General features: G+C 72.4%; 51 protein-coding genes, 1 pseudogene and 1 riboswitch (2 of these 53 cut by a window edge). Of the genes and pseudogenes, 26 read left to right on the top strand and 26 right to left on the bottom strand.

Going from position 1 to position 56085, the window contains the following annotated elements:
- Positions 1-1819: the 5' portion of an ATP-binding SpoIIE family protein phosphatase gene (locus JNO44_RS21855; protein WP_205365756.1), read on the bottom strand. It extends 368 nt beyond the left edge of the window; only the first 1819 of its 2187 coding nucleotides appear in the window; its start codon is at positions 1817-1819; the stop codon falls past the left edge of the window.
- A 271-nt stretch (positions 1820-2090) separates the two neighbouring features.
- Between JNO44_RS21855 and aspS the strand changes: the two genes are divergently transcribed.
- On the top strand, positions 2091-3878 hold the full coding sequence (aspS, locus tag JNO44_RS21850; protein ID WP_205365755.1) for an aspartate--tRNA ligase: 1788 nt from the start codon (positions 2091-2093) through the stop codon (positions 3876-3878).
- A gap of 155 nt (positions 3879-4033) precedes the next feature.
- Here aspS and metG read toward each other — a convergent pair whose 3' ends face one another.
- The gene (metG, locus tag JNO44_RS21845) at positions 4034-5749 is read right to left on the bottom strand and encodes a methionine--tRNA ligase (protein ID WP_205365754.1); all 1716 of its coding nucleotides are present in this window, start codon (positions 5747-5749) and stop codon (positions 4034-4036) included.
- A gap of 281 nt (positions 5750-6030) precedes the next feature.
- Entirely contained in the window at positions 6031-7674 is a 1644-nt protein-coding gene (locus JNO44_RS21840) for a vWA domain-containing protein (RefSeq protein WP_205365753.1), read from the bottom strand.
- Between the two features lie 754 nt (positions 7675-8428).
- Between JNO44_RS21840 and JNO44_RS21835 the strand changes: the two genes are divergently transcribed.
- Positions 8429-9709 carry an alpha/beta hydrolase gene (locus tag JNO44_RS21835; RefSeq protein WP_189858776.1) on the top strand — a complete coding sequence of 427 codons (1281 nt, stop codon included), beginning with the start codon at positions 8429-8431 and terminating at the stop codon, positions 9707-9709.
- Positions 9710-9883: 174 nt separating this feature from the next.
- On the opposite strand, the gene JNO44_RS21830 is transcribed toward JNO44_RS21835, so the two are convergent.
- Entirely contained in the window at positions 9884-10690 is an 807-nt protein-coding gene (locus JNO44_RS21830; protein WP_205365752.1) for a polysaccharide deacetylase family protein, read from the bottom strand.
- A gap of 308 nt (positions 10691-10998) precedes the next feature.
- Between JNO44_RS21830 and JNO44_RS21825 the strand changes: the two genes are divergently transcribed.
- The 3 genes from JNO44_RS21825 to JNO44_RS21815 are packed head-to-tail and all read left to right on the top strand — an operon-like array spanning position 10999 to position 13390.
- Complete coding sequence (locus JNO44_RS21825; protein WP_205365751.1) at positions 10999-11730, top strand: ABC transporter permease; 732 nt, start codon at positions 10999-11001, stop codon at positions 11728-11730.
- Positions 11727-12401 carry an ABC transporter permease gene (locus JNO44_RS21820; RefSeq protein WP_205365750.1) on the top strand — a complete coding sequence of 225 codons (675 nt, stop codon included), beginning with the start codon at positions 11727-11729 and terminating at the stop codon, positions 12399-12401. Before JNO44_RS21825 ends, JNO44_RS21820 begins: the two co-directional genes overlap by 4 nt.
- Complete coding sequence (locus JNO44_RS21815) at positions 12398-13390, top strand: ABC transporter substrate-binding protein (protein ID WP_420882667.1); 993 nt, start codon at positions 12398-12400, stop codon at positions 13388-13390. The genes JNO44_RS21820 and JNO44_RS21815 overlap by 4 nt, the downstream gene beginning before the upstream one ends.
- Before the next feature lie 81 nt (positions 13391-13471).
- Here JNO44_RS21815 and JNO44_RS21810 read toward each other — a convergent pair whose 3' ends face one another.
- Complete coding sequence (locus JNO44_RS21810; RefSeq protein ID WP_205365749.1) at positions 13472-14629, bottom strand: ABC transporter ATP-binding protein; 1158 nt, start codon at positions 14627-14629, stop codon at positions 13472-13474.
- A 189-nt stretch (positions 14630-14818) separates the two neighbouring features.
- Here JNO44_RS21810 and JNO44_RS21805 point away from each other — a divergent pair, with 189 nt between their 5' ends.
- On the top strand, positions 14819-15760 hold the full coding sequence (locus JNO44_RS21805; protein WP_240167608.1) for an NADP-dependent oxidoreductase: 942 nt from the start codon (positions 14819-14821) through the stop codon (positions 15758-15760).
- 68 nt (positions 15761-15828) lie between these two features.
- On the opposite strand, the gene JNO44_RS21800 is transcribed toward JNO44_RS21805, so the two are convergent.
- The 4 genes from JNO44_RS21800 to tsaD form a co-directional block, all read right to left on the bottom strand.
- Complete coding sequence (locus tag JNO44_RS21800) at positions 15829-16902, bottom strand: hypothetical protein (RefSeq protein WP_240167607.1); 1074 nt, start codon at positions 16900-16902, stop codon at positions 15829-15831.
- A gap of 145 nt (positions 16903-17047) precedes the next feature.
- Positions 17048-17644, bottom strand: coding sequence for a DUF11 domain-containing protein (locus tag JNO44_RS21795; protein ID WP_205365748.1), 597 nt, complete (start codon positions 17642-17644; stop codon positions 17048-17050).
- Positions 17645-17744: 100 nt separating this feature from the next.
- The gene (locus tag JNO44_RS21790; RefSeq protein WP_205365747.1) at positions 17745-18761 is read right to left on the bottom strand and encodes a cation diffusion facilitator family transporter; all 1017 of its coding nucleotides are present in this window, start codon (positions 18759-18761) and stop codon (positions 17745-17747) included.
- Positions 18762-19003: 242 nt separating this feature from the next.
- Positions 19004-20077 carry a tRNA (adenosine(37)-N6)-threonylcarbamoyltransferase complex transferase subunit TsaD gene (tsaD, locus tag JNO44_RS21785; protein WP_205365746.1) on the bottom strand — a complete coding sequence of 358 codons (1074 nt, stop codon included), beginning with the start codon at positions 20075-20077 and terminating at the stop codon, positions 19004-19006.
- Between the two features lie 224 nt (positions 20078-20301).
- On the opposite strand from tsaD, the gene cbiE reads away from it, so the two are divergent.
- From cbiE to JNO44_RS21770, 3 genes are all read left to right on the top strand, one after another.
- Positions 20302-21603 carry a precorrin-6y C5,15-methyltransferase (decarboxylating) subunit CbiE gene (cbiE, locus tag JNO44_RS21780; RefSeq protein ID WP_205365745.1) on the top strand — a complete coding sequence of 434 codons (1302 nt, stop codon included), beginning with the start codon at positions 20302-20304 and terminating at the stop codon, positions 21601-21603.
- A 24-nt stretch (positions 21604-21627) separates the two neighbouring features.
- The gene (cobM, locus tag JNO44_RS21775) at positions 21628-22395 is read left to right on the top strand and encodes a precorrin-4 C(11)-methyltransferase (protein WP_205365744.1); all 768 of its coding nucleotides are present in this window, start codon (positions 21628-21630) and stop codon (positions 22393-22395) included.
- 142 nt (positions 22396-22537) lie between these two features.
- Positions 22538-22891 carry a hypothetical protein gene (locus tag JNO44_RS21770; protein ID WP_235093758.1) on the top strand — a complete coding sequence of 118 codons (354 nt, stop codon included), beginning with the start codon at positions 22538-22540 and terminating at the stop codon, positions 22889-22891.
- Between the two features lie 86 nt (positions 22892-22977).
- Here JNO44_RS21770 and JNO44_RS21765 read toward each other — a convergent pair whose 3' ends face one another.
- Positions 22978-24144 carry a cobalt-precorrin-5B (C(1))-methyltransferase gene (locus tag JNO44_RS21765; RefSeq protein WP_205365743.1) on the bottom strand — a complete coding sequence of 389 codons (1167 nt, stop codon included), beginning with the start codon at positions 24142-24144 and terminating at the stop codon, positions 22978-22980.
- A 17-nt stretch (positions 24145-24161) separates the two neighbouring features.
- Between JNO44_RS21765 and JNO44_RS21760 the strand changes: the two genes are divergently transcribed.
- A complete protein-coding gene (locus tag JNO44_RS21760; protein ID WP_039634909.1) occupies positions 24162-24932 on the top strand; it encodes a cobalt-precorrin-6A reductase in 771 nt (256 codons plus the stop codon).
- An 11-nt stretch (positions 24933-24943) separates the two neighbouring features.
- On the opposite strand, the gene JNO44_RS21755 is transcribed toward JNO44_RS21760, so the two are convergent.
- Genes JNO44_RS21755 through cobG form a run of 3 tightly spaced genes read right to left on the bottom strand, consistent with a single transcriptional unit; the run spans position 24944 to position 28595 of the window.
- Positions 24944-26506: a precorrin-2 C(20)-methyltransferase gene (locus tag JNO44_RS21755; protein ID WP_205365742.1), complete on the bottom strand. Its 1563-nt coding sequence runs from the start codon at positions 26504-26506 to the stop codon at positions 24944-24946.
- Between the two features lie 2 nt (positions 26507-26508).
- A complete protein-coding gene (locus JNO44_RS21750; RefSeq protein ID WP_205370201.1) occupies positions 26509-27141 on the bottom strand; it encodes a precorrin-8X methylmutase in 633 nt (210 codons plus the stop codon).
- On the bottom strand, positions 27138-28595 hold the full coding sequence (gene cobG, locus JNO44_RS21745; protein ID WP_205365741.1) for a precorrin-3B synthase: 1458 nt from the start codon (positions 28593-28595) through the stop codon (positions 27138-27140). The genes JNO44_RS21750 and cobG overlap by 4 nt, the downstream gene beginning before the upstream one ends.
- A gap of 120 nt (positions 28596-28715) precedes the next feature.
- Positions 28716-28813, top strand: a riboswitch (cobalamin riboswitch).
- Positions 28814-28864: 51 nt separating this feature from the next.
- Between cobG and cobN the strand changes: the two genes are divergently transcribed.
- A complete protein-coding gene (gene cobN / locus JNO44_RS21740; RefSeq protein WP_205370177.1) occupies positions 28865-32467 on the top strand; it encodes a cobaltochelatase subunit CobN in 3603 nt (1200 codons plus the stop codon).
- Positions 32468-32559: 92 nt separating this feature from the next.
- Here the strand turns inward: cobN and JNO44_RS21735 are convergent, their stop codons facing one another.
- Positions 32560-33843 (bottom strand): MFS transporter, encoded by a 1284-nt coding sequence (locus tag JNO44_RS21735; RefSeq protein ID WP_205365740.1) that lies wholly within the window; start codon positions 33841-33843, stop codon positions 32560-32562.
- Positions 33844-33958: 115 nt separating this feature from the next.
- Positions 33959-34696, bottom strand: coding sequence for a DUF4097 family beta strand repeat-containing protein (locus JNO44_RS21730; RefSeq protein ID WP_205365739.1), 738 nt, complete (start codon positions 34694-34696; stop codon positions 33959-33961).
- A gap of 281 nt (positions 34697-34977) precedes the next feature.
- Between JNO44_RS21730 and JNO44_RS21725 the strand changes: the two genes are divergently transcribed.
- A complete protein-coding gene (locus tag JNO44_RS21725) occupies positions 34978-35235 on the top strand; it encodes a DUF1876 domain-containing protein (RefSeq protein ID WP_039641295.1) in 258 nt (85 codons plus the stop codon).
- Positions 35236-35295: 60 nt separating this feature from the next.
- On the opposite strand, the gene JNO44_RS21720 is transcribed toward JNO44_RS21725, so the two are convergent.
- From JNO44_RS21720 to JNO44_RS21705, 4 genes are all read right to left on the bottom strand, one after another.
- Positions 35296-36630: an LCP family protein gene (locus JNO44_RS21720; protein WP_205370168.1), complete on the bottom strand. Its 1335-nt coding sequence runs from the start codon at positions 36628-36630 to the stop codon at positions 35296-35298.
- A gap of 279 nt (positions 36631-36909) precedes the next feature.
- Positions 36910-37158: a hypothetical protein gene (locus JNO44_RS21715; protein WP_235093754.1), complete on the bottom strand. Its 249-nt coding sequence runs from the start codon at positions 37156-37158 to the stop codon at positions 36910-36912.
- A gap of 146 nt (positions 37159-37304) precedes the next feature.
- Positions 37305-38270: a M56 family metallopeptidase gene (locus JNO44_RS21710; RefSeq protein WP_205365738.1), complete on the bottom strand. Its 966-nt coding sequence runs from the start codon at positions 38268-38270 to the stop codon at positions 37305-37307.
- 3 nt (positions 38271-38273) lie between these two features.
- Complete coding sequence (locus JNO44_RS21705; protein ID WP_205365737.1) at positions 38274-38747, bottom strand: BlaI/MecI/CopY family transcriptional regulator; 474 nt, start codon at positions 38745-38747, stop codon at positions 38274-38276.
- Positions 38748-38966: 219 nt separating this feature from the next.
- Between JNO44_RS21705 and JNO44_RS21700 the strand changes: the two genes are divergently transcribed.
- Positions 38967-39542, top strand: coding sequence for a TerD family protein (locus JNO44_RS21700; RefSeq protein ID WP_039634923.1), 576 nt, complete (start codon positions 38967-38969; stop codon positions 39540-39542).
- A 70-nt stretch (positions 39543-39612) separates the two neighbouring features.
- On the opposite strand, the gene JNO44_RS21695 is transcribed toward JNO44_RS21700, so the two are convergent.
- The gene (locus JNO44_RS21695) at positions 39613-40068 is read right to left on the bottom strand and encodes a tellurite resistance TerB family protein (protein WP_189858819.1); all 456 of its coding nucleotides are present in this window, start codon (positions 40066-40068) and stop codon (positions 39613-39615) included.
- A gap of 264 nt (positions 40069-40332) precedes the next feature.
- Between JNO44_RS21695 and JNO44_RS21690 the strand changes: the two genes are divergently transcribed.
- From JNO44_RS21690 to JNO44_RS21675, 4 genes are all read left to right on the top strand, one after another.
- Complete coding sequence (locus JNO44_RS21690; RefSeq protein ID WP_240167606.1) at positions 40333-40557, top strand: hypothetical protein; 225 nt, start codon at positions 40333-40335, stop codon at positions 40555-40557.
- 130 nt (positions 40558-40687) lie between these two features.
- Positions 40688-41125: a DUF5994 family protein gene (locus tag JNO44_RS21685; protein WP_205365736.1), complete on the top strand. Its 438-nt coding sequence runs from the start codon at positions 40688-40690 to the stop codon at positions 41123-41125.
- Between the two features lie 336 nt (positions 41126-41461).
- Positions 41462-41968: a DUF6344 domain-containing protein gene (locus JNO44_RS21680; protein WP_205365735.1), complete on the top strand. Its 507-nt coding sequence runs from the start codon at positions 41462-41464 to the stop codon at positions 41966-41968.
- Positions 41969-42927: 959 nt separating this feature from the next.
- Positions 42928-44184, top strand: a complete 1257-nt coding sequence (locus JNO44_RS21675) for a helix-turn-helix domain-containing protein (protein WP_205365734.1) — start codon at positions 42928-42930, stop codon at positions 44182-44184.
- A 76-nt stretch (positions 44185-44260) separates the two neighbouring features.
- Here JNO44_RS21675 and JNO44_RS21670 read toward each other — a convergent pair whose 3' ends face one another.
- Complete coding sequence (locus JNO44_RS21670) at positions 44261-44440, bottom strand: DUF5708 family protein (RefSeq protein WP_073446526.1); 180 nt, start codon at positions 44438-44440, stop codon at positions 44261-44263.
- 346 nt (positions 44441-44786) lie between these two features.
- On the opposite strand from JNO44_RS21670, the gene JNO44_RS44475 reads away from it, so the two are divergent.
- Together JNO44_RS44475 and JNO44_RS21660 are read left to right on the top strand one after the other, a co-directional pair.
- Complete coding sequence (locus JNO44_RS44475; protein ID WP_205365733.1) at positions 44787-45368, top strand: LysM peptidoglycan-binding domain-containing protein; 582 nt, start codon at positions 44787-44789, stop codon at positions 45366-45368.
- A gap of 181 nt (positions 45369-45549) precedes the next feature.
- Complete coding sequence (locus JNO44_RS21660) at positions 45550-45900, top strand: hypothetical protein (protein WP_205365732.1); 351 nt, start codon at positions 45550-45552, stop codon at positions 45898-45900.
- Positions 45901-45984: 84 nt separating this feature from the next.
- Here the strand turns inward: JNO44_RS21660 and JNO44_RS21655 are convergent, their stop codons facing one another.
- Positions 45985-46392, bottom strand: coding sequence for a hypothetical protein (locus tag JNO44_RS21655; protein WP_235093750.1), 408 nt, complete (start codon positions 46390-46392; stop codon positions 45985-45987).
- Positions 46393-46644: 252 nt separating this feature from the next.
- On the opposite strand from JNO44_RS21655, the gene JNO44_RS21650 reads away from it, so the two are divergent.
- Entirely contained in the window at positions 46645-47085 is a 441-nt protein-coding gene (locus JNO44_RS21650; protein ID WP_205365731.1) for an alpha/beta hydrolase, read from the top strand.
- 49 nt (positions 47086-47134) lie between these two features.
- Here JNO44_RS21650 and JNO44_RS21645 read toward each other — a convergent pair whose 3' ends face one another.
- On the bottom strand, positions 47135-47536 hold the full coding sequence (locus tag JNO44_RS21645; RefSeq protein WP_039634938.1) for a cupin domain-containing protein: 402 nt from the start codon (positions 47534-47536) through the stop codon (positions 47135-47137).
- 52 nt (positions 47537-47588) lie between these two features.
- Between JNO44_RS21645 and JNO44_RS21640 the strand changes: the two genes are divergently transcribed.
- Both JNO44_RS21640 and JNO44_RS21635 read left to right on the top strand, forming a co-directional pair.
- Entirely contained in the window at positions 47589-48632 is a 1044-nt protein-coding gene (locus JNO44_RS21640) for a helix-turn-helix domain-containing protein (protein WP_205365730.1), read from the top strand.
- Positions 48633-48741: 109 nt separating this feature from the next.
- Positions 48742-49857: a CapA family protein gene (locus tag JNO44_RS21635; RefSeq protein ID WP_205365729.1), complete on the top strand. Its 1116-nt coding sequence runs from the start codon at positions 48742-48744 to the stop codon at positions 49855-49857.
- A 75-nt stretch (positions 49858-49932) separates the two neighbouring features.
- Here JNO44_RS21635 and JNO44_RS21630 read toward each other — a convergent pair whose 3' ends face one another.
- Positions 49933-50826 carry an HpcH/HpaI aldolase/citrate lyase family protein gene (locus JNO44_RS21630; protein WP_180990464.1) on the bottom strand — a complete coding sequence of 298 codons (894 nt, stop codon included), beginning with the start codon at positions 50824-50826 and terminating at the stop codon, positions 49933-49935.
- Between the two features lie 4 nt (positions 50827-50830).
- Complete coding sequence (locus tag JNO44_RS21625) at positions 50831-51901, bottom strand: HpcH/HpaI aldolase/citrate lyase family protein (protein ID WP_205365728.1); 1071 nt, start codon at positions 51899-51901, stop codon at positions 50831-50833.
- Positions 51902-52766: 865 nt separating this feature from the next.
- Between JNO44_RS21625 and JNO44_RS21620 the strand changes: the two genes are divergently transcribed.
- The 4 genes and pseudogenes from JNO44_RS21620 to JNO44_RS45175 form a co-directional block, all read left to right on the top strand.
- Positions 52767-53471 (top strand): hypothetical protein, encoded by a 705-nt coding sequence (locus JNO44_RS21620; RefSeq protein WP_205365727.1) that lies wholly within the window; start codon positions 52767-52769, stop codon positions 53469-53471.
- Between the two features lie 538 nt (positions 53472-54009).
- Positions 54010-55290, top strand: a complete 1281-nt coding sequence (locus JNO44_RS21615) for a M20 metallopeptidase family protein (protein WP_205365726.1) — start codon at positions 54010-54012, stop codon at positions 55288-55290.
- Complete coding sequence (locus JNO44_RS43550) at positions 55205-55444, top strand: VOC family protein (RefSeq protein WP_240167986.1); 240 nt, start codon at positions 55205-55207, stop codon at positions 55442-55444. Before JNO44_RS21615 ends, JNO44_RS43550 begins: the two co-directional genes overlap by 86 nt.
- A 30-nt stretch (positions 55445-55474) precedes the next feature.
- Positions 55475-55810, top strand: a pseudogene (locus JNO44_RS45175) (hypothetical protein); the annotation flags it as partial.
- Positions 55811-55812: 2 nt separating this feature from the next.
- On the opposite strand, the gene JNO44_RS21610 reads toward JNO44_RS45175, so the two are convergent.
- A protein-coding gene (locus JNO44_RS21610) for a MarR family winged helix-turn-helix transcriptional regulator (protein ID WP_205365725.1) crosses the window boundary here: on the bottom strand, positions 55813-56085 show its 3' portion. The gene runs 141 nt beyond the window's last position; only the last 273 of its 414 coding nucleotides appear in the window; the start codon falls outside the window, past its right edge; the stop codon is at positions 55813-55815.

The raw sequence follows: 56085 nt of genomic DNA, 5'->3' as shown, positions 1-56085 counted from the left end.
GCCAGTCGTGCAGCACATCGCGCATCTGGCGCCGCGCCGCGGCGATCCGCTCGGGCTCCGCCTGCGCGACGGAGAACACGGTGCGCCGCCCGGGCCGCTGCGCGAGCCGGTCCCCGGCGCCCACGCCGCAGCTGGCACCCTCGCGGGAGAGCAGCAGCAGGGCGATGTCGTCCTCGCGACGGTCCACCAGCGGACCGGTGGTGTGGTGCGACGACGGGCCGTGCACCGCCTGGACCAGGGCGTCGGCCAGCTGCTCCAGGCTCTCCGCACCGCCTTCGTCGGTCCCGGTGCCATGCGTCTCGAAGACGTCGCGCAGCCGTCCCCAGCCGGTCTCCAGGTCGTGCCCGCCGGTCTCGATCAGCCCGTCGGTGCAGACCAGCATGGTCTCGCCGGGCTCCAGCACGATCCGGGTGGTGGGGTAGTCGCCGTCCGGGTCGATGCCCAGCGGCAGCCCGCCCGAGGTGGGCCGGATCATCACCGCGCCGTCGGCCATCCGGATCGCCGGGTCCGGGTGGCCGGCCCGCGCCACGTCGAGCAATCCGGTGGCCGGGTCGACCTCTATGTACAGGCAGGTCGCGAAGCGCTGGTCCTCGCCGTGGCCGCGGAACTCGGTCTCGTTGATCCCGGCGAGGAAGCGGGAGGCGCGGGAGAGCACCGCGTCGGGGTGATGCCCCTCGGAGGCATAGGCGCGCAGCGCGATCCGCAGCTGCCCCATCAGGCCCGCGGCCCGTACGTCGTGGCCCTGGACGTCCCCGATGACCAGCGCGATCCGCCCGGACGGCAGCGGGATCATGTCGTACCAGTCGCCGCCGACCTCCAGTCCGCCGCCGGTCGGCACATAGCGGGCCGCCACCGTCATTCCGGGGATGTCCGGCTGCACCGTCGGCATCATGCTCCGCTGCAGCCCCACCGCCAGCTCGTGCTGCGACTCCTGCACACCGGCCCTGGCCAGTGCCTGGGCCAGCATCCGGGCGACGGTGGTCAGCACCGAGCGCTCGTCCGGGGTGAAGCCGACCGGCTGGGCGAACCCGGCCATCCAGGCGCCGATCGTCCGGCCCGCGTTCACCAGCGGCAGATACGCCCAGGACGTGCAGTCGAGATCGGCGGCCAGGGGCCAGGTGGCGGGGTAGCGGCGCTGGTAGTCCTCCGGGGTGGGCAGGTAGATCGCCCGGCCGGTGCGCACCACCTCGGCGGCGGGATAGTCGGTCTCCAACATCATCTCGGAGAAGGGCAGCTCGTCGCCGGGGAGGCGCCCGTGGTGGCCGATCACCGAGAGCCGGTCGCCTCGGATGCCGAAGACCGCCAGGCCGTCCGGCATGAGCCCGGGCATGGAGAGCCCGGCCGCGACCCGCAGCACCTCGGCAGTGGACCGCGCCTCGGCCAGCGCCCGGCCCGCGTCCAGCAGGAACGCCTCGCGCGAGCGGTGCCAGTCGCCGGTGACCGGGGACCGTGCCGCGGAGGTGCCGGGCTGCGGCTCGGGCACCTCCTGCAGGGTGCCGACCAGTTCGAAGTCGCCGTTGACGATCCGGGGCCGGGAGCGGGAGCGGACGACGCGCAGTACCCGCCCGCGCTCGTCCACGATGCGCAGCCGCGCCTCGGCGACCGTCCCCTCGGAGACCGCGAGCTGGACGACACCGTTGATCTCGGCGAAGTCGACGGGATGAAAACGGGAGCGCACGGCGGCCTCGGTGAGTTCGGCCGGCTCCGTGGGAAGCCCCAGCAGCCGGGCCGCTTCCGCGTCGAGGGTCACTCGGCCGGATGCGTTGTCCCAGCGCCACAGGCCGGTCGCGATGGCGGCCAGGAGGTCCTTGGTGCGCATTGCATTACTTTAGGGGGATTTGGCGTGGCCCGACCAGCGAGCCGGACGTGACCATCGTCGCAGCCCGGAGGCCCGGTTTCACACCGGGGGGACTCTGATGGGTATATGTCAACCAGCTCGCCAGAGCCGGGCGGTAACCTGGAGCGGTTATGCCACTCCTGGGGTGGTCTTTCGGGTGATCCACAAGGCGATCGATCGGGCACGCGAGCCTGCTATCTCCCCTTCCCACCCGTCAGCTCCCCACCTCGACTCGCGACGACTTGGATGAGCGATGCATCGGTACCGGTCCCATAACTGCGGCGAGCTCCGAGCCGCGGACGTCGACACCGACGTCCGTCTCAGCGGCTGGCTGCACAATCGACGTGACCTGGGCGGCATCCTCTTCATCGATCTGCGCGACCACTACGGTCTCGTGCAGCTCGTCGCCCGCCCCGGCACCCCGGCCAACGAGGTTCTCGGCTCGCTGACCAAGGAGACCGTCGTCCGCATCGACGGCAAGGTCAGCGCCCGTGGCACCGAGAACGTCAACCCCGACCTGCCGACCGGCGAGATCGAGATCGAGGTCGGCGAGGTCGAGGTGCTCGGCGCCGCCGAGCAGATCCCGTTCACGATCAACGCCGAGGACGGTGTCAACGAGGAGAAGCGCCTCGAATACCGCTTCCTCGACCTGCGCCGCGAGCGCATGCACCGCAACATCATGCTGCGCACGGCCGTGATCTCCGCGATCCGGCACAAGATGGTGGCCCTCGGCTTCAACGAGATGGCGACCCCGATCCTGTCCGCGACCTCCCCCGAGGGCGCCCGCGACTTCCTGGTCCCGTCCCGTCTGCACGCCGGCAGGTTCTACGCGCTGCCGCAGGCCCCGCAGCAGTTCAAGCAGCTGCTGATGATCGCCGGCTTCGACCGCTACTTCCAGATCGCGCCCTGCTTCCGCGACGAGGACGCCCGCGCGGACCGCTCGCCGGGCGAGTTCTACCAGCTCGACGTCGAGATGAGCTTCGTCGAGCAGGAGGACGTCTTCCAGCCGATCGAGCAGCTGATGACCGAGCTCTTCACCGAGTTCGGCAACGGCCGCACGGTCACCTCGCCCTTCCCGCGCATCCCGTTCCGCGAGGCGATCCTCAAGTACGGCTCCGACAAGCCGGACCTGCGCGCCGAGTTGGAGCTGGTGGACGTCACCGACGTCTTCGCGAACTCCGGCTTCAAGGCGTTCGCCGGCAAGCACGTCCGCGCCCTGGCCGTGCCGGACACCGCCGACCAGCCGCGGAAGTTCTTCGACCAGCTGGGCGACTTCGCCGTCGCGCAGGGCGCCAAGGGCCTGGCGTGGGTCCGCGTCGGCGAGGGCAACGCGCTCGCCGGTCCGATCGCCAAGTTCCTCACCGACGACGACGTCAAGGCGCTGGTCACGGCCCTCGACCTGAAGCCCGGTCACGCCGTCTTCTTCGGCGCCGGCCACTTCGACGAGGTCTCCAAGATCATGGGCGCGGTGCGCGTCGAGGCCGCCAAGCGCGCCGGCCACTTCGTGGAGAACGAGTTCCGCTTCTGCTGGATCGTCGACTTCCCGATGTTCGAGCGCGACGCCGACACCGGCAAGATCGAGTTCTCCCACAACCCGTTCTCCATGCCGCAGGGCGGCCTGGAGGCGCTGGAGACCAAGGACCCGCTGGACATCCTCGCCTGGCAGTACGACATCGTCTGCAACGGCACCGAGCTGTCCTCCGGCGCGATCCGGAACCACGAGCCGGACGTCATGTACAAGGCGTTCGCGATCGCCGGTTACGACAAGGAGACCGTGGAGGCCGAGTTCGGCGGCATGCTCCGCGCCTTCAAGTTCGGCGCCCCGCCGCACGGTGGCATCGCCCCCGGCGTCGACCGGATCGTCATGCTGCTCGCCGACGAGCCCAACATCCGCGAGACCATCGCCTTCCCGCTCAACGGCAACGCGCAGGACCTCCTGATGGGCGCCCCGTCCGAGGTCGACGAGGCCCGCCTCAAGGAGCTGCACCTGAGCATCCGCACCGGCCCGGCGAAGCCGACGCCGTACAAGCCGACCAAGTAGGACGGCGCACAGGGGCCCGGGACCACGGTGGTGGTCCCGGGCCCCTGCGCATCCCTGGGGGGAAGCCCGCCGCCGTGGGCCCCCTACGAAGGACGCCCCCGGACCGAACGGTCCAGGGGCGTCCCTTCTGCGTTGTCAGCTCCGCGTGTCGGGCGTCAGCCCTCGTCGCCGCCGAACCGCTCCCGGTAGGACTCCAGGTCATCCTCGGTGATCTTCGCGAAGAGCACCGGCGGCACCGTGAACGGCGTCCCGGCGGGCACGAACGCCAGCGCCTTGGCCTCGTCCTGCGACACCCACGCGGCCGTGTCGCCCTCCAGCGCGAACGCGCCCCGCATGGCCTTCGCCGACGCCGGGATGAACGGCTCGGAGACCACCGAGTAGAGGTGGATCAGGTTCATCGCGGTCCGCAGCGTCAGCGCCGCCGCGTCCTTGTCCGTCTTGATCTCCAGCCACGGGGCCTTCTCCTCCAGGTAGGAGTTGCCCGCGCTCCACAGGGCGCGCAGCGCGGCCGACGCCTTGCGGAACTGGAGCGCCTCCATGTGGCCCTCGTACTCGGCGAGCAGCCCGGCGATCTCCTCGCCCAGCTTCTGCTCGGCGGCCCCGGCCTCGGCGCCCGCCGGCACCTCGTCGCCGAACCGCTTCCGCGAGAACGACAGCACCCGGTTGACGAAGTTGCCGAGGGTGTCGGCCAGGTCCTTGTTGACGGAGGACGAGAACAGCTCCCAGGTGAAGGACGTGTCGTCGGACTCCGGGGCGTGCGCCATCAGGAAGTAGCGCCAGTAGTCGGCCGGCAGCAGCTCCAGCGCCGCATCGGTGAAGATGCCGCGCTTCTGCGACGTGGAGAACTTCCCGCCGTAGTAGTTGAGCCAGTTGAACGCCTTGAGGAAGTCGACCCGCTTCCACGGCTCGCGGGTCCCCAGCTGCGTCGCCGGGAACATCACGCTGTGGAACGGCACGTTGTCCTTGGCCATGAACTCCGTGTAGCGGACGTCATCGGCCTCGTACCACCACGACTTCCAGTCGCGCTCCTCCGGCGCCTGGTCCGCCCACTCCTTCGTCGAGCCGATGTACTCGATCGGGGCGTCGAACCAGACGTAGAAGACCTTGCCCTCGGCGGCCAGCTCCGGCCACACATCGGCCGGCACCGGTACGCCCCAGTCCAGGTCGCGGGTGATCGCCCGGTCCTGGAGGCCCTCGGTCAGCCACTTGTGGGCGATGGACGACGCCAGGGTCGGCCATTCCTTGCTGCCGTTGCCGGCCAGCCAGCCCTCGACCTCGTGCTGGAGCTTCGACTGGAGCAGGAAGAGGTGCTTGGTCTCGCGCACCTCCAGGTCACCGCTGCCGCTGATCGCCGAGCGGGCGTCGATCAGGTCCGTCGGGTCCAGGACCCGGGTGCAGTTCTCGCACTGGTCGCCGCGCGCCTTGTCGTAGCCGCAGTGCGGGCAGGTGCCGACGATGTAGCGGTCGGGCAGGAAGCGGCCGTCGGCGTTCGAGTAGACCTGGCGGATGGCCCGCTCTTCGATGAAGCCGTTCTCGTGCAGCTTGCGCGCGAAGTGCTGGGTCAGCTCGACGTTCTCCTGCGAGGAGCTCCGGCCGAAGTGGTCGAACTCCAACCCGAAGCCGTCGTAGATCGCCTTCTGCTTGTGGTGCTGCTCGGTGCAGAACTCGGCGACGGACTGCCCCGCGTCCTTCGCCGCCAGCTCGGCGGGCGTGCCGTGCTCGTCGGTCGCGCAGATGTAGAGGACGTCGTGACCGCGCTGCCGCAGGTACCGGGAGTACACATCGGCCGGGAGCATGGACCCCACCATGTTGCCCAGGTGCTTGATCCCGTTGATGTACGGAAGGGCGCTGGTGATGAGGTGTCGAGCCATTGCCGGCTGCTCCCAAGTCGCTACGGTGAGTGATGATTTGCTTTACGCAACGTCAATATCGTACTGGACGGGGTAGGGGTACCCGCTCGAGCATTTTCGGGCTCGGAAGGGAGCCGCGAGCGGTGACTCGCCCGCTCGTTCCACGGGAAACGGGCCCGATGTCCCTCTCCGTCCATCATCACGCACACGGCCTGCGCTCTTCTGCCCTGTTTCACGTGAAACAGCCGCGGCCGGACCCGATCGGGTCCGGCCGCGGCTTAAGAGGCGGGAGATGCCGTGGGTCAGCTGTCCTTGAGGACCTTGGCGGTGCGGGCCTCGGTCAGCCACTCGGGGAACTCGACCATCAGCTGCTGGTAGAGCTCGTCGTGGGAGAGGCCGCGGGGGTCGCGGCCGGCGTGGAAGAAGCCGGCGTTGTCGACGACGCGCTTCTCCGGGACGGTCAGGTCGTCGAGCTTGCGGAGGAAGTCGAAGCCCTTGGCCTCCGGGTCACCGAAGCCGATGAACTGCCAGAAGATGGGGAGCCCGGCCGCCTCGCACAGGGCCCGCTCGGCGGCGGGCTTGGACGTCGGTGCGCCGTCGGTCTGGAAGATGACGAACGCGGGGTGGGCGGAGCCCGACTTCTTGTAGTGCTCGACGACGGCCTCAATGGCCCAGTGGTAGTTCGTCCGGCCCATGTGGCCGAGGCCGGAGTGCAGCTCCTCGATCCGGCCCTCGTAGGTGGTGAGGTCCAGGTCGGCGGTGCCGTCCACGTCGGTGGAGAAGAAGACGACCGGGACGGTGGCCTTGTCGTCGAAGTGCGCGGAGAGGCTGAGGGCCTGCTCGGCGAGGTGCTGGACGGTGCCGTCCTTGTAGTAGTTGCGCATCGAGCCGGAGCGGTCGAGAACCAGGTAGACCGTGGCGCGCTGCTGGGTGAGCTGGTGCTTCTCCAGCGTGGTCCGTGCCGCGTCGTAGAGCGGGAGGAGGGCGGGGGCGACCGCCGCGACCGGGTGGGGTGCGTCGGTGGCGGGAGCCTGCTCCACGGTCTCGGCGGGCGCGGTGACCTCGGCGGACTCCGTGACCTCGGCGGCCGGCTCGGGGGTCGGCTCGGCGGCGGCTTCGGTGGCTGCCGCCGCCGGAGCGTCGGCGACCTCGGGCGTCGCTTCTGCCTCGGCCTTCTCGGTCTCTTCCTGGGCCTGCTCCGCCTGGGCCTGGGCCGGGGCCGGTGCGTCCTCCATGTCGGAGGGCCGGTCCGCCGCCGGGGCCTCTTCCCTTTCCTTCGCCTGCGCCGGCTGTGCGTCCGGCGTCGGCTCGGTCGCCTCCTCCGCCGCGGCGGCGGTCGCCGGGGTGTCGAACGCCTGGCTGACCAGGTCGGCGGCGCTGTCGGCAGCGGCCGGAGCGTTGGCGGCCGGAGCGGCGTCGGACCCCGACCCGCGCTCGTCCTTCGCCGTGGGCTCTTCCGCGAGCTCCTTGGCGGTGGCCGCTTCCTCGCGCGGGGCCTCGGGCGTCGCCGTGCCCTGGTCCGCGACCGCCTCCGTGCCCTCGTCGGTCTCCTTGCCGGCGGCCTGGGGCTGGGGCGCCTCGGCCGTCGGCTTCGTGGCCTCGGGGGCGGGCGCCGGCTCGTCCCGCACGGGAGCCTCGTCCCGCACGGGTGCCTCCTCCTTCGCCGCGGGCTCCGGTGTGCGCTCAACCGGCCGGCTCTGGGCGGGCAGTGAGGCGGTGACCGGCGCCGGCGCGGGCGTGGACTCGGCGGGCTCGGCGGGTGCCGTGCGGGCGGCGGGGACCTCGACCTCGGGAGTCGCGGCGGCCGGAGCCGGGGTGGATTCCTCGCGGGCCTCCGGGATGGTTGCCGATTCCGGCTTGTCGGTGCTGTCCCGGGCCGCGCCGGATCCGTCGCGGGTCGCCTTGGAGCGACCAAAGGCGTTGCGCAGCAGACTCCGAATGCCCATCGGCTGACCTCTCTTGCATGTGGTGGGTGCGGCGAATGTCCGTGAAGCGCGGACATGTCCCTGACCAGGACGGCTACGTAAGGGTAGCGGCCTGCACCGGCTTGATCGTGGGAACCCGCGCCTCGCACGGTGGGCCATACGGGGGTGTTGAGCGAGGATGCGGTTTCGGCCAGCGCATCGCCGGTCCGGAAAACACACACAGGGCGAGGGAAAATGTGCACGCATCCTTTGCGGAAAAGCCCCGATTGATCGTTAAAAAGGGACGACGTGACCGTTTGCAGGACGGGTCTTGATCCCCCGCATGGTGCGGAAGTGGCGTATGGCGTGCTCAATGCGACGGATAGCGAAATTGTCGGGGATGTCGACGCGGGGTGCTGCTGCGACCCGAGGCGCAGCGATGCAACTGGCGTGGTGGTCAGGATAGTTCGGGACGGGGGCGGTGAGGCGGTTCGGTCCGCGGCGATCTCGGTGCTGAAGAGGACATCTTGTCGCCAGGTGTTCACCGGCACGTCGTTTCACGTGAAACATGCACGTGGTTCCGTCGGTTGTGACGGACCTCCCGGCCCCGCCCATGCACATCACGTGGGGGAAACGAACAGGCAAGAGCTCGGTAAGAAGTAAGTCGTGCAGGTATCCGATTCCCGGATGCGCCCGTCTTCTCCGGTGACCATTGTCCTGAGCCGCCCGTTGTGCCTCGGGGGGCGGCCGGTGAGAAGGCAAGAACCCTTTCGAGGGTGACGGGAGATGTGGGCGCATGGGGCTGACCAGTCAGTCGCTCGAAATCACGGTGATCGTGCTGGCGGTGGTCTGTGTTGCCGCGACGGTGTGGCTCTGGCCCCGGCTGTCGCGGAACGGGTGGCGCCACGTGTTGGGGAGGCTGGGGGCCATCGTGGTCACCCAGCTGTCGATCGTGTCCGCGCTCGCCCTCGCGGTGAACGCGAATTTCGAGTTCTACGGCAACTGGGACGAGTTGCTGGGCAACAACGAGCAGGCCCCGGCCTCGGTGAGCCAGGGCGACGGGCAGTACGCCACGGTCGGCAACATCAAGGGCGGGCTGATCCAGCCCGCCGGCCCCCAGGGGCTCGACCGGGTGACCGGACTGCCGCAGGGGCCCGCCAGCAAGGTGGGCAAGGTCGAGTCCGTACGGATCATCGGCCGCCGCACCCGGGCCATCAACCCGGGCTTCGTGTATCTGCCGCCGCAGTACTTCCAGCAGCAGTTCCACCGGCAGCGCTTCCCCGTCATGGTCGTCATCAGCGGCTACCCGGGCGGGATCATGAACCTCGCGCAGCATCTCCAGATCCCGCAGAACGCGGGCCAGTTGATCGCGCAGGGCAAGATGCAGCCGACCGTGATCGTTATGGTGCGGCCGACGATCGCGCCGCCGCGCGACACCGAGTGCGTGGACGTGCCGGGCGGTCCGCAGGCCGAGACGTTCTTCACCAAGGACCTGCCGGACGCCATGAAGTCGGCCTACCGGGTGGGCCATGACCCGAGCGCCTGGGGCGCGTTCGGGTACTCGTCCGGCGGTACCTGCTCGCTTCAGCTGGCGATGCGCAACCCGAAGGCGTACACCTCGGCGGTCTCGCTCTCCGGCGACTATGCGATCAAGGACGACCTCACCACCGGGAGCCTCTTCGGTCCCGGCCCGACGGGCGCCCAGCACCAGCGCGAGCATGATCTGCTGTGGCGGCTGCAGAACCTGCCCTCGCCGCAGGTCTCGGTGCTGGTGGCCAGCAGCCGCCAGGGCGAGTCGGACTACGGCGACACCATGAAGTTCATCCACGCGGTGAAGCCGCCGATGCGGGTCGACTCGATCATCCTGCCCCACGGCAGCCACCAGTTCGGGACCTGGCGGCGGGAGGTCGTACCGGCCCTGGAGTGGCAGAGCCAGCAGCTGACCTTCCCGCAGGACACCGAGCCGAACCCGCCGCAGAAGCCGGCGCCCGGGCAGACGAAGGGTGCGGCCAAGGGGCAGGCGCCCGCCGATGACCGGTCCCACAAGCGGGTGGAGGCCGAGCGCCCTCAGGGGTGAGGTGAGAGCCGCCCGGGGCGGGGGCATGCGCAAGGGGGCGCCGGACTGTTCCGGCGCCCCCTTCGTCGTACGGCCGGTCCCCCGTGTGAGGACGCCGTTCTGTCCCCGGCCGCTCACCGCCCGCGCCGTGGGGTCCCGCCCCAACGGGACCCGGCCCGCCCCGGCGGGCCCGGCTCACGGCCGGTAGGCCATCCCCGGTTCCGGCTTCGCCGGGGAGAGCAGCTGGGACACGGTGACGACCGTGTAGCCGCGCTTCTTGAGCTCCTTGAGGATGCCGGGGACGGCCGGCACGGTGCCCTTGTAGATGTCGTGGAGCAGGATGATGCCGTCGCGCTTGGTCTGGTCGAGCACCCGCTTGGTGATCAGCGCCGAGTCGGTGGTCTCGTAGTCCTTGGCGGTCACGCTCCACAGGACCTGCGCCAGACCGAGTTCCTTGCTGATCTCGGAGACCGTGCCGTCGGTCCGGCCCTGCGGCGGGCGCATCAGCGTCGGCGTCTTGCCGGTGATCTTGCGGACCTCGTCCTGGACCCGGGACAGCTCGCGCTTGACCTCGTCCGGCTTGATCTCCGTGAGGATCTGGTGGGACCAGGTGTGGTTGGCCAGCTCATGGCCCTCGGCGTCGATCCGCTTCACCTCGGCGGGGCGCTCGGCGATGTGGTTCTTGCCGAGCATGAAGAACGTGGCGTGGGCCTTGTTCTCCTTGAGGATGTCCAGCAGCCGGTTGGTGTTCTCGCTCGGGCCCGCGTCGAAGGTCAGCGCCACGCACTTGGCCTTGCGGCAGTCGACGTCGCCGCCGGCGTCCCCGCCCTTGGTGTCCTTGGCGTCCTTGGCCTTCACATCGGTCGCCGGGGCGTCGGCCCGCGCGTCGGCCGGTGCGGTGACGTCGTAGCTGGCGCAGCCGCTGAGGGCCAGGGCCAGGGAGGCGGCCGTCAGCAGCCCGACCATGGACGAGCGGCGGGCCGCGGATATCTGCTTCGGCATGCGATGTCTTTCCTGGAGTCGTTCGCGGGGGTGCTGGCTGCTGTGGCGTACTCGGCGTTCTTCCTCGAAGCCCTTCGCTCACGGGTGGTCCCCGGGGCATCGGCGACCGGGGGTCCGGGCACGGCGAAGCGGGCGCGGACGGGCCATCGGCCCGGCGCGCCGAACGTCTGCCGTACGGACTCCAAGGACTATACACATGAGGTACACACCTCGTGTATAGGCGGGGTGAGGTGTGATGCGCCGCGTGCGACAGCCCGATCGGGTGCGCCCCGCGCGACACCCCGCCGCGTCCGCGGTGGACTGCTGCTGTGACCGCCCCGCCGGACGACTGCCTGGCCCGCAACGACTGGATCTGCGGCGACTACCTGAGCACCCGTCGCCAGATCCTGCTCGACGCGGTCGGCCAGCATGTGCAGTTGACCGTGGTCTCGGTGGGGCTCGGGCTGGTGATCGCGCTCCCGCTGGCGCTGCTGGCCCGACGCCGGCGCTGGACGGTCGGTCCGGTGCTCGGCATCACCACCGTGATCTACACGATCCCCTCGCTGGCGATGTTCTCGCTGTTGCTGCCGGTCTACGGGCTCTCCGCCACCCTCGTCGTGGTCGGCCTGGCGCTCTACTCCCTCACCCTGCTGGTCCGGAACATCCTGGCGGGGCTGGACGGCGTCCCGGCCGGAACCAAGGAGGCCGCCCGCGGCATGGGCTACGGGCCGATGCGGCAATTGCTGACCGTGGAACTGCCGCTGGCGGTGCCCGCCGCCATGGCCGGACTGCGCATCGCCACGGTCTCCGCGGTCGCCCTGACCACCGTCGGCGCGATCGTCGGGTACGGCGGGCTGGGCAACCTCATCTACGCGGGCATGAACGCCTACTTCAAGGCGCAGGTGCTGACCGCGTCCGTGCTCTGCGTGCTGATCGCGGTCGCCTTCGACCTGCTGCTGCTCGGCGTGGAGCGGCTGCTCACACCGTGGCGACGGGCGGGCCGGAGCCCGCGACCGGCGCGCGGGAGGCGGCTGACCACCGCCTCCGGAAGGCGGGCATGAGCACCCCCGCCGCGGTCTGGGCCTGGCTGACCACCGCCGCCAACTGGTCCGGCGAGAACGGCGTCTGGCACCGGCTCGCCCAGCACACCGCCCTGACCTTCGCCTGCCTGGTGCTCAGCGCCCTCATCGCCCTGCCGATCGCGCTGACGCTGGGGCACCTGGGCCGCGGCGGCGCGCTCGCGGTCAACCTGGCCAACGTCGGCCGCGCGGTGCCGACCTTCGCGGTCCTGGTCCTGCTCCTGCTGACCCCGATCGGGCGGCACGAAGAGTGGCCGACGATCATCGCGCTGGTGCTGTTCGCCGTGCCGCCACTGCTGACCAACGCCTATGTCGGGATGCGCGAGGTGGACCAGGACGTGGTCCGGGCCGCACGGGGCATGGGGATGACCGGGGTGCAGTTGGTGTGGCGGGTGGAGGCTCCGCTCGCCCTGCCGCTGGTGCTCACCGGGGTGCGGATCGCCGCCGTGCAACTGGTGGCCACCGCCACGCTGGCCGCGCTGGTGGGCGGCGGCGGGCTCGGCCGCATCATCACCGCCGGCTTCAACCTGGCCAGTACCCCGCAGGTGGTGGCCGGTGCGGTGGTGGTCGCGGTGTTCGCGCTGCTGATGGAGGCCCTGTTCGAGCTGGTGCAGCGGTTGGCGCTGGCACGGGCGCGCGGGCGGCAGAGGTGAGGACGTCCCGAGCGGCCCCGGCCCCGCTCCGCTTCGTGCGCGGCGCACTGCGCGCGTTGACCGCCCTGGCCGTGCTCACCGGCCTGGTCTCCTGCGCCGGCGGGCCGTCGCTGGAGCATCGCGATGCGATCACCGCCGCGCCCGGCGACAGCCGCGAACTCGCCATCGGCTCGGCCGGCTTCACCGAGAGCGAGCTGCTCGCGCAGATGTACGCGGCGCTGCTCCGCCAGGCCGGCTATCGCACCCATGTGCTCACCGTCGGCAACCGCGAGCTCTACGAACCCGCGTTGGAGGCCGGCCAGATCGATGTCGTCCCCGAATACGCCGCCACCTTCGCGGACTGGCTCAACGCCAAGGAGCACGGAGCCCAGACCGCCCCGGTCGCCTCCCCCGACCTCGACGCCACCATGACCGCACTGCGCCGGCTCGCCGCCCCCCGCGGTCTGACGGTGCTCCCGCCCGGCCGGGCCGTCGACCAGAACGCCTTCGCGGTGCGTGCCGCCTACGCCGCCGAGCACCGCCTCCGCACCCTCAGCGACCTGGGTCGCGCCAAGCTGCCGGTGCGGCTGGCGGCGGGTGACGAGTGCGTCCAGCGGCCGTTCTGCGCACCGGGGCTGCGGAAGACGTACGGCATCAACATCACCGCCGTGGACCCCAAGGGGGTCGGCACCACGCCCGCGAAACAGGCCGTCCAGAACGGCCAGGACCAGATGGTGCTGACCACCAGCACGGATGCCACCCTCGAACAGTTCGGCCTCGTCGTCCTCGCCGACGACCGCAAGCTCCAGAACGCCGACTACGTCGTGCCCGTCGTCAACCGCTCCAGGGCCGGCAGCGCCCGCCCGACCGCGGCGCTGAACCGGCTCAACCGCGTGCTGACCACCGAGGACCTGGCCCGGCTCAACGAACAGGTCGACAGCTGGCGCCGGCTCGCCGGCGACGTGGCCCACAACTACCTCGTGTCGAAGGGGCTGTTGAGCAAGAGCTGACGGTGTCGGGCGACGTTTCACGTGAAACGCCACTCCCCCGATGCCGTTTCACGTGAAACACCGGATCCGTCCCGCACCGCCTCATTCCGTCGGGACCGAGTCCACCTCGGGCCGCCCCCGCGAGACTCCCCGCTCCTCCGGGGCGATGGTGCGGCGCAGCGCCTCGTGCAGCGTGTTCGGGGTGAGCACGCCCAGGAACCGCTGGCCGTCCAGGACCGCGATCCAGCCGGCGTCGTGCTTGAGCATCTCGCTGAACGCCGCCTTGAGGGTCCCGGTCGCCGGGATCCACGCCTCCATCCGGCGGGCGTGGTCCGCCACGGTTCCCCCTGCGCCCGCCAGGCTCTCCGTGCCCACCCAGCCGTGCAGTGCCCCGTCGGCGTCGAGCACCACTGCCCAGCGCGCGCCCTCGCCCCGCAGTCGGGTCACCGCGTCCGCGGCCGGCTCGGCGAGCCGGGCGAACGGCGGGCGCTCCAGGTCGTCGCGGTCGATGAGGGTGACCGAGAGCTGCTTCAACGCCCGGTCGGCGCCGACGAATTCGGCGACGTACGGGGTGGCGGGGGCACCGAGCACCCGTGCCGGGGTGTCGAACTGCTCGATCCGCCCGGCGCCGTAGACCGCGATCCGGTCGCCGAGCCGGATGGCCTCCTCGATGTCGTGGGTGACCAGCAGGACGGTCTTGTGCATCGTGCCCTGGAGCCGCAGAAACTCCTTCTGGAGACGGTCCCGGACGACCGGATCGACGGCGCCGAACGGCTCGTCCATCAGCAGTACCGGGGGATCGGCCGCCAGCGCGCGGGCCACCCCGACCCGCTGGCGCTGCCCACCGGACAGCTGGTCGGGGTAACGCGAGCCGTGGACGCCCGGGTCCAGCCCGACCAGCTCCAGGAGTTCGGCGGCCCGCTCCCGCGCCTTGGCCTTCTTCCATCCGGTCAGGAACGGCACCGTCGCGGTGTTGTCGAGGACGGTGCGGTGCGGGAAGAGGCCGGTCTGCTGGATGACATAGCCGATCCGGCGGCGGAGTCGGACCGGATCGACACCGGAGACGTCCTCGCCGTCGACGAAGATCCGGCCGCTGGTGGGGTCGATGAGCCGGTTCACCATCATCATGGTCGTCGTCTTGCCACAGCCGGACGGGCCGACGAGGGTGACCAACTCGCCCTCACCGACCTCGAAGGAAAGGTCGTCGACGGCGAGGGTCCCATCCGGGTAGCTCTTGGTGACCGAATCGAACCGGATCATTGCGCCATTGAATCCCGCGGCCCGGCCCCGGTCCCGTCATGCGGGCAATCGAGTGGGGAAACGGAACGGCGACGGGGGCCGTACGAGTTGCTTCCGGGGCACCGCCTCCCGTCCTGCTGCGCCCGGCCCGACCGGCGTGCTTACGATCCACTCTGGCCGCCTCCTCGAAAGGGTGGAAGGGAACGCCAGATGAGAGCCGTAGCAGTCAACGCCTTCGGTGCGGACCCGCAGCTCATGGAGCTGCCCCAGCCGGAACCGGGGCCCGGCGAGGTCCTGGTGCGGCTGGCCGCCGCCGGCCTCAACCCCGTGGACTGGAAGCTCGCCGACGGCATGTTCGGGGATGCTGTCAAAGTCTCTTTCCCCTTGATCCTGGGGACGGACGGAGCGGGGGAGGTGGTCGCGGTGGGCAGTGGCGTACGGCGGTTCACCGTGGGGGATCCGGTGTTCGGCCAGTTCCAGCGACCAGACCGGGGCGGCGGCTCGTACGCCGAATTCGCCGTGGCTGAGGAGGGCGCCATCGCCCTGGCCGCCCGCAGCGTCACCTATGCGACCTCCGCGGCCGTGCCGACGGCCGGGATGACCGCGTACAACCTGGTCGAGGAGACCCGGATCGGCGAGGGCCGGCGGGTGTTGATCGTCGGCGCGACCGGCGGGGTCGGCACCTTCGCCACGCAGCTCGCGGCCGGCCGCGGCGCCGAGGTGATCGCCACCGCCCGCCCGTCCAAGGCGGAGCTGATGCGCACGCTGGGTGCGGCGGAGACCGTCGATCACACCGCGGGGCCGGTCGCCGACCAGGTCCTGGCGGCACATCCGGACGGGGTGGACGTGCTGATCGACATGACCAGCGACGCGGCGGGGTTTGTCGAACTGACCCGGACCGTGCGGGAGGGCGGGGTGGCGGTCTCCTTGATCGGCTCCGCCGATGCCGATGTGCTCACCGAGCACAATCTGCGCGGCTTCAACTTCGTCAACCGCCCCTCTCCGCAGCTCCTGGAGATCCTCGCGGGGCACCTCGACGCGGGCCGCCTCACGGTCCTCGTGGGTCTGGAAGTCCCGTTGGAGGGGGCGCCCGAGGCGCTGGCGGCCAGCCGGACCGGGCGGGCGCAGGGGAAGACCGTCCTGGCCATCTGAGGACGCTCCGCCCCGCCACCCGAGCGGGCCGTTGCCAGCTCGGGCCTGCCGCGTACTTCGGGAAGTCGCTACCGGTTCGGTCCGTCGTCGCCGAACCGGCGCTTGGCACGCCGGCGGGCGCCCCGCAACCCACGGGACGTCACCCACCGCGGAACCGGCCCGGGCCGACGGCCCGGCATCGAGGACCGGCGCAGGCGGGCAGCGAGCGGGCCCGTGAGGGCGAGGCCCACGGTGAGCGCGGCGGCGCCGATCGCCGTCCAGACGCCGGAGCGCAGGGAGGCGGTCAGGGCGTCCGTGTAGGCGTCGGCGGCGGGACGGGAAACCGTGGGGGGCAGGGCGGCCAGCAGCCGGGTGCGCAGCAGCGCCAGGGCCGCGGACAACAGGGCGCAGGCCACCGCGCCGCCGATGGCTGTGCAGATCAGCGCCCTCCGCCGGCGCCGGATCAGCAGCAGGCCGGCCAGCAGGCAGAGCCCGGCGGTCGGCGGCAGCAGGAGCGCTCCGATGCGCGCGGCCTGGAAGGCGGCTCGGAACCGGGGCACGTCGGGGGACTTCAGCAGCACGATCGAGGTGCCGGTGTGCGGCACGCGGCGGACGATGTCGATGCCTAGCCCGTTGCCGGACAACTGGTGCCGGACGCGCTCGATGACCGGCGAGAGGTCGAGGGTGACGGGGGCGTCGCCGGAGGCCGTCAGCGTGCCGTCCAGGGTGCGGTGGGCGGTGCGGTGGACCCCGGTCCAGACCTCCGGGAAGGAGCGGCCGGTGACGACCTGGCGGACCTGCTTGTCGATGAACTCGCGGATGCCGCGGGTGAACTTCCGGCGCAGCGCGGGGCGTTCGGCGCGCGGCACCACTTTGAGCAGGCCGTCGAGCCGGACGTGGGGCATCACGCCGTTGGTGACGTCGTCGACGATCGCGTCCTGGACGGCGGGGTTTCCGGCGAGCGGGGCGACCGCGGCCACATAGCGGTCGGTGTCGGTGAGTTCGGCCCGGGCCCAGACGGCGGCCAGGCTCAGCGGCAGCAGCAGCGTTCCGATCAGCAGCAGCGTCGCGCCGGCCAGCGAGCGGCCCCGGCGCGGCCGTCCCGGTGGGCAGCGCGCCGCCGTCACCCGGCCGTCGGCGCGTGCGGGTGCACTCGCTGACATGCGTCGCGGTCCCTCCTGAAAGCGGCGATTGCTGCCACGCTCCAGGCAAGTCGGTGCGGCGGCCGGCCGCGACCGGGGCCGGTACCAATGGGTGATCCGTGCGGAGGGGCGGCCACCTGGGTAAGGGCCGCGGCGGGCGCGCCGCTCAGCCGGACCGCCGGGTCCGCCCGCGCCGGACCGCCCGGACGACCCCGGGGGCGAACAGCGCGCAGGCCAGGGCCCCCATCGCCCACCCCACACCGTTCCCGTGTTCCGCCTCGGGCCGCGACTCGGGGAGGTCGTCCAGGTCCCCGGAGCAGGCCAGAGGCGCGGCGGACCGGGCGGTGTAGACGCAGACCGTGGTGGCGGCCCGCCGGGTGCCCGGCGCGGCGCTGGTGTCCGGGGACTGGCGGGCGCCGAGCACCGCGCCGGCGCTGAAGACCGTGATGCCGTACGCGGGCAGATCGGCGTGCCAGACCGCTTTCCGCCCGCCGGTGGCCTCGTCCTCGACGGTGCCGTCGGTGGCGGTGGCCGAGACCGTGGTGGCCGGCAGCTCCTGTTCGACGCGGGCGCCGGGCACCTCGTCGGCGCCGAGGTTGTGCACGGTGATGCGGTAGTCGAGCTGCTGCCCGGCCTCCGCATGGTCGACGTCGTCGGTGACCGTCACCTCGACGGCCGGCGGGTCCAGCGGGGCGGGCACGGCGGCGGGCGGCGCGGGGAACGCGGCGGCGCACAGCACCGCGCAGGCAGCGGCGGTCCTCATGCCGCTATCCGAGCAGTGCGGCGCCGTGTGCGGACGGCTCGCGGCCGTGCCCGGGGGCGGGGTTCACCCGAGTGCGGGTGGACCCGTGACGGCGGGTGGCTCAGTGCCGGTGCGGTCCCGGGCGGTGGACGGGGCCGTGGGAGTCGTCGCAGTGGCTGCCGGAGGGCTGCTCGGGCCGGGGCCCGGGACTCAGGGTCAGCAGCTCGTCATCGTCCTGTTCGCCGAGGTGGTCGACCTGGAGGGTGGCGTGGGTGATGCCGTAGTCGGTGCGCAGCAGCTCGTGGAGGTTGCGGCGGACCTTGTGGCAGTCGCCGCCCGGCGCGACCAGGATGTGCGCGGACAGCGCGGGCTGACCGGAGGTGATCTGCCAGATGTGCAGGTCGTGCACCTCGACGACCTGGTCGGCGGCGACCAGGTGATCGCCCAGCGCGTCCGGGTCGATCCCGGCCGGGGCAGCCTCCATGAAGATCCGTCCGGACTCCCGTACCAGCCCCGTACCGGCCTTCAGCATCAGCGCGACGACGACGAGCGAGGCGATCGCGTCGGCCCGCTGGAACCCCGTGGTCAGCACGATCAGACCGGAGATCGCGGTGGCGATGAAGCCGAACAGATCGGTGAGGATGTGCTGGTAGGCCCCCTCGATGTTCAGGCTGGAGCGGTTGGCCTTGGACAGGAACCAGGTGCAGATCAGGTTGATCACCACGCCGGACAGCGCGGTGATCACCACCAGCCCGCCGGTGACCTCGGGCGGCGAGATCAGCCGTTGGACCGCCTCGTAGGCCAGCCAGACGGAGAGCACGAGCAGGGTGATGCCGTTGGCCTGCGCGGAGAGGATCTCGGCGCGCTTGAGGCCGTAGGTGTAGCCGCCCCGCGCGGGCTTGGCGGCCAGCCGCATCGCGACCAGGGCCAGCACGATCGAGACCGCGTCGGTGAGCATATGGGCGGCGTCCGAGATCAGCGCCAGCGACTGCGCCAGCACACCGATGACCACCTCGATCGCCATGTAGGCGGTCAGCAGGATGAGCGCGGCCCGCAGCCAGCGCCGATCGGCGTCCGGGGACACACCATGGGTGTGGCCGTGCGCGTGGCTGTGCCCACTATGGGCGTGCTCGGTCATGGCGCGCTCCTTCCTGGCTCCACCTTGCTCCTCGCAGCGAAGCAAACCGCACTTCGGCAAAAGATCCAAAGGCTGCACCGGTGACCGTTGTCATTACCGTCAAACGGCCTATCGTGCCTGGTCAGAGCGGTGTGGGAGAAAGGGCGGGCGGACCGGAACGATCCGGCCGGAGGGGCGTCCGTCGGTCGTTTCACGTGAAACGACGGGTTGCTCGGGAAACGGGCCGCGGGGGTCCGCCGCCCTCAGGCGGCCTGCGCGCGGCCCGCCGCGACCGGATGCAGTGCCGCGTACCCCAGCGGCGCCGACGGGTCGATGGAGACGTCGAGCGGGGCGGGCGCGGCCCCGGCCCGGACGAGCAGGTCGCCCACGGCCGCGATCATCGCGCCGTTGTCCGTGCACAGCCGCAGCGGGGGGACCCGCAGGGTGATGCCGGCCGCGGCACAGCGTTCCTCGGCCAGGGAGCGCACCCGGGAGTTGGCCGCCACGCCGCCGACCACCACCAGCGTTCCGACGCCGTGCTCGGTGCAGGCGGCGACCGCCTTGCGGGTCAAGACGTCGGCGACCGCCTCCTGGAGCGCGGCGGCACCGTCGGCGACCGGCAGCGGACGGCCCGCGGCGTGATGGCTCTCGACCCAGCGCGCCGCCGCCGTCTTCAGCCCCGAGAAGGAGAAGGCGAACCGCTTCTCGGGCGGGCCCGCGGTGAGCGGGCGGGGAAAGTGGACAGCGCGCGGATCCCCCTCGCGCGCTGTCCGGTCAATGGCCGGGCCGCCGGGGTACGGCAGCCCGAAGACCCGCGCGACCTTGTCGAAGCACTCTCCTGCGGCGTCGTCCAGGGTGTCGCCGAGATGTGCGATCGGGTCGCGGGCCAGATCACGGACGAGCAGCAGCGAGGTGTGCCCGCCGGAGACGATCAGCACCACGCAGGGGTCGGGCAGCGGACCGTGCGCGAGGGTGTCGGCGGCGACGTGTCCGGCCAGGTGATGGACGCCGTACAGCGGCACGCCCAGCGCATAGGCCAGTCCCTTGGCGCCGGCCAGGCCCACTTGGAGTGCGCCGGACAGCCCCGGTCCGGTGGTCACCGCCACCGCGCCGATGTCGGACGCCCGAAGCCCCGCATCGGCCAGGGCGCTGTGCACCACGGGCGTCAGCGCGTGCACATGCGCCCGAGCGGCGATCTCCGGCACCACCCCGCCGAACCGTGCGTGCTCGGCCATGCTCGACGCGACGGCGTGCCCGAGCAGCCGCCCGTCCCGCACCAGGCCGGCGCCCGTCTCGTCGCACGACGACTCGATGCCCAGCACCACCGGCGAGCCCATGGACCGCACTCCTTCCGCGCCTCGTTTCGTGCCCCGGACAGTAATAGCAAGTAATTGCAAACCATGTGCAAGAGGGGCCGGGGTGGGCACACCGGGAGGCGCCGGGGCATGCGGGCCCTCCCCGGAAGCCGGGACTGCCCGGCCGGTCAGTAGAGTTCGGCACCCGTCCCCCCGGACGGTCCCCGACCTCCGTCCCGTCCCTTCGCGCCCCGAGGTGCCCCGCCGTGACTCCCCCGCTTCCGCTCTTCGTCGTAGGTATCGGGGCCGATGGCTGGGACGGGCTGTCGCCGGCCGCGCGCCGGGAGCTGACGGCGGCCGAGGTGCTGCTCGGTGGGGCACGGCAGTTGGCGCTGCTGCCCGCGGAGTGCGCGGGGGAGCGGGTGTCATGGCCCTCCCCGTTGCGGCCGGCCGTGCCCGGGCTGCTCGCCGCGCATGCCGGGCGCCGGGTCTGCGTGCTGGCCAGCGGGGACCCGATGTTCTACGGGATCGGGCGGACGCTGACCGAGGTGATGGCGGAGGACGCCGCGGTGCGGCGGCCGCTGCGAGTGCTGCCGCACCCGTCGTCCGTGGCGTACGCCTGTGCCCGGTTGGGCTGGGCGGTGGAGGACACCGAGGTCGTCACGCTCGTCGGGCGGCCCGCGGAGAACCTGGTGCGGGTGCTGCACGACGGGCGGCGGGTGCTGGTGCTGTCGGCCGGGGCCGGGACGCCGGGCGAGGTCGCGGCGCTGCTGCGGGAACGGGGCTTCGGGCCGACCCGGATGCGCGTACTGGAACAACTCGGCGGCGCACACGAGCAATTGGCCGAGGGTACCGCGGCGGGGTGGGACGCGCCCGCCGGCGATCCGCTCAACGTGGTCGCGCTGGACTGCGTGCGGGAGCCCGACGCCCCGCGGCTGCCGGTCGTGCCCGGCCTCCCCGATGACGCCTACGAACACGACGGCCAGCTGACCAAGCGTCATGTCCGGGCCGCCACCCTGGCCGCGCTGGCCCCCGCGCCCGGCGAACTCCTCTGGGACGTCGGCGGCGGATCCGGCTCCATCGCCGTCGAATGGCTGCGCGCGCACCGCAGCTGCCGGGCGATCGGCGTCGAGCGGGACGCCGACCGGGCGGCGCGGATCGGCCGCAACGCACGGGCGCTCGGCGTGCCGGCGCTGCGCGTGGTGCACGGCGCCGCGCCCGCCGCACTGGCCGGGCTGCCCACTCCGGATGCGGTGTTCATCGGCGGCGGCCTGACCGCGCCGGGCCTGCTGGACGCCTGCTGGGACGCACTGCCCCCGGGCGGCCGGATCGTCGCGAACACCGTGACGCTGGAGTCCGAGGCGCTGCTGACCCAGTGGTACCGGCGGCACGGCGGCGAACTGGTGCGGCTCGCGGTGGCCCACGCGGTGCCGGTCGGCGGCTTCACGGGCTGGCGGCAGGCGATGCCGGTCACCCAGTGGTCGGCGGTGAAGCCCCCGCGGCCCGGAGTGCCGGAGCCGGGCCCGCAGGAGACCGCCGCGCCGCCCCGCTCCCAGGACCCCTCGTAACCCCTCCCCAGGAGACCGACAGCCATGACCGTCTACTTCATCGGTGCGGGCCCCGGCGCCGCCGACCTGATCACCCTGCGCGGCGCCCGCACCCTCGCGGCCTGCGGGGTGTGCCTCTACGCCGGCAGCCTGGTGCCGCGCGAACTGCTCGCCGAGTGCCCGCCGGGGGCCCGGCTGATCGACACCGCGCAGCTGGATCTGGACGCCATCACGGCGGAGATGGTCCGGGCGCACGAGGAGGGGCAGGACGTCGCCCGGCTGCACTCCGGCGACCCGTCCGTCTTCAGCGCGGTGGCCGAGCAGATGCGCCGCCTGGACGCCGCGGCGGTGCCGTACGAGGTCGTGCCGGGCGTGCCCGCGTTCGCCGCGGCGGCGGCCGCCCTCAAGCGCGAACTGACGGTGCCCACCGTCGGCCAGACCGTCATCCTCACCCGCGTCTCGCAGCGCGCCACGCCCATGCCCGACGGTGAGGACCTGGCCACGCTCGGGCGCAGCGGCGCACTGCTGGTGCTGCACCTCGCCGCGATGTACGTGGACCGGATCGTCGACGAACTCCTGCCGCACTACGGCGCCGACTGCCCGGCCGCCGTCGTCGCGATGGCCTCCCGCCCCGACGAACTCGTGCTGCGCGGCACGCTCGGCGACATCGCCGGCCAGGTGAAGGCCGCGGGCGTGGTCCGGACCGCGGTGATCATGGTCGGCCGCACGCTGGGGGCCGAGCAGTTCCGCGACAGCCACCTCTACTCGCCGGAGCGCGAGCGCCCGCACGCGCCCTGCGACGGCGGTGCGTGAGGGAACGTCAGCGGCGCGTCGGACCGGGCCTGTTCGGCTGAATTGTATGACCGCATCGGGGTGAAAGTCCGTTTTTATGATCCCGAAGGTCGGTAAGGAAGCTGCGACACCCAGGGGGGTCGATGCGAAGGAGCATGCCACGATGCGTACCAGAATGGCCGCCACCGCGGTCGTTGCCGCGACTGTGCTGACCCTCACCGGCAGCACCGTTGCCAGCGCCAGCGGCAAGGACACCCCGCGCCGCTCGAAGGACAGCCCCGTCAAGATGGCCGCCTGTGCCCTGGGCAGCGCGCTGGGCGCGCTGACCGGCGGTGACGACACCTGTCTGCGGGACCGGGTGAAGGAGGCACGTGAGGCGCAGCGCCGCGAGGCGATGGCCCGCGAGGACCGCGGCGAGCGCCGCCGGTCCGGGACGGCCCGCGCCGAGGAGGACCGTATGGACGGCCTGGGCCGCGAGGAGGGTATGAGCCGCGGAGAGTTGCTGCCGCGGATGTGAGGTGACGAGGGGTCGCTCGGCAGGGCGTCGGATCCCGGCTGTGAGGCCGGGGCGCGTTTCACGTGAAACATCCGGCGCCGGTCGGGCTAGGTCGTGTCCGGCCCGTGCGGCTCCGCCCGACCGACCACCAGCCCCGCCCGGTCGATACAGATGACATCGACCGCGACCGGTGCGCCCCGCAGCACGGCCAGTGACGCGTCCCGTGCCGTGGCCGCCACCAGGTCGCCGAGTGGAACGCCGGCCGCCGCGCACAACTGGAGCGCGGCGAGGCCGGTGTTGGCCTCGGCCACCGCCGCCGCCAGCGCCTCGTCGGCGCCGCCCTGCCGGGCCAGTTCGGCGAGGAACCCCTTGTCCACCTGGGACCGGGCCGAGTGCAGATCCAGATGCCCGGCGGCCAGTTTGGACAGCTTGGCGAAGCCGCCGCAGATCGTCAGCCGGTCCACCGGATGGCGGCGGATGTACTTGAGCACCGCCCCGGCGAAGTCCCCCATGTCCAGCAGGGCGTCCTCCGGAAGGTGGTGCAGGGCGACGGCGACCTTCTCCGACGTCGACCCGGTGCATCCGGCGACATGTTGCCGGCCGGCCGCGCGCGCCACGTCCACCCCGCGCCGGATCGAGTCGATCCACGCCGAGCAGGAGTACGGCACGACGATCCCGGTCGTCCCCAGGATCGACAATCCGCCGAGGATGCCGAGCCGCGGATTCCAGGTGCTGCGCGCGATCTCCTCGCCGTGATCGACGGAGATCTCGACCTCGACGTCCGCGGTCGATCCGCTGCCTCCGTATGCCTCCGCGACGCGCGCCAGATGCTCCCGGATCATCTGCCGCGGTACGGGATTGATGGCGGGCTCGCCGACGTCGAGAGGCAGTCCGGGGCGGGTGACCGTGCCCACGCCGGGGCCCGCCCGGAAGACCACTCCGCTCCCGGCCGGCAGCACCCGCACCGTGGCCCGCACCAACGCCCCGTGCGTCACATCGGGATCGTCCCCGGCGTCCTTCACCACCCCGGCCATGGCGGTGGCCGGTCCCGCCCCGGCGGCGGTCAGCTCCTCCACCGCCAGTGCGAAGGACGGCGTCTGCCCCTTGGGCAGCGTGATCGTCACCGGGTCCGGGAACTCCCCGCCCAGGAGCGCCGCGTACGCCGCCGAGCTGGCCGCCGTGGCGCACGCCCCGGTCGTCCACCCGTGCCGCAGTCCGGTGTGCGCGAGCTGTGCGCTCCGCCCTCCCGTACCCTTCGGTTGCGTTTCACCCACGGAGGAACCCGCCGCCCATGCCCTCTTCACCCGTCCACGCCCGCGTCCGCCATGTGCTGATCCTCGGCGGCACCACGGAGGCCCGCCGGTTGGCCGCGGCCCTGGAAGCGGAGCCGGGGGTACGGGTGACGACCTCGCTGGCCGGCCGGGTGGCGGCGCCGCGGCTGCCCGCCGGGGAGGTGCGCATCGGCGGGTTCGGCGGCCCCGAGGGCCTCGCCCGCTGGCTGCGCGCGCACGCGGTGGACGCGCTCATCGACGCCACCCATCCTTTCGCCGGCACGATCAGTTTCAACGCGGCCCGGGCCGCCGCCACCGCCCATGTTCCCCTGCTGGCGCTCCGACGCCCCGGCTGGGGCGCGCAACCCGGCGACGTCTGGCACCCGGTTCCCTCCCTCGCCGAGGCCGCCGCCGCTCTCCCCGCCCTCGGCGGCCGGGTCTTCCTCACCACCGGCCGGATGGGCCTCGCCCACTTCGCCCACCTCACGGACCTGTGGTTCCTGGTCCGCTCGGTGGACGCGCCCGAGCCCCCGCACCCGCCGCGGATGACGACCGTCCTGGACCGCGGCCCGTTCACCCTCGACGGGGAACGGGAACTGCTGCGCCGCCACCGCATCGACGTCCTGGTGACGAAGGACAGCGGCGCCGCGGCGACCGCCCCCAAGCTGGCCGCCGCGCGGGAGGCCGGGGTGCCGGTGGTCGTCGTCCAGCGGCCGGCCGTCCCGGAGGGCGTGCCGGTGGCCGCTGAGCCGGACGCGGCGGTGGACTGGGTGCGGGCGCTCCTCGGCTGAACGCCCGGCGGTCAGCGCTCCGGGTACCTCCGCGGCGTCCAGACGACCTCTGTGCCGTTGTCGCGCCGCACCCGCCGGGTCTGGGACGAGCCGACGAGCAGGATCGTGCGCATGTCCACCTGGGTGGGATCGAGCTCGGCGAGCGGGACGGTGCGGAGCGACTCCTCGGGGCCGCCGATGTCGCGGGCGAGGATGATCGGGGTGTCCGGCGCATGGTGCTCCAGCAGGACGTCCCGGGCCTTGGCGACCTGCCAGGTGCGGCTGCGGGAGCCGGGGTTGTAGAGCGCCAGTGCCAGATCGGCGGAGGCCGCCGCGCGCAGCCGTTCGGCGATCACCTCCCAGGGCTTGAGCCGGTCGGAGAGCGAGATCACCGCGTAGTCGTGGCCCAGGGGCGCACCGGCGCGGGCGGCGGCGGCATTGGCGGCCGTGACGCCGGGCAGCACCCGCACCGGGACGCCGCGGTAGGGCTCCTCCGACGCCACTTCGAGGACCGCGGTGGCCATGGCGAAGACGCCGGGGTCACCGCCGGAGACGACGGCGACCCGGCGACCGCGGCGGGCCAGGTCCAGGGCGAACTCGGCGCGCTCGGACTCCACCTTGTTGTCGGAGGGATGCCGGCGCTGGCCCGGGCGCACCGGGACGCGGTTCAGGTACGTGGTGTAGCCGACCAGGTCGTCGGCGGCGGCGAGCGCACCGCGGGACTCCGGGGTGAGCCAGCGCGGACCGGCCGGCCCGGTGCCGACCACGACCACCTCACCGCGCTCCGCGGCGGCCGGATCGGACTCCTCGCCGGCGGCGGCTATGCGGCTGGGCACGACCGCGACGGAGAAGTAGGGGACGGTGTCGGCGGCGACGTCAGCCAGCGCACCGGTCCGTTCCCCGGCCATGGTGGCGCGCTCGACATAGCGGGCCTCCGGCATCCGGCCGGAGCGCTCCAGGGCGCGGCGGACGCTGGGGAAGGTGCGGCCCAGCTTCATCACGACCGCGGAGTCGGCGGCGCTCAGACGGGCCGTCAGCTCCTCCTCCGGCAGGGTGCCCGGGAGGACGGTCAGCACCTCGTCGGCCTCGGTGAGCGGGGTGCCCAGGCGGGCCGCGGCGGCGCTGATGGAGGTGACGCCGGGGATCACCTCGGTCGGGTAGCGGTGGGCCAGCCGCTTGTGCATGTGCTGGTACGAGCCGTAGAAGAACGGGTCGCCCTCGGAGAGCACGGCGACGGTGCGGCCGGCGTCGAGGTGGGCGGCGAGCCGCGCCGCCGCCTTCTCGTAGAACTCGTCCAGCGCGCCGCGGTAGCCGCCGGGATGGTCGGTCGACTCGGTGGTGACGGGGTAGACCAGGGCCTCTTCGAGGTGGTCCGGGCGGATGTGCCGGGCGGCGATGGAGCGCGCGATGGAGCGTCCGTGCCGGGCGCTGTGGTACGCCACCACATCGGCCTCGGCGATGACCTCCACCGCCCGCACGGTCATCAGGGACGGGTCGCCGGGGCCGAGCCCGACGCCGTAGAGGCGACCGGTGGGCCGCTCCGGGGACTCGGCCGGCTGGTCCGCCGCGCCGTTGCTGGCCTGCTGCTCGCTCACGCCTACTCTTCCTCACTCGCCAGGGCGTTGATCGCGGCCGCGGCCATGGCACTGCCGCCGCGCCGTCCGCGCACCACGATGTGATCCAGCTTCGAAGTGTGGTCGATCAGCGCGTCCTTGGACTCGGCCGCACCGATGAAGCCGACCGGGATGCCGAGGACGGCGGCCGGGCGCGGCGCCCCTTCCTCGATCATTTCCAGGAACCGGAAGAGGGCGGTGGGGGCGTTGCCGAAGGCGACCACGGCGCCCTCCATTCGGTCCCGCCACAGTTCGAGGGCCGCGGCGCTGCGCGTGGTGCCCATCCGGGCGGCCAACTCCGGGACGGACGGGTCGCCGAGGGTGCACAGCACCTCGTTGTCCGCAGGCAGCCGCTTACGGGTCACACCGCTGGCCACCATGGTGGCGTCGCACAGGACGGGTGCACCGGCGCGCAGTGCGGCGCGGGCGCTGGCCACGACCCCCGGTGTGAAGGCCAGATCGCGGACGAGGTCGACCATGCCGCAGGCGTGGATCATCCGGACCGCGACCCGGCTGACATCGGCCGGCAGTCCGGAGAGGTCCGCCTCGGCGCGGATGGTGGCGAAGGACTGGCGATAGATCGCCGCCCCGTCCTTTTCATAGTCGAACGCGGTCACTGGGGCCTCGGGGTGGTGGGTGGAGGGGTGGAAGAAGGAGTGCTGCACGACGCCGTCGGTGTTTCACGTGAAACCAGGGCCGGTTCGGTCGTTTCACGTGAAACCGGCGGCGGGGCAGGGTACTTGGGGTGGACGACGGTGGTCCGATAGCCCTCGGGCGACGCCAGCACATCGACCCAGGCGCCGTGCGGATGCCCGCAGCGCCGCTCGCAGCCCGACCAGTGGACGGGCAGCCCGACGGGCACGCCGGAGCTGTCTGCCGGGACGGAGCTGTCCCCGGCGAGCGCGGTCGCCGCATCGCCGCGCACGTCCGTGCGGGACTTGGCGCAGCCGGGCAGACCCGTGCAGGCGGTGACCCGCCGCCAGGGGGAGGCCGGGTCGGTGATCAGTCCGGCGGTGGCCAGGTCGCGCAGCCGCCGGTCCGCCGCGGCGGCGGACAGACCGGGGACGACGATGCCGCGCCACGGCGTCAGGCGCAGTGCGCCGGAGCCGTCGGCGGCGGCGATCCCGGTCAGCAGTCGCCACTGGACCACGGACAGCCGGCCGAGCGGCGCCAGCACCACGAGGGCGCGGCGCCCGTCGGACCCCTCGACCGGACCGGGAGCGGTGGCATCGGCGTACGGCACGGCCGGGTGCGGCCCGACCGCGTCGGTGTACTCCGCGGCGATGCCCACCGTCCGCAGCGCGTCCCACACCTCCCGGGCGGTCAGCGGCCGTGCGGCGGGAAGTTCACGGACCCGCCAGGCGCCGTCGCCGCGCTCCGCGGCGGCGGCCAGGAAGCACTCGGCGGCGGTCAGCGCCGCCCGCGGGACGTCGTCCGCCGCGATCCGCAGCGCCGCCCGGTCGTCTCCGACCCGGAGCAGAGCCCCGTACCCGGAAGCGGACCCCGGCGGGTACGAGGTGTGCTCCGGGGCCCGTCGGCCGGATTCTGCGAGCAAGCTCACATCGCCGCCGAGGCCCGCCACATCGTCCCGTCCGTCGTCGAGGACGAACAGGAAGCGTCCCGAGAGCGCCGTCGCCGGCTCGCTCGCGCACAGCAGCGCGTCCAGGCTCCGGGCCCACAACCGCACGTCGGAGGGGGTGTGCCGGTCCAGTCCGGCCAGCGGAGACGCCAGCACGTTGCGGATCCGCTCGTGGCGTACGGACGGCAGTAGCCTGGCGTCGGCGAGGAGGTCGGCGAGCCGGTGGCCGCAGTCGTCGGGCAGGCCGCGGAGTTCGACGTTTCCGCGGGAGGTGAGCGAGAGGTGGCCGTCGCCGAGCCGCTCCGCGGCATCCCCCAGCGCGATCGCCTGGCGCTCCGTCAAGTCCCCTGCGGGCAGCCGCACTCGGGCCAGTTGCCCGTCGGCGGCGGAGTGCAGCCGCAACGCTCCCGGGCAGGCGTCACCGCGGTCCCGTACGGGCGGTCCGGCCCGGTCGGGGCGTGGTGTGGGGGAGGGCGGCATGGCGGCGAGCATACCTACGTCGGTGGACGCCGGAACCGGGACGAGGGGCCGTGGAGGGCAGCTCCGAAAGGCCCGCTCCCGCAGCCCGGCCGCAGCCCTTACTATGCAGGTCGGCAGGTCGGCTGACCCGCCGGACGCCAGCGACGGCGTCAAGGGAGGAAGCCCGGTGAGAATCCGGCGCGGTCCCGCCACTGTGAACCCGGCAACCGCCGGGTGAGCCAGGAACTCCCGCCGTCGATACGACCACCCGGGGCGTGGACACCCCGAGGAAGGGCTGCGCCGTGATCCTGCTGCTGTCGACCTCTGACACCGATCTGCTCAGCGCCCGCGCCGCCACCGGCCCCGTGCCGTACCGGCTCGCCAACCCCTCCCGCCTCGACGTCGCCGAACTGCCCGGGCTCCTGGACGGAGCCGACCTCGTCGTCGTCCGCCTGCTCGGCGGCCTGCGCGCCTGGCAGGAGGGACTGGACGTGCTGCTGGCCGCGGACCAGCACCGCCCGGTCGTCGTGCTCACCGGCGAACAGGCCCCCGACGCCCAGCTGATGGCGGCCTCCACGGTCCCGGTCGGCATCGCGGCCGAGGCCCACGCCTACCTCGCGCACGGCGGCCCGGCCAACCTCGCCCAGCTGGCGTGCTTCCTCAGCGACACCGTGCTGCTCACCGGCCACGGCTTCGAGCCGCCCGCGGCCGCGCCGTCCTGGGGGCCGCTGGAGCGCACCGCGGCGGACGTGACCGGTCCGACGGTGGCCGTGCTCTACTACCGCGCCCACCACATGAGCGGCAACACCCGCTTCGTCCACGACCTGTGCGACCAGATCGAGCACGCCGGCGGCCGTCCGCTGCCGCTGTACGTCGCCTCGCTGCGGGCCCCCGAGCCGGAACTGATCGAGGAACTGCGCGCGGCAGACGCCATCGTCACCACCGTGCTGGCCGCGGGCGGCACCAAGCCCGCCGAGGCGTCCGCGGGTGGGGACGACGAGTCCTGGGACGCGGGTGCGCTGGCCGCCTTGGACGTGCCGATCCTCCAGGCGCTCTGCCTGACCGGATCGCGGGCCGCCTGGGAGGAGAACGACGAGGGCGTCTCCCCGCTCGACGCCGCCTCGCAGATCGCCGTGCCCGAGTTCGACGGGCGGTTGATCACCGTGCCGTTCTCGTTCAAGGAGGTCGACGAGGACGGCCTCCCGGTCTACGTCGCCGACGCCGAGCGGGCCGCCCGGGTCGCCGGCATCGCCGTCCGGCACGCCCGGCTGCGGCACATTCCGGCCGCCGAGAAGCGGCTGGCGCTGGTGCTCTCCGCGTACCCCACCAAGCACTCCCGGATCGGCAACGCGGTCGGCCTGGACACCCCGGCCAGCGCCGTCGAGCTGCTGCGCCGCCTCCGGTCCGAGGGCTACGACTTCGGCGCGGAGCCGGTGCCCGGCCTGGAGTCCGGCGACGGCGACGAGCTGATCTACGCCCTGATCGAGGCCGGCGGCCACGACCAGGAGTGGCTGACCGAGGAACAGCTGGCCCGCAACCCGGTCCGCATCCCGGCCGCCGACTACCGCCGCTGGTACGGCACGCTGCCGCAGGAGCTCCGCGAGTCCGTCGAGGAGCACTGGGGTCCGCCGCCGGGCGAGATGTTCCTCGACCGCAGCCGGTACCCCGAGGGCGACATCGTGCTGGCCGCGCTGCGCCGTGGCAATCTGCTGATCCTCATCCAGCCGCCGCGCGGCTTCGGCGAGAACCCGATCGCGATCTACCACGACCCCGATCTGCCGCCCTCCCACCACTACTTGGCGGCCTACCGCTGGATCGCCGCGCCCGCCGCCGACGGTGGCTTCGGCGCCGACGCCATGGTCCACCTCGGCAAGCACGGCAATCTGGAGTGGCTGCCCGGCAAGAACGCCGGACTCTCCGCCGCCTGCGGCCCGGACGCGGCGCTCGGCGACCTCCCGCTCGTCTACCCGTTCCTGGTCAACGACCCGGGCGAGGGCACCCAGGCCAAGCGCCGGGTGCACGCCACCCTCGTCGACCACCTCGTCCCGCCGATGGCCCGCGCGGACTCCTACGGCGACATCGCCCGCCTTGAGCAGCTGCTCGACGAGTACGCCGCGATCTCCTCGATGGACCCGGCCAAGCTGCCCGCCATCCGCGCGCAGATCTGGACGCTGATCCAGGCCGCCAAGCTCGACCACGACCTGGGCCTGGAAGAGCGCCCCGACGACGACGGGTTCGACGACTTCCTGCTCCACGTCGACGGCTGGCTCTGCGAGGTCAAGGACGCGCAGATCCGCGACGGGCTGCACGTGCTGGGCGCCGCCCCGGTCGGCGAGGCCCGGGTCAACCTCGTCCTGGCCATCCTGCGCGCCCGGCAGATCTGGGGCGGCACCTCCGCGCTGCCCGGCCTGCGCGAGGCGCTGGGCCTGGACGAGTCGGCCGCGACCCGGACGGCCGCCGACGACGCCGAGGCCCTCGCCCGCACGCTCGTCCAGGCGATGGAGGACGCGGCGTGGGACCCGGCCGCGGTGGCGCGGGTCGCCGACGGGCACCCGGCCGCGGTCGCCGACATCCTCGACTTCGCCGCCCGGCAGGTCGTCCCGCGGCTGGCCGCCACCACCGATGAACTCGACCACGCGGTGCACGCCCTCAACGGCGGCTTCGTCCCCGCAGGCCCGTCCGGCTCGCCGCTGCGCGGCCTGGTCAACGTTCTGCCGACCGGCCGCAACTTCTACTCCGTCGACCCCAAGGCCGTGCCGTCGCGGCTCGCCTGGGAGACCGGTCAGGCGCTCGCCGACTCGCTGCTGGACCGCTACCGCGACGACAACGGCGACTGGCCGGAGTCGGTGGGCCTGTCCCTGTGGGGCACCAGCGCGATGCGCACCTCCGGCGACGATGTGGCGGAGGCGCTGGCGCTGCTGGGCGTCCGCCCCGTGTGGGACGACGCCTCGCGCCGGGTGACGGGCCTGGAGGCCATCCCGCTCGACGAGTTGGGCCGCCCCCGCATCGATGTCACCCTGCGCATCAGCGGATTCTTCCGTGACGCATTCCCGCACGTCATCGGCCTCCTCGACGACGCGGTCCGGCTCGCCGCCGGGCTCGACGAGCCGGCCGACCGCAACTTCGTCCGGGCCCACTCCCAGGCGGACCTCGCCGCGCACGGCGACGAACGCCGGGCCACCACCCGGATCTTCGGCTCCCGTCCCGGCACGTACGGCGCGGGACTGCTCCAGCTCATCGACTCCCGCGACTGGCGCACCGACGCCGACCTCGCCGAGGTCTACACCGTCTGGGGCGGCTACGCCTACGGGCGGGGGCTGGAGGGCCGCCCGGCCCGGGAGGAGATGGAGACCGCCTACAAGCGCATCGCGGTGGCCGCCAAGAACACCGACACCCGCGAGCACGACATCGCCGACTCCGACGACTACTTCCAGTACCACGGCGGGATGGTCGCCACCGTCAAGGCGCTCAAGGGCAGGGCCCCCGAGGCGTACATCGGCGACTCGACCCGCCCCGAGACGGTCCGTACCAGGACGCTGGTGGAGGAGACCTCCCGGGTCTTCCGGGCCCGGGTCGTCAACCCCCGCTGGATCGAGGCGATGCGCCGCCACGGTTACAAGGGCGCCTTCGAACTCGCCGCCACCGTGGACTACCTGTTCGGCTACGACGCCACCACCGGGGTCGTAGCCGACTGGATGTACGACAAGCTCGCCCAGACCTACGTCCTGGACCCGGAGAACCGCACGTTCCTCCAGGAGGCCAACCCCTGGGCGCTGCACGGGATCGCCGAGCGCCTTCTGGAGGCGGAGTCCCGCGGCATGTGGGAGAAGCCGGACGCCGAGACGCTGGCGGCGCTGCGCGAAGCCTTCCTGGAGACCGAGGGCGAGCTGGAGGGCGAGGACTAGGCGGACCGGGCGCCGCGAAGAGGAGTCAGGAGAGGCGGTGTTTCACGTGAAACACCGCCTCGGCCTCCCCGCCCGGTCCGGGCCGGGGTCCCTCAACTGCTCGGCCAGGCAGGCTGCTTGGCGCGGTGCAGCCACGCGACCAGGACCACCAGGGCCGCGGTCGCCCCGCCCAGTGTCATCACCACCGAGGGCGACGTCCGGTCCACCACCATCCCGCCGGCCAGCGCGCCGAGCGACAGCGTCGCCTGGAACGACGCGGTGAACAGCACCGACGCCGCCTCCGGTGCACCGGGGGCCGCCTTGGCGAACCAGGTCTGCGAGGCCACCGGCACCGCCCCGTACGCGACGCCCCAGACCACCAGCAGCGCCAGCGCACCGGCCGGCCCGCGGCCCAGGACCGGCAGCAGCAGCGTGGCGAGGGCCGTCAACCCGGCCGCGGCCCCGAAGACGAGGCGCGGTCGGCGCGCCACCACGGCACCGCCGGCGAAGTTCCCCACCACCCCCGCGAGGCCGTAGACCAGCAGGAACGCCGTGACCGTCCCGGCGGTCGCGACATGGGCGGTCCGTTCCAGGAACGGCGTCACATAGGTGTAGGCGCCGAAGTGCGCCAGCACGATCAGAAACGTCATCAGCAGCGCGAACCGGGTGTGCACCCCACGCAGGGTGCGGCGCAGCAGCGCCGGGCCGGTGGCGCGGACCGCCGGCAGCGCCGGGACCACCAGGGCGGTCAGCACCAGCACCGCCACCGCCAGCGCGCCGACCGCGGCGCAGGCGATCCGCCAGCCGGCCAGATCGCCGAGGAAGGTCCCGGCGGGCACCCCGATCACCGAGCCCAGCGGCACCGCCGAGAAGATCACGGCGGTGGCCCGGCCGGCCGACTCCGCCGGTACCAGCCGCTCGGCGAGCCCGACCCCGATCGACCAGAACCCCCCGATGACGATGCCGACCAGCACCCGGGACAGCAGCACCAGCCCATAGACCGGGGCGGTCGCGGCGAGGAAGTTCGCCAGTGCCAGCAGGGCGACGAAGGCGCAGAGCATCAGCCGCCGGTCGATCCGGGCGGTGGCCAGCGTCACCGTCGGCGCGGCGCACGCGGCGAGGAAGCCGGGGAGCGTCATCATCAGCCCCGCCGTGCCGTCGGAGACGCCGAAGTCGGCCCCGATCCGGGTGAGCAGCCCGATCGGCAGGATCTCGGTGGTGACGATGGTGAAGATGCCCAGGGTCACCGCGAGCACGGCGAGCCGGCCCTTGAGCGGCGAACGGCCCGCCGGGGCCGGGGCCGGGGCTGGGGGCGAGGCGGGCCCGGAGCCCCGCGGGGCCGTCGTGCGGTGCGGGCCCGGGGAGGCGGTGGGCGTGGTGCTGCCGATGGTCGTCATGATGTCCGTCCTGAGGGGCGACCGTTGCGATCTCCCTCAGTCCAGCAGCCCCCGGCTCCGCGGTCCGGCAGCTTTCCGACGTGGTGGTGCCCCCTCGCGGACGGGTCCGGTGGGCTCAGCCGCCCGTCGTCCCGACGCGGATCCCCCCGTTGCTGGTGTTCAGATCGAGCCGGTACCGCCCGGCCGGGTCGTTGCGGACGCCGATCTTCTTCGCGCCGTTGTCGGTCTCCACGGACACCTGGTACCGGGCGTCCGGCACGGTGACCGCGACCGCGCCGTTGGTCGTCCTCGCCCGGACGTCCTGCGGCTTCGTCGTGGTGAGGTCGATCGCGCCGTTGGAGGTCTCCGCCTTGATGCCGGTGCCCGCCAGGCCCTTCCCGGTGATCGCGCCGTCGGAGGTGTGCACGTCCACCGCGCCGGACACCCCGTCCAGGTCGATCTCCCCGTTGCTGGTGGTCAACCGCACGGAGGCCACCTTGGAGAGGTTCACCGCGCCGTTGGTGGTCTCGCCGGTCACCGGGACCGTGCCGGGCAGGTCCACGGTGTAGGTCACCGAGCACTGGTCGCCGCAGCCGCCGAGCACCAGGGTCCCGCCCTCGACCCGGTGTGAGGGACCCGTCGGCCGGTCGCCCCGGTAGGTGACCTTGCGGTGCACGCTCACCGCGTCGCCGCCCTGGCCGCCGCGCACCGTCACGCCGCCGTCGGACGTGTCCACCCGCACCGACGTGATCTTCTGCGACACCGTGGCGTCGTCGGAGAAGGTCTCGCCGACCACCAGCCCGCACGCGCCGAGGCCCAGTACCCCGGCCCCGGCCAGTGCCACGGCCCCGATGAAGCGGACGTGCCTGCGCATGAATTCCCCCCGGAATCCGGTCTGTTCACGGCTCCGGGAAGGTGCCCGTCGCCCCGCGGTCCGGGCCCGTGCCGCGGCCTGCCGGCCGCCCGCTCCGGGCCCACGGCCACCGACTCTAGGGGCTCGGGAACCCGCCGGACCATGGGGCTAACCCCCGGGTCCGGTGGGGGAGCGCCTCCGGGTGCGGCCCCTGGGCGCCGGTGCGACGCTTAAGTGGTGGGGGACTGTTCTCCTGCGGTATGAGGAGGCTTCCGGTGACCGGCACGGGTGAGCGTACGAAGATGTGGAACACCGAGATCAGCATCGTCGAGACCGGCAGCGAGGTGAAGGCCGAGGCCCGGCTGCGCGGCAAGGAGGGCGGGCAGATCGTCGGCGCGGGAACCGCCAGGTGCAATCCGGCGGACGAGAACGTCCCCGCCATCGGGGACGAGTTGGCGGTGGCGCGGGCGCTGTCGGATCTCAGCCATCAGCTGCTCAGCCGCGCCGCGCACGACATCGAGGTGCGTACCGCGCGCCCCGTCGAGCGGCTGCACGCCTGAGGGGACGGCGGTGCCGCGCCCGGGCGGGTCGGTCGCCGTCCGCCCGGGCGTCCGCGTGCGTCAGCCGGCCTTCGCCGAGAAGTCCGGACCGACCGTGAGCGTCACCGCACCCGGTACGGCCTGCGCCGACTCCTTCGTCGTGGTGCCGGGCAGCCGTCCGGCGAGCACCTCGGCCTGGGTCTTGAGGCCGGTCGGGTAGCTGACCGTGGTCGTGTCGGTGCTCGGGCCGTTGTCGGTGAAGACGACGGTGAAGCCGAGCTGCCGCAGCTTCTGGGCGACGTCCGCGGCGAGGCCCTTGGTGCTGGTGCCGTTGAGCACCCGCACCCGGACCGAGCGTGCGGTCACCGGGTTCTTCTGGGCGTCGGCGAACTTCTGCTTCCCGGCGGCGCCGATCTCCCGGTCGTGGGCGAGGTCGCCGAACAGCTCGGCGGCCTGCGGATACTGCCAGACCACGTTGGCCTTGTCGGTGGGGACGTCCGCCTCACGCGGATAGGTGGGGACGGTGAGGAAGGTGAGGCGGTCGGAGGGGATGTCCTTGACCGTCGAGGCAAGGCTGGTGAGCGCGTTGATGCTGTCCAGGCCCGTGTCGGTGGTCAGGGACTTGGTCGCCGAGTCGAGGAAGTCGTAGAGAGAGGTGGGGCTGGTCAGTTTCTCCTGCGCCTTCTTGCCCAGCGCCTTCATGAACTCCTGCTGGCGGCCGATCCGGCCGAGGTCGGAGCCGTCGCCGACGCTGTAGCGGGTGCGGACGTAGCCGAGCGCCTTCTCGTCCTGGATGTTCTGGCAGCCGGCCTCCAGGTCGAGGTGGGCCTTCTTGTCGTGGATGGCGTGCTTGGGGCAGACCTCGATGCCGCCGAGCGCGTTGACCATGCCCTTGAAGCCCTGGAAGTCGACCGAGACGAAGTGGTCGATGCGCAGTCCGGTGTTCTTCTCGACGGTCTTGATGCTGCACGCCGCCGCCTTGGCGACGTTTCCGCTGAGGCCACCGATGGTGTACGCCTCGTTGATCTTGAAGTGGTGCGGGGCGGACTGCGTACCGTCGCCCTTGTCGCACGCCGGGATCGGCACCCAGGAGTCGCGCGGGAAGGACACCGCGGTGGCCCATTTGTGGTCGGCGGAGATGTGCAGCACCATCAGCGTGTCCGACTGCATGGTGGTCAGTCCGCTGCCGTACTTCCCGCCGGTGCCGGACCGGCTGTCGGAGCCGACGACCAGGATGTTCTTGGAGCCGGGGCTGAGGTTGACCGGCCGGTCGCCGCCCAGTTCGCTGTTCACGTCCGCGCCGTGGATGTTGCCGTTGAGGTGCTGGTACACCCACACGCCGGTCCCGGCCGTGCCCAGCAGGAGCACGCCGACCACCCCGCCGGTCCAGGCCACGATCCGGCCGCGCCGGGTCATCCGGGTCTTCCCGGGTTTGCCGGAACCGCCGGCCCGCCGCCGCTCGGCGCGGCCGCCCGTGGCGCGCTCGCCGTCCTGCTCCGCCGGACCCCGGCCGTTCCCGTTGCCCCGCCGGGCCGCCTGCCTGTGCGTCGTCCTGTCATGCACGCCGATGGCCCTTCTGGTCCTTCTGGAGCTGGTCTTGCTGGGTGGAGGTGTGCGCGGTCACGGGGGAGGGCGCGGTGCCGGCGGGCGGTGGGGCCGGCAGGGGGCCGCGGGGCGGCGGCCCGCACCGGTGGGTCAGATGCCCTCGGTGGGCAGCAGCCGTACGGATTCCGGGTCGTAGCGGAGCCACTGGGGACGGCTGCCGCCGGCGACGGTACGCAGCAGGCACCACTGGTCGCCCGCGCCGTCCGTCCACCAGGCACTGATCCGGCCCAAATCCCAGGCACCGTCGGGATATTGGACCTCGACCGGTTGGTAGACCCATCGCACCTCCGCCTCTGGAGGCGGGCTGTCCCAGGTCAGGGGTCCGCACCTCGTCGCCATCTCCCCCTCCGGCAGCGCCCGTTGCGCATGTCAGCCGCAACCCTACCGGCAACTTCTACAACGCTGTAGAAGTTGTTTGGTGTGCACCGGATCACAAAAAGATATCCGCCGCGTGGCGAGCTGGAGAGTCCGGGATCAGTGTGCCCTCACCACGGCGTCGCTGCCTTCAGAACGAGGAACAGAGCGACCGCTGCGTTCAGTGCGGAGAGCGCGGAGGCCGCGGTGCCGGCCGCCGCGACCAGCGCGGCCAGCCCCGCCGGGGTCAGCGCCGGCGGCCAGGTGCGCGCCGACGGCACCGGACCGAGCAGCGCCGCCACCCGCCGTGGCACCGGCCCCGGTTCGGGCGAGGCGAACTGCACCGCCCCCGGGTACGGCGCGGGCCGCGAGATCAGCGCGGCCTTCCCCACCGCCCGGGCGGTCAACCGCCGGTCGCCCACCGCCCGTGCCGCCTCCTCGTCCGCCCACCGCTCGGCGCTGAAGGCGACCGCGGAACGCAGCGGCAGCAGCAGCGGGTTGACGCACCCGGCCAGCCGGACGGCGAGCAGATAGCGGTGGTGACGACAGTGCAGATGCGCGCGCTCGTGGGCCAGCAGGGCGCGCCGCTCGTCGCCGTCCAGACTGCCCAACATGCCCCGGGAGACCGCGATGCGGCCGGGCCGGGCCGGTCGACCCGGCCGCGCGGGGGTGCCGGGCACCGCGTAGGCGTACGGGGCGTCGTCCGGCAGCACCGCCGGATCGGCGCCGGACGGCAGGACGTCCAGCGCGCGGTGGGCCCGCTCCCGGATCCGGTGGGCGCGGCGCAGCGCGGTGCCGCACACCACGAGGGCGGCGGACAGCACGAAGATCGCCGCGATGCCGGCCACCTCGGCGTAGGGGACCGCGGCCCGTACCTCCGGGTCCGACCAGCCGTCCGGCAGCGGATTGCCGGGCAGTTGGGCGGTGCCGACGACCACCAGCAGCCCCAGGCAGAGCGTGCTGCACACGCCGAGGACCACGGCCAGCAGGGTCAACAGGCGGGTGGTGACCCGGGGATGGAGGTGCTGTTCCGCGAGCCGGGCGATCGGCAGGGCGGACAGCGGCAGGACGAGCGGCAGGAAGACGAAGACGCCCACCGGTCACCCTCCGCGCGCTTCGTCCGAGGCGTCCGCGCGGCCCGTACCGGGGGCGGGGTCCGGGGCGCCGCCGTCGTCCTCGGCGCGGGCCAGAAGGCTGCGCAGCACGTCCTCGTCGTGCGCCGAGAGCGCGGAGACGAAGCTGGTCAGCACGGCGTCCCGGTCCGGTTCGCTGTCCAGGACGCGGCGCATCCGCAGCGCGGCGAGCCCGGCCTCGTCGGCCGCGGGGGTCCATACGTAGGCCCGGCCGGCGCGTTCCCGGGTGACCGCCCCCTTGGCGTGCAACCGGGACAGGATCGTCATCACCGTGGTGTAGGCGAGATCGTCGCCGAGGCGCTCCTGGACCCAGGCGGCGGTGGCCGGTCCGGGCGCGTGGTGCAGCGCGGCCAGCACCTGGGCCTCCAACTGGCCCTGTCCGCGCCGGGCCCGCTCCCGCCCGCTTCCGCCGAGGGCCTTGCCGAAGGGTGTTCCGCCCATGTCGTCGCCTCCCGTCGCACCGGGCGCCCCACGGGCTGGGACGCCGGGGCATTTTACGGCGGCGACCGTCGCGGCCTCCGGGCCGTCCCACGGGTTGCACCCGTCGGCGCCGCTCACCGTCGGCTTACTTCTACACTCCTGTAGTTTTCCGCCAGGTACGAGTTCACCGCCGGAGACGGTCCACGGCAACCGGCACCGGCCACCACCTGGAGGGAAGCCATGGGAGTCTCGCTGGCCAAGGGCGGCAACGTCTCGCTGACGAAGGAGGCACCCGGTCTGACCGCGGTCTCGATCGGCCTCGGCTGGGACGTGCGGACGACCACCGGCGCCGACTACGACCTCGACGCCAGCGCGCTGCTGTGCACCGACACCGGCAAGGTCGCCTCCGACCAGCACTTCGTCTTCTACAACAACCTCACCAGCCCGGACGGCTCGGTGCGGCACACCGGCGACAACCTGACCGGTGCGGGCGACGGCGACGACGAGACCGTCGACGTCACGCTGGACGGCGTCCCGGCCGAGATCACGAAGATCGTCTTCCCGGTCTCCATCCACGACGCGCAGAGCCGCGGCCAGAACTTCGGTCAGGTGCGCAACGCCTATATCCGCGTCGTCAACCAGCAGGGCGGCGCCGAACTGGCCCGCTACGACCTGACGGAGGACGCCTCGACCGAGACCGCGATGGTCTTCGGCGAGCTCTACCGGCACAACGGGGAGTGGAAGTTCCGCGCCGTGGGCCAGGGGTACGCCTCCGGGCTGGCGGGCATCGCGGCGGACTTCGGCGTCAACGTCTGACGCCCGCGCCCCGGGGGCGGCGGGGAGGCGGGGCGCCGCGGCCCCGCTCCCCCTCCCGCTCCGCCCGTGCTCAGACGTCGAACTCGGCCGGAGCGATCCCCAGCGCGAAGCACACCTCGCGCACCACGGCGCGCTCGGTCGGGTCGAAGTCGCCGTCCGCGCCGCCGATGACGATGCCGATCTGGACCACCGCCCGCGCCTCCACCGGCTTCTTCTTCACCTTCCCGATCTCCTGCATCAGCGCGACCTTGCCGAAGTCGAAGTCGGCGGCGAGCTTGTCCAGGCAGCCCTCGAAGCGGACCCGGAGGTCCTCGGCCGGGAAGTTCTGCAGCACCTCGTTGGTGGCGATCAGCTGCGCCACCCGTCGCCGCTCGGACGGGTCGACGACCCCGTCCGCGGCGGCCACCAGGGCGCACATCGCCATGCTCGCGTCGCGGAAGGCGCCGCTCTTGAGGTCGTTCTTCTTGGCGACGAGCTGGTTCTGCATCGTCTGCGCGGAGTCCTTGATCCGGTCCCACAGTGCCACGTGAATCTCCTCGGCTGGTCGTGCGGTGAGCATGCGGAGGGCGGGCCCTGGGCATGCTTCAGGCATGAGTTTGGTCATGCGGAAGTAAAATCTACAGCCCTGTAGAAGGTGTGCGGATGCCACCCCCTGTCGTCATGGCCAGCTTTGGCGCGATATGCCCGCAGAGTGCGGAGTACGGTGGAGAAACCACCGGAGAGCGAAGAGTTTTCGAGAATGCCCGGGATGCCGGTATGCGGGACGCCCGGGAGTATGCGGGTGAGCGCCATGCAGACCTTCTTGTCCGTGCTCGTGCTGCTGGCCCTGGTCGCGATGGGCGTGCTGTTCATCGTCCGGGTCAACGCCCAGACGGCCGGTCGTCCCACCCCGCACCGGTACGCGCACATGAAGGAGTCGTTCCAGCAGCGGCTGCACAAGCATGCGCACGGTGCCGGCACCGGGACGCGCACGACGGGCCCGCCGCCTTCCCGGGAGCCGGGCGACGACCGGTGAGCACCCCGGCCACCGGCCCCGCCCGCCCGTCGCCCGACCACGGCCCCGCAACGACAGGCCCTGCCCGGCCCCTTCCGCCCCCGGCGCCCGCGGTCGTCGCGGTCGCCACCCGTTGCGTCAGGAGCGCCGTATGACCACCGCCCCCGAAGGCCGCTCCCCGCGCCCCGGCTCCGCGCGGTACCACGGGCCACCGCCGGTGGCCCGACTGGCCATCGCCCCGCACGGCGGGGTGACCCGGCGGATCGACGGGGTGTGGTGGCCGCACTCCACCGACCTGGTCTCCGAACTCCCCGAACTGCTGGCCGCGTTGCCCTTCGACTGGCCGCGGATCACCCATGCCACGGTGAACGGCCCCGGCTGGCCCGCGCTGCCCGGCCGGATCCTCGTCGCCGGCCACGTCGTCCGGCTGCGCCACACCGCCAACCGCCCCGGCCCGGACACCGTCTGCCTGGTCTCCGCCGGTCACGGCCGCTGGGACCTGCTGATCCTGCCGCCGGCGACGCCGGAGCCGGACGCGGTCCGGGCGATGGCGGAGATGGCGCGGACCGGGACGCCGGCACCGGCCTGACCGCGAACTGACGCCACCTCACATGCCGGACGGCAGGCCCCGTCCAGCGCTGCACCGTCGAACACCGGCATACCCCGGGAGTCCGATGCGCGCATCCGCAGACCTCGCTCCTCCGCCCCCGCAACGGCCCCGACCGGGCCGCTCGACATGCCCCGATCTCCCCGCGGCCTGGGGCTTTCCGGCTGCCGTTACGGCGGACGGGTGGTGTTCATCGGAAGAACGCCGATCCAGGGGCGTCGGTCCGTGAATCCTCCCATTGCGTACTCATCATAAGAAAACGCAACAGAAGGAACGCGTGGATCCCTCCCCGGGGTCCCCACCCGAAAGCGAGGAATCATGGCTGCGACCAAGGTCATGAAGTTCTGGGCGGCCTGCCTGGCCGTCCTCGGCAGACTGCTGGCATCACTGGGCGTCTCCCCCGCCGCGTCCGCGGCCCGCCGGGACGCCGCGCTCTACGAGCGGACCCTGGGCAGCGCCGCCCCGGGCACGGACGGCCCCGAGGCGCTGGACGGCGCCGAACCCGGTCACGATCCGGGACCACTACCCCCTGCCGTGCAGGCGGCCCGGCCCTTCGTGCCCGCCGCGCGCACTGCGCCCCGGTACGGCCAGGAGGGTCCCGTCCGCTGCCGGGTCCCGCTGCCGATGCTGCCGCCCACCCTCAAGCAGCGCATCCGCGCCGAGGCCCACGGCGCCTCCCCCACCTCCCGCATCGGCCGTATCACCGGTTCCCGGGCGCTCCGTGCCACGTCGTACGGCGCCGAGGCGTACTTCGCCACCGCCCCGCTCTCCGCGGCCATTCCGGCGGCCCGTCGCCGCGAGCACACCACCGCCCGTGCCGCCTGAACCGCCTCCGCGCGTCTGTGCGCCGACTTCACGACGCATCGCACGGCCCGCTGCGGCACACCGACGGCACCAGGCCGACCGACCCGCCGCACCCGTTCGCACCCGCCGGTACCGGCCTCACCAGCCGACGTCGGGACGCACACCACTGAGCGCAGGAGCAGGAGCCGACGCAGGGCCCGAGCCAGGACCCGCGGCAGCGTCCGCGGCAGCAGCACCTGAAGCGGTATCCGAAGCAGAATCCGACGCGGCGACCATGGCAGTACCCGGGCGGCGCTCGTGCAGCACCCGCAGCGACACCCGCAGAAGTACCCACGGCGACGCCCACGGCAGTAACGACAGCAACACCCACGGCAGTAACGACAGCAGGACCCACAGACTTTGATGTGACGTTGCGTTCGACGTCGACGGGACGACGGGACGAGACCCGCCGGCCGGACACGAGAGGCCGCCGCAGGAGCCGGTAGACGGCCGGGCATCCGCGGGTTTCACGTGAAACGGCGTACGGCGGAAGGCCGTTCGGACTCCGCGACCGGGCGCGGTCCCGGCGCCGGGCAGGCGACCGTGTCGTCGCGACGGGTCACATGGCACCGCACGCCGGGCGGCAGAAGCCCGACGCCGTGCGGCACTTCGGGGGTGGCGGCGCGACCGTTTCGCGTTTCTCTTAGACGTAGCCGTCCGGGAATGGGCGGCTCATTGGCGTGCCCGGGGTCGTATTCGACCGGCCAGCCGGTATTTTCCGATGAAGCGCGAGGTTATTCCCTGATCTTCCCCCGCGCTTAGTAATCCGGACACCAATGGAAAAAGGGTTGTTCGGCGGTGGCGTGCGGTCCGGTGGAGGCGTCGGAATCCGTATCGACTTCCTGTTGACCGCTTGGTAAAGTGCGCGCATTCCTTGCGACTCGGCGACGTGGAGATCCGGCCGGAGTCCTCAACTGTTCGCAATCCGAGGGGTTTGTCGCATGCCTGAGCCGGCGGACACCGGGCGGCGAATCAAGGAGCTCCGGGTCAGCGCGGGAATGACCCAGCACGAACTCGCCGGGTCCGACGTTTCCGCCAGCTACATCTCCCTTGTCGAGCGTGGCAAGCGACTTCCCAGTGGCCGCGCCCTCAAGATCCTGGCCGCGCGACTCGGCGTCGGCACGGCGGACATATCCGGCGTGGTCGAGCGGCCGGAATCCACCGGCCGCGTCCGCCGCCGCGACCTGGTCGGTCGATTGGTCGCGGCCCGCCGCCGTTGGGAGAGCGGCGATCCCGAAGGGGCACTGCGGGAATTCCGTTCGCTGGTCGGGACGGAACCGGTCGGACGCCCCGACGACGTGTACACCGAGTCCCAGCTCGCCATCGCGGAAATTCTGGGCGCGCTGGGCCGCGCCGACGAAGGGGCGGCCGTCCTGCTGCGCATGCTGGACGCGCTCGCCCCCGTCCCGCACGCGGAGGCCCGGCTGCGCGGCCTGATCGCCCTGGCCGACCTGCTGGAAGCCGCCGGCCGGGTGCAGGACGGGTTGCGCTATGCGCTCACCGGTTCCCTGGAGGCGGCCGGCGCCCAGGCGCCCGCCGGCGCCTTCCACTCCTGGTACCTGCTCGACGCGCTGACCCGCTGTGCCTACTGGAGCGGCTGTGCCCACTGGGCGCTGGAGGCCGGCACCGGCCCCCAGGAGTGCCCGGCGGACGGGGTGCTGCCGGGGCCCCGCGCCGGGATCGCCCTGCACCGGGCGCTGGATCTGTGGGACCGCGGCGAGACCGACCGGGCGGCCGGGCTGCTGGCCGAGACCGCGCGCCGGGTCACCCCCGCGGCCGGCTTCCGGCTCTGGGAGGCCGTCAACGGCCGCCATGCGCTGCTGCTGCTCGACCGCGGCGAGCCGCCGGCCGCGCGGAGCATCGTGGAGCGCGGACTGGTCGTCGCCTCGGTGGCGCGGGAAGCGGACTTCCCGCTCTGGCTGAGGACCGCCGAGGCGGTCTGCGCGGAATCCGCGGGCGATCGTGACCGGGTGTGGGTGCTGGGCGAGCAACTGTCCGCGCTGCCCGATTCCGGACGGTGCCACGAGAAGGCCGCCGCGCTCTCGGAGATCGCGGCGGCCTGTGCGCGGCTGGGGGACCGGGAAAGGGCGGCCGGGCACTTCCGGTATTCCGCCGAACTGTTCCGGCGGGCGCAGGCGTATCGGCACGCCGATCGGGCCCGGGAACGGCTGGCCGGACTCTACGAAATGCGGAACTGACGCCCACCCGAACCGACTTATCGGGATATTCCCTGTCCGAAGCGGTTCGGCGGGCCCGCGGCACCGCGCAGCGGGCCTATTTGCTTTCCTTCTTTCCCAAACCCATGAGGGCGAACAGTGCTTCCGCCCCGCCGACGATCGCCAGGACGAGCCCGGCCTTGTGAAGCGAGATCACCGGTGTCTCCGTTCGCTCGGTGGTGAGCCACAGGATGACGCCGACGATCGCCAGCAGAATTCCGGCGACTATGCCCTTCATGAATTCCCTCGTCCCTCGTCGCAGAGCCGGAGTTGGTTGACCTCACCAGCCTGCCGCCCCGTTCGGGCGGAAGGATCATCCGCAGGTAGGCACTTGGTCCGGGGCCGTCTGCCACTTTTTCTGTACGCCGCGCCCGGCGCCGGCAGGGAATACCCGGCCGTGCGGCCGGAATTGGCCGTGCCCTCCGTGCGCCGCCCCCGGCCAGGGACCCGCCCGGGTGAAAAAGCCATCCCCTCGGCCCACCTGGAACTGCCGTGTGCCACGTCGGCGGGTTTCCTGGTGCCTGCCCCTCAGTCGTGGCGCGCACGACGCCGCGACGCCGCTGGAGCACGCAGGAGGAAGTGCCATGCCGTCGCCGCTCGCCGGCCGCGCCGCCGGATCGACCCCGTCCACACCGCTGGGCCTGCTCTGCCTCCTGCTGCTGGTGGTTGCGGCGGGCCCCGCGTTCGCCGGCCCGCCGCCGCCGTCCGGCACCGACTGGGACCAGATCGCCGCCTGCGAGAGCAGCGGCGACTGGCAGGCCAACACCGGCAACGGCTACCACGGCGGCCTCCAGATCTCCCCGGCCACCTGGCGGGCCTACGGCGGCGTCCGCTACGCCGCGCGCGCCGACCTCGCCACCCGCGATGAGCAGATCGCCATCGGCGAGCGGATCGCCCAGGACCGCGGTCTGGCCCCCTGGCCCAACTGTGGCCGGCTGGGCAGTTCGTCGTCCGACCGCGCCCTGCTGCGCGTCCGCCCCGTCTCCCGCGCCCTCGCGGCCCCCGCCGGCGCCTACACCGTCCGCCCCGGCGACTGCCTCTCGGCCATCGCCCGCCGTGCGCGCACCCCCGGCGGCCCCTCCACCCTCTACTCCCTCAACAAAGCGCGGCTGAGCCGCGGGCCGGACCAAATTTTCCCCGGGCAGAACCTGCGTTTGCGGGGGTGACGCGAACGGGGTGAGACAAACGGGGGGCCGTCACGGTGAATCCAGTGGTCGGTCAGGGTGAACGCGGAAGACCGGCCGTTGTTCAGGCTTGGTCGATGTGGGGACTGCCGGTAGGCAAGGCCGCGGGTTTATCAACCGCGAGGGGCAGGACCACACTGTGAAGAGAACGAGTCCCAAGAAGATGGCTGTTGCGGGTCTTTTCGGCCTGCTCCTGGTGGGTGGCGGTGCGTCGCCGGCCATGGCCTGGGATGCCTGGGGGGACGGTCCGTTCACTGCGAACGGTGACACCGTCAACAAATTCATCGCCTCGTTCAGGTGTGCGGGCCGGGCGCGATTCTGTATCAACGGTCCCGTCAACAGCGGCAACACCAAGAACGCGGAGAACGTGTGGATCAACGGGAATCCCAGCTCCAGCGGAAGTCCCACGAACAGCAGCGGAGCCAACAACTCCGGTTCCACCGCCAACGGCAGCCAGTCCGGCAGCGGCAACAAACAGCAGCACCTCGGCCAGGGTGGCAGTCTGCACCTGTGAGCTGACGGCGGAGCGTCGCAAAAACACCTCAGGCCCCGGGAGAACCGGGGCCTGAGGTGTTTTTGTCGGATGGTCCGGAACGGCTCAGCGAAGGAGCTTGAGGATCCGGGAGGTGTCGTTACGGCTGCCGCTCTCCGAACCCGTCGCGGAGTTGAGGCTGTTGGTCGAGCCGCTCGCGGTCTCGATGTTTCCGCTGTCCACGGGGTTGCCGCGGTTGAGGAAATTGTTGCTGTTCTTGTTGTTGCCGCTGTGGACCGGACCGTTGACGCACGGGTGCGGCGACTTCGTGACCGGCGACTTGTAATTGAAGTCGGCGAGGCGGTTGTTGCACATCACGCCGGAAATCATGCCGGTGATGGTGCCGAGGTCGGCACCCACCGCCGCGCCGAGCAGGGAATCGTCCGGAACAGTCTGCGCCTGAGCGATTCCGGTGCTGAACAACACCAGTCCGCACGCCCCGGCGACGGTTCCCGCCTGCACTAGTCTTTTCACGACGCTCCTTGCCTGATCAGCCTGCTGAACCCAGACGTATCGTGCTGCGGTTGTCCGCCGGCGCTGTCGACAACCCGCAGGGAGCCAAACCCTCGCCGGCCATATTCAGCCGGGTGGCCCAACCGCCCGCCCGGCGCCCGTCCGGCCCGGGGCGGGTAGTTGAGGCGGGCGGTCGAGGCGGGGGAAACCCCCACCAGGAGTGGGCGGTCCGCCGGATGGGCGGGCGGCGAGGGCGCCAACGAGCCTGGGAGCATGACGAGTTACGGGGCTCTCAAGGCCCAGAGGTTGGTGCTGCGGCTCGCCGCGGAGCTGGACCGGGCGCCGAAGCCGTCGAACGTCCCGGGGGCGCCGTTGACCGGCAACCGGGCGCGGCACCCGCTCACCGCCGGGGTGCCGGCGAACATCACGCCCTGCGCGTTCTGGAAGGACCGGCCGGCCGACCCGCCGGTCCGGATCACCGACCGGGGACCGGCCGACATCATGGTGATCCAGAACCTCCGGGACCCGGCGACGCCGTGCTTCGGGACGAAGAAGACGCGGGCGGCGCTCGGGCAGCGGGCCCGCATGGTGACCGTCGACCATGGCGGGCACGGCGCGTACCTGGCGTACGGGAACGCGTGCGGGAACCGGGCGGTGACCGCGTTCCTGCGGGACGGCCGACGGGCGCGGCAGGACGTGTACTGCGCCGGGTGAGGCGCGTGTGGAGGCGACCCGGCCCCGTGTGTGCCTTCGGGCCCCGCGGTCACCCCAGCGCGTGCCCCGTGGTCACGTCCACGTGGTCGGGGACGTCCTCGTGCCGGTCGCCGACGGTGGACGTCCCGGTGGGCTCGAAGAGCAGCAGGGAGGCGCCGGACGGGGCGGACGGCTTGTGCTCGGTGCCCCGGGGGACGGTGAACACGGCGCCCTTGGGGAGTCGGACGGTGCGCTCCCCGGTCGCCTCCCGCAGCCCGAGGAACAGCTCTCCCTCCAGCACCAGGAAGAACTCGTCGGTGTCGTCGTGGGCGTGCCACAGGTGCTCGCCGGCGACCTTGGCGACCCGGACGTCGTAGTCGTTGACCCGGGTGACGATCCGGGGGCTCCACAGGGCGTCGAAGGAGGCCAGCGCGGCGCCGAGCTCCAGGGGCTGGTGCGGGTGTGTGTTCATGATCCGATCCTGGTCCGCCCCGCCCGTGCGGTGTGAGTGCTAGGAATCGCATATGTCGCAACGATCCTTGCAACCGGGCCGGGCGCCCGGCCGCGCCCCCGGTCGCCCGCACCGCGTCGTCGTCATCGTCGACCAGAACTCCAACCCCTTCGAACTGGGCTGTGCGACCGAGGTGTTCGGCCTGCGCCGCCCCGAAATCGGCCGGGAGCTCTACGACTTCGCGCTCTGCTCGGCGGAGCCGCGGACCCTGATGCGCGACGGCTTCTTCACCCTCGCCGGCGTCGCCGGCCTGGAGGCGACCGACACCGCGGACACCGTGATCGTCCCCAACCGCCCCGACGTCGAGGTGCCCCGCCGGCCCGCCGTGCTGGAAGCCGTCCGCCGGGCACACGCCCGCGGCGCCCGGCTGCTCGGTTTCTGCAGCGGCGCCTTCACCCTCGCCGAGGCCGGCGTGCTCGACGGCCGCCGGGCCACCGCGCACTGGCAGTGGGCGGACGCCTTCCGGGCCCGCTTCCCGGCCGTCCGCCTGGAGCCCGATGTGCTGTTCGTGGACGACGGCGACATCCTCACCGCGGCGGGCAGCGCCGCCGCGCTCGACCTGGGGCTGCACGTGGTCCGTCGCGACCACGGCGCGGAGATCGCCAACACGGTCAGCCGCCGGCTGGTCTTCGCCGCCCACCGGGACGGCGGCCAGCGGCAGTTCGTGGAGCGCCCGGTGCCCCGCATACCGGACGCCTCACTCGCCCCGCTCCTGGCCTGGGCCCAGGAACGCCTGGACGCCCCGCTCACGGTGCCCGACCTGGCCGCCCGTGCCGCGGTCAGCCCGGCCACCCTGCACCGCCGCTTCCGTGCCCAGCTGGGCACCACCCCGCTGGCCTGGCTCACCGGCGAACGGATCGCCCTGGCCTGCCGGTTGATCGAACGCGGCGAGACCCGCCTGGACGTGGTCGCCCGCCGCAGCGGCCTGGGCACCGCGACCCATCTGCGCACCCTGATGCGCCGCGAGACCGGCCTGACCCCGTCCGGCTACCGCCGCCGCTTCGGACCGGACGCCGGCGAGGGCCGCGCCGCCGTCCACGTGCCGCACGGCCTGTGAAACACCGCCCGGGAAGCGCGGTGTTTCACGTGAAACGCCGCCGCGGCGGTCACCAGGGCCACCCCGCCGGCCGGCCCCTAATCTGGGAAAAGGAAGCCGGTGCGCGTAGATGACCGCTGAACTCGTCACCCTCGCACTCTGCGGCGATGTGATGCTCGGCCGCGGAGTCGACCAGATCCTGCCCTTCCCCGGCGATCCCGAGCTGCGCGAACCCTACGTCCAGGACGCCCGGATCTACGTCGGCCTGGCCGAGTCGGCCCACGGCCCGGTCCACCACCCTGTCGCCTTCCGCTACCCCTGGGGCGACGCCCTGGCCGCGCTCGACGCCGCCGAGCCCGACGCCCGGGTGCTCAACCTGGAGACCTCCGTCACCCGGCGCGGCACCTTCGCCCCCGGTCGGGAGATCCACTACCGGATGCACCCCGCGAACCTCCCCTGCCTGGTCGCCGCCCGCCCCGACGTCTGCGTGCTGTCCAACAACCACGTCCTGGACTTCGGCCGCGAGGGGCTGGCCGAGACGCTGCGGGGCCTGGCCGCCGCCGGCCTGCGCTCGGTGGGTGCAGGCGCCGACGCCGAGGCGGCCCGCCGGCCCGCGGTGGTCCGTCTGCCCGGCGGCCACCGCCTGCTCGTACTCGCCCTCGGCATGCCCTCCAGCGGTATCCCGCGCACCTGGGCCGCGACCGCCCGGCACAGCGGCGTCCACTGGGCGGACGGCCCCACGCTGGCCACCGCCGCCGCGGTGGCCGCCCAGCTGCGCGCCCGGAAGCGGATCGGCGACCTGGCCATGGTGTCGGTGCACTGGGGCTCCAACTGGGGCTACGGCGTCCCCCGCGCCCAGACCGCCTGTGCGCACGCCCTGATCGACGCCGGCGTGGACCTCGTCCACGGCCATTCCTCGCACCACCCGCGCCCGGTGGAGGTCTACCAGGGGAAGCTGATCCTCCACGGATGCGGCGACTTCATCGACGACTACGAGGGCATCACCGGCTACGAGCGCTACCGCGACGACCTGCGCCCGCTCTATCTCGCGGCCCTGGAACCCGGCACCGGCCGCCTCCAGGAACTGCGGATCGTCCCCTTCCAGGCCCACCGGATGCGGCTGCGGCACGCCTCGGCCGAGGACGCCCGCTGGCTCGGCGCCCTCTTCGACCGCCTCGCCGGCGGCTTCGCCCCCGGCGCCCTCACCACCGACCCGGCCCCCGTCCTGACCCTGCGCCCGGCCTGAACGGCGCCGACCGCACCCGGCGTCGACCGCAACAGCTGCCGACCGCACCCGATGCCGACGACATGTGATGCCGCGCTACTCCTGCGCGCCCGCCACCGCCGCGGCCAGCGCCAGCACCCGCCGCGCCTCCTCCACGTGCAGGTTCTCCACCATCCGGCCGTCCACCGTGACCACCCCGCGGCCCTCCCGGCCCGCGGCCTCGAACGCGTCGATGATCTTCCGCGCCCGGGCCACCTCCGCCTCCGCCGGTGCGAAGACCCGGTTGCAGGGTTCGAGCTGCGACGGGTGGATCAGCGTCTTGCCGTCGAACCCGAACTGCTGCCCCTGGACGCACTCCGCCTCGAACCCGGCCAGGTCCCGGACGTCGTTGAACACCCCGTCCAGGATCGCCTTGCCCGCCTCGCGGGCTGCCAGCAGCGCCAGCGACAGCCCCGTCAGCAGCGGCGCCCGGCCCGGCACATGCGCGGCGTGCAGCTCCTTCGCCAGGTCGTTGGTGCCCATCACCAGCACCGTCAGCCGCTCGCTCGCCCCGGCCACCGCACGGGCGTCCAACATCGCCCGCGGCGTCTCCACCATCGCCCAGATCGCCGTGTGGTCCGGGGCGCCGGCCTCCTCCAGCCGCCGCTCGACCTCCCTCACGGTCTGCGCGGACTCCACCTTCGGCACCACCACCGCGTCCGGACCGGCCTGTGCCGCTGCCCGCAGATCGTCCGCGAACCACGGGGTGCCCGGCCCGTTGACCCGGATCGTCACCTCCCGGCGGCCGTACGCGCCCGATGCCACCGCCGCCGCGACCCGCTCCCGCGCCGCCTCCTTGGCGTCCGGGGCGACCGCGTCCTCCAGATCCAGGATCAGGCCGTCCGCCGGCAGCGCCCGGGCCTTCTCCAGCGCCCGCTCGTTGGCGCCCGGCATGTACAGCACCGACCGCCGCGCCCGCACGGCTCCCTGTCCTTCGTCCGTCGCACCCATGGCCCTACTCCGCTCCTTCGCCGCTCGCCGCCGCGTACGCCGCCTTCAGCTCGGGGTCGCGCGCCACCAGTGCCTCGGCGAGCTCCACCACCACCCGGCACTGCTTGACCGTGGCGTCGTCCTGCATCTTCCCGTCGATCATCACCGCACCGGTGCCGTCGCCCATCTCCGCGATGACCCGGCGGGCCCAGGCGACCTCCGCCGGCGCCGGCGAGAACACCTTCTTCGCGATCCCGATCTGCACCGGGTGCAGGCTCCACGCCCCCACACAGCCCAGCAGGAAGGCGTTGCGGAACTGGTCCTCGCACGCCACGGTGTCCTTGATGTCGCCGAACGGCCCGTAGTACGGCAGGATCCCGTGCGCCGCGCAGGCGTCCACCATCCGCGCGATCGTGTAGTGCCACAGGTCCTGCTGGAACACCGCCCGCGGCGCGTCCGACGCCCCCGGGAGCGGATCCTCCCGGACGAGGTATCCGGGGTGGCCGCCCCCCACCCGCGTCGTCTTCATCCGCCGGCTCGCCGCCAGGTCCGCCGGCCCCAGCGACATGCCCTGCATCCGCGGGCTGGCCCCGGCGATCTCCTCCACGTTGGCGACCCCGCGCGGCGTCTCCAGGATGGCGTGCAGCAGGATCGGCCGCCGCACCCCGGCCTTCGCCTCCAACTGCGCCACCAGCCGGTCGACGTAGTGGATGTCCTCGGCGCCCTCCACCTTCGGCACCATGATCACGTCCAGCTTGTCGCCGATCTCGGTGACCAGCGTCAGCAGGTCGTCCAACGCCCACGGCGAGTCCAGGCTGTTGATCCGCGTCCACAGCTGCGTCTGGCCGAAGTCGGTTGCGCGGGCGATCTCGACCAGCCCGGTCCGCGCCGCCTCCTTGCGGTCAGCGGCGACCGCGTCCTCCAGGTTGCCGAGCAGCACATCGACGCCCGGCGCGATGTCCGGCACCTTGGCGGCCATCCGGGGATTGCCCGGATCGAAGAAGTGGATCATCCGCGACGGTCGGAACGGCACCTCCCGCACCGGCTCCGGGGCCCCTACGGCCAACGGACGGAAAAAGTCCTTCGGAGAGCGCACGCTGCCTCCCACCTCGCACCGACCACCCGGCCCGGAGCCGGCCAACGGCGCACACTCTAGGCCCGTGACCCGGCGCTTGTTACCGCGCAGTATGTGTGCCGTTGATCACGGAACGCGAAGTGACGGGCCGACGTCCGCCCGTCCCGGAAACGCTACCCGGACCCCTTGGCCCCCACCGCCAGGCGCCCGCCGTGTCCGCGGCGTCCCCAACGGCTCCCGCTCCCGCCCGCACCCGCACGCCAACTCCGCCGCCTGCACGGCGACTTCCTCGCAGGCGGCCTCAGTGCGCACTCCTACGCGGCGGTCGCGGCGCGGTCCGTCATCGCACTCCTCCCGGCCGACGCGCCAACCCCAACGTCCGGCGCGCACCAAGCCGCCACCAGTAAAAGGGAGTTCACCCCGCACCACAGCGGCCCCACCCACCTCGGACGCACCAAGTCCGGCTGCGCGTGCCCCCAACTCCCCACGCCGACACCAGCGTTACGGCACGCACCCCACAAGGAGTCCGCGCGCTGCCCCCGGACAACGAACAAGGCCCAGGTCGCTGACCTGGGCCTTAACTCTGGAGCGGGTGACGGGAATCGAACCCGCGCTCTGAGCTTGGGAATCAGGGGGCTTTCGGCGCCCGACACCTGGCTGACCTGCGAAGACGCCGCATTGGGAGTTTGGTTCCCGGCGAACCCTCTGGGCCCCTGTTGACCGTCGTTTACCGCTCTATCTGGCATGGGAGTGGCACGGCGGCTGGATTTGCCACCGAACGGGCTTGCGCTGTACCCGAGGGCTCTGCCCGGCGGGTGCGTGCAAGGACGGTTCGAAGTCGGCATTGCTGCCGCAAGTGGTGGCTTGTCCTGCAAGGCTGGGCGGCGTGACGAGCGACGCCGTCGATACCGAGGCGGTGCAACGCAGGATGCGTTCCATGGCCGCCCGGCTGCGGGCCTTCGAACCGGAGATGTTCGGCGCCCCCGATGAGGAGGAGAAGGACGACGACCTGGCCGACCACGGCTCCCGGGTGTCGGTCGATGACGCAGAGCTGGCAGCCGGGGCATTGGTGTGGGCGACGGATGTTCTCTTGGACGAGCTGTTCCAGGACGCGTATGCGCTGGCTGCGGAGGAGATGAACGTCGCTGAGCGCGACCGGCCGATGTGGCTGCTCGACGAACTGCCTTCGCGCTATGCCCTTCAATACGACGTCCGTTTCGCCCGGCGCTTCCTGGTGACGGCGATTGTCTTGACCACGCGCTTCACGGAGGGCAGCTTCGAGCAGCTGAGCTGTGTGGCGGAGGAGCTGGTACTGAGGCTCCTTCTTGGCCGGGCCGAGGTGACCCTTGAGACGTTCGGTCTCCTCGATGAGGGCGTCTCGTCGGCTCTGGAGTGCTTTGCCGAGATGGTCTACGAGGACATGGACCATGAGTGGTTGTACGACGACTCGAAGGACGGCATCGACGAGAGTCCGGTGGGCGAGTACCTCGGCGTCGCGCCCTTGGGGCTGGCGAGTTGGTTCAAGCCGTTCGGTGAGGACCGGTACGTCCATCCCTACGCAGTCGATGAACCCATCGCTGAGGAAGGCTGACGAACGGGAGAGGGGGGGAATCAGGTACCGGTCGGCGGCGGGTCGCCTGGGTGACGATCCCCTTCGCGTCAATTCGGATCCCTTCTCATCTATCCGGATGAGGGTCGCGGTCTGGCCGCGCCAGGGAAATCCGCCCTCCACTGAGCTGGCGCGGCGGAGGGACGAAGCGTCGAAGTCGGCAAATCTCGGCATGTCTTGCGCCCTAACGCCAGCAGCTGTTCGCCATCGGGCCTTTGTCTGCTTCGGCGACCCGGCATCGAACCCTCGTTCTGAGCTCGGGAAGCATAGGGGGCCGGTCGCCGCAGGTTAGTACTCCAGTCTGGTTTCGCGATCTCGCGGCGTGCCATGTTGTGGTTATCCCCACCTTGAAGTGGTGGTCGGCCGGATGGGCGCGGCGGCGGCGTGCGGCAATCATGTTGCCTCCGGGGCTTCGGTTCGTCTGGTGGCGGGGCTCAGAACACGGTGTCGGGATGCGACTGCCGTCTGGCGTTCCGGAAGGCCAGTTGAAAGTCATGGAGGGGGAACAGTGGGTCGTCCCATGGAGCGCGCTCTCGCACGTCGTACGTTGCTGGCCGGCGCGGCGGCAGCCGGTGCGGGAATCGTGTGGGGAACTGCGGGGGAGGCCGTCGCCGGCGGGGGGCAACAGCCGGTGGAGCAAGGGGCGGTGGACGCCGAGGTGGCGCGCCTGAAGTGGAGGTTGATCAGGCTGCGGCGCGACATCCACCGGCATCCCGAGGCGCCGGGCCAGGAGCGGCGCACGGCCGATGTGGTGGCCCGAGAGCTGCGGGCAGCCGGGCTGGCCGTCACCACCGGGGTGGGTGGCCACGGCGTCGTCGGTGTCCTGCGGGGCTCGCGTCCGGGCCGGACCGTTGCGTACCGGGCGGATATGGACGCGGTGCCGCCCAAGGACATCGTTGGCGGCGGTCCGGTGGCGGCTCATCTGTGTGGGCACGACGTCCATACCACCGTGGCGCTCGGCATCGCACGGGTCCTGGCGCGTATGCGGAGGCAGTTGGACGGAACAGTGGTGTTCCTCTTTCAGCCTGCTGAGGAGACCCTGAGCGGGGCTCGCGCACTGCTCGAAACGGGCGTGCTGGAGCGCACCGGCGTGGAAGAGATTCACGCGCTGCACTGCGGGCCGTTCCCCGTCGGCCAGTTCGCGCTCACCCCGGGCTACGGGCTGCCGGGCCTGGACAAGGCGGAGGTCGTTCTGCCCCAGCCGGACGCGCCCGACGCCGCGCGACGACTGGCCGCCGAGATCGGTGCACTCTCCACGGTGCCGCTACCACGGACACCAGCGGACATCGAGCGGCTGGTCGCCGACGCCCAGACACCCGACGGGCCACTGGCGCGGTTCGTGGTCGTCCGGGCCCAAGCGCCGGAGGCCGGCAAAGTGACCGTTTCCTACCGCTGCTGGCCGCAGGAACGGTACCCGGAGGTCCGCGCGGACATCCGCCGCCTGGCCACGTCGTACGCGGGAGCCGAGGTCAGCTTCCCCGCCGAGCCGTTCCCGGCCATGGCCTGCCCGGAACGCGACGCCCGCACACTCGCCCGCCACCTGCGGCGCACACTCGGCCAAGAAGCGGTCACCGAGCTCCATGCCGCCTTCCCGCCCTTCAGCGGCGAAGACTTCGCCCTCTACTTGGACCGCGTCCCCGGCACGTACACCTTCCTCGGCGTCCGTTCCCCCGGCGCGCCCATCACCACCAGCTACCCGCACTACCCCGACTTCGATCCTGACGAGCGAGCCATCAGCCTCGCCGTCCGGGCCATGGCAGGGTGGATCGCGGAGCGGACGCATACGGGCATGGCGCTGTGAATTGATGTGCCGTCACATCGCGAGCACGGTAGCCCGGCCGGAGGGTCTCGGGGCGGCCGGCGTCCGAAAGGTGAACAAAGGGCCAGCCGGGCACTGGTGGACCATGCAAGCCCCGGAGGGCAACGAGTTCTGCGTGGCACAGGTCGGGCTGTGACGGCCCGCGGCGGCGCCGTGCTGCTCGCAGCGGCACAGCGCCGGAGCCGGCGCAAAGGGCCCGCGCTCCTACGACTGGGCTTGGATCCACATCGGCACCCATCGGCACCCATCGGCACCGAAGGCCAACGTCACCTGTTGATCCGCCGTAATCCCCCGGACCACGGTGAACGCCTAGAGCCAGGTCGGCCTCGACCGCTACCAGGTCCGGCACTGGACTGCCTGGCACCGGCACATCATGCTCGCCTTGCTCGCCCTGGCTGTCCTGAACGCTGTCGCCGCTGACGCATCTGGTGAAACCGAGTCAGAGAAACCGGGCCGCGGGGTTCTGGCGGGAAGTTGGTTACGAGGGCTGCGGCTTTGGTGAACTCATTGTTCTGCTCCGTCCTCCAGGTTGTGGGTCATCCGTTCCAGGACGGTGACGGCGATCCGGTATTCCTCGCGGGTGATGCCGGTCGCCGACAGGTCGCGGAAGGCGTGCACGCGCTCGGCGACGTCGGTGAGGCGGGCGCGGCCGTCGTCGGTCAGGGCGAGGCGGCCCGGCTCCGGGCGGGCGATCCAGCCGTCGGCCATGACTGTCTCGATGGCGGTGGTCAGGGTGACGATGTCCGCGTTGGCGGCAAGGACGGTCAGCACTTCGGT

This window comes from Streptomyces noursei, from assembly GCF_016917755.1.
Classification (GTDB): Bacteria; Actinomycetota; Actinomycetes; order Streptomycetales; family Streptomycetaceae; genus Streptomyces; species Streptomyces yunnanensis.
Note: the sequence above shows the minus strand (reverse complement) of the source record. Positions and strands in the feature narration are given on the sequence as shown.

What these genes read in the sequence shown, in the direction of transcription:
- aspS (WP_205365755.1), top strand. Translation starts at nt 2,091, where the DNA reads ATGCATCGGTACCGGTCCCATAACTGCGGCGAGCTCCGAGCCGCGGAC.
- metG (WP_205365754.1), bottom strand. Translation starts at nt 5,749, where the DNA reads ATGGCTCGACACCTCATCACCAGCGCCCTTCCGTACATCAACGGGATC.
- JNO44_RS21840 (WP_205365753.1), bottom strand. Translation starts at nt 7,674, where the DNA reads ATGGGCATTCGGAGTCTGCTGCGCAACGCCTTTGGTCGCTCCAAGGCG.
- JNO44_RS21835 (WP_189858776.1), top strand. Translation starts at nt 8,429, where the DNA reads ATGGGGCTGACCAGTCAGTCGCTCGAAATCACGGTGATCGTGCTGGCG.
- JNO44_RS21830 (WP_205365752.1), bottom strand. Translation starts at nt 10,690, where the DNA reads ATGCCGAAGCAGATATCCGCGGCCCGCCGCTCGTCCATGGTCGGGCTG.
- JNO44_RS21820 (WP_205365750.1), top strand. Translation starts at nt 11,727, where the DNA reads ATGAGCACCCCCGCCGCGGTCTGGGCCTGGCTGACCACCGCCGCCAAC.
- JNO44_RS21810 (WP_205365749.1), bottom strand. Translation starts at nt 14,629, where the DNA reads ATGATCCGGTTCGATTCGGTCACCAAGAGCTACCCGGATGGGACCCTC.
- JNO44_RS21805 (WP_240167608.1), top strand. Translation starts at nt 14,819, where the DNA reads ATGAGAGCCGTAGCAGTCAACGCCTTCGGTGCGGACCCGCAGCTCATG.
- JNO44_RS21800 (WP_240167607.1), bottom strand. Translation starts at nt 16,902, where the DNA reads ATGTCAGCGAGTGCACCCGCACGCGCCGACGGCCGGGTGACGGCGGCG.
- JNO44_RS21795 (WP_205365748.1), bottom strand. Translation starts at nt 17,644, where the DNA reads ATGAGGACCGCCGCTGCCTGCGCGGTGCTGTGCGCCGCCGCGTTCCCC.
- JNO44_RS21790 (WP_205365747.1), bottom strand. Translation starts at nt 18,761, where the DNA reads ATGACCGAGCACGCCCATAGTGGGCACAGCCACGCGCACGGCCACACC.
- tsaD (WP_205365746.1), bottom strand. Translation starts at nt 20,077, where the DNA reads ATGGGCTCGCCGGTGGTGCTGGGCATCGAGTCGTCGTGCGACGAGACG.
- cobM (WP_205365744.1), top strand. Translation starts at nt 21,628, where the DNA reads ATGACCGTCTACTTCATCGGTGCGGGCCCCGGCGCCGCCGACCTGATC.
- JNO44_RS21770 (WP_235093758.1), top strand. Translation starts at nt 22,538, where the DNA reads ATGCGTACCAGAATGGCCGCCACCGCGGTCGTTGCCGCGACTGTGCTG.
- JNO44_RS21760 (WP_039634909.1), top strand. Translation starts at nt 24,162, where the DNA reads ATGCCCTCTTCACCCGTCCACGCCCGCGTCCGCCATGTGCTGATCCTC.
- cobG (WP_205365741.1), bottom strand. Translation starts at nt 28,595, where the DNA reads ATGCTCGCCGCCATGCCGCCCTCCCCCACACCACGCCCCGACCGGGCC.
- JNO44_RS21735 (WP_205365740.1), bottom strand. Translation starts at nt 33,843, where the DNA reads ATGACGACCATCGGCAGCACCACGCCCACCGCCTCCCCGGGCCCGCAC.
- JNO44_RS21730 (WP_205365739.1), bottom strand. Translation starts at nt 34,696, where the DNA reads ATGCGCAGGCACGTCCGCTTCATCGGGGCCGTGGCACTGGCCGGGGCC.
- JNO44_RS21725 (WP_039641295.1), top strand. Translation starts at nt 34,978, where the DNA reads ATGTGGAACACCGAGATCAGCATCGTCGAGACCGGCAGCGAGGTGAAG.
- JNO44_RS21720 (WP_205370168.1), bottom strand. Translation starts at nt 36,630, where the DNA reads ATGACCCGGCGCGGCCGGATCGTGGCCTGGACCGGCGGGGTGGTCGGC.
- JNO44_RS21715 (WP_235093754.1), bottom strand. Translation starts at nt 37,158, where the DNA reads ATGGCGACGAGGTGCGGACCCCTGACCTGGGACAGCCCGCCTCCAGAG.
- JNO44_RS21705 (WP_205365737.1), bottom strand. Translation starts at nt 38,747, where the DNA reads ATGGGCGGAACACCCTTCGGCAAGGCCCTCGGCGGAAGCGGGCGGGAG.
- JNO44_RS21700 (WP_039634923.1), top strand. Translation starts at nt 38,967, where the DNA reads ATGGGAGTCTCGCTGGCCAAGGGCGGCAACGTCTCGCTGACGAAGGAG.
- JNO44_RS21690 (WP_240167606.1), top strand. Translation starts at nt 40,333, where the DNA reads ATGCAGACCTTCTTGTCCGTGCTCGTGCTGCTGGCCCTGGTCGCGATG.
- JNO44_RS21685 (WP_205365736.1), top strand. Translation starts at nt 40,688, where the DNA reads ATGACCACCGCCCCCGAAGGCCGCTCCCCGCGCCCCGGCTCCGCGCGG.
- JNO44_RS21680 (WP_205365735.1), top strand. Translation starts at nt 41,462, where the DNA reads ATGGCTGCGACCAAGGTCATGAAGTTCTGGGCGGCCTGCCTGGCCGTC.
- JNO44_RS21675 (WP_205365734.1), top strand. Translation starts at nt 42,928, where the DNA reads ATGCCTGAGCCGGCGGACACCGGGCGGCGAATCAAGGAGCTCCGGGTC.
- JNO44_RS21670 (WP_073446526.1), bottom strand. Translation starts at nt 44,440, where the DNA reads ATGAAGGGCATAGTCGCCGGAATTCTGCTGGCGATCGTCGGCGTCATC.
- JNO44_RS44475 (WP_205365733.1), top strand. Translation starts at nt 44,787, where the DNA reads ATGCCGTCGCCGCTCGCCGGCCGCGCCGCCGGATCGACCCCGTCCACA.
- JNO44_RS21660 (WP_205365732.1), top strand. Translation starts at nt 45,550, where the DNA reads ATGGCTGTTGCGGGTCTTTTCGGCCTGCTCCTGGTGGGTGGCGGTGCG.
- JNO44_RS21650 (WP_205365731.1), top strand. Translation starts at nt 46,645, where the DNA reads ATGACGAGTTACGGGGCTCTCAAGGCCCAGAGGTTGGTGCTGCGGCTC.
- JNO44_RS21645 (WP_039634938.1), bottom strand. Translation starts at nt 47,536, where the DNA reads ATGAACACACACCCGCACCAGCCCCTGGAGCTCGGCGCCGCGCTGGCC.
- JNO44_RS21640 (WP_205365730.1), top strand. Translation starts at nt 47,589, where the DNA reads ATGTCGCAACGATCCTTGCAACCGGGCCGGGCGCCCGGCCGCGCCCCC.
- JNO44_RS21635 (WP_205365729.1), top strand. Translation starts at nt 48,742, where the DNA reads ATGACCGCTGAACTCGTCACCCTCGCACTCTGCGGCGATGTGATGCTC.
- JNO44_RS21630 (WP_180990464.1), bottom strand. Translation starts at nt 50,826, where the DNA reads ATGGGTGCGACGGACGAAGGACAGGGAGCCGTGCGGGCGCGGCGGTCG.
- JNO44_RS21615 (WP_205365726.1), top strand. Translation starts at nt 54,010, where the DNA reads ATGGAGCGCGCTCTCGCACGTCGTACGTTGCTGGCCGGCGCGGCGGCA.